Source organism: Ferrigenium straubiae, assembly GCF_051257895.1.
GTDB lineage: Bacteria > Pseudomonadota > Gammaproteobacteria > Burkholderiales > Gallionellaceae > Gallionella > Gallionella straubiae.
Map to the genome: position 1 here is coordinate 1,257,367 of NZ_CP194331.1, position 55,634 is coordinate 1,313,000.

At 61.7% G+C, this 55,634-nt stretch carries 55 protein-coding genes (2 of these 55 only partly in view); 23 read left to right on the forward strand and 32 right to left on the reverse strand.

What is annotated here, in order from left to right:
* Positions 1-52, forward strand: the 3' portion of a protein-coding gene (locus tag ACRRNM_RS05885; protein ID WP_435627310.1) for a hypothetical protein. 527 nt of this gene lie to the left of the window's left edge; 52 of the gene's 579 nt are visible here — the last part of the coding sequence; the start codon falls outside the window, past its left edge; the stop codon is at positions 50-52.
* Positions 49-807, forward strand: a complete 759-nt coding sequence (locus tag ACRRNM_RS05890) for a class III cytochrome C family protein (protein ID WP_435627311.1) — start codon at positions 49-51, stop codon at positions 805-807. The genes ACRRNM_RS05885 and ACRRNM_RS05890 overlap by 4 nt, the downstream gene beginning before the upstream one ends.
* Before the next feature lie 47 nt (positions 808-854).
* Here ACRRNM_RS05890 and ACRRNM_RS05895 read toward each other — a convergent pair whose 3' ends face one another.
* From ACRRNM_RS05895 to ACRRNM_RS05940, 10 genes are all read right to left on the reverse strand, one after another.
* On the reverse strand, positions 855-1,559 hold the full coding sequence (locus ACRRNM_RS05895; protein ID WP_435627312.1) for a hypothetical protein: 705 nt from the start codon (positions 1,557-1,559) through the stop codon (positions 855-857).
* Positions 1,560-1,592: 33 nt separating this feature from the next.
* On the reverse strand, positions 1,593-2,711 hold the full coding sequence (locus ACRRNM_RS05900) for a 3-deoxy-7-phosphoheptulonate synthase (protein WP_435627313.1): 1,119 nt from the start codon (positions 2,709-2,711) through the stop codon (positions 1,593-1,595).
* 17 nt (positions 2,712-2,728) lie between these two features.
* Positions 2,729-3,307: a nucleoid occlusion factor SlmA gene (gene slmA / locus ACRRNM_RS05905; protein ID WP_435627314.1), complete on the reverse strand. Its 579-nt coding sequence runs from the start codon at positions 3,305-3,307 to the stop codon at positions 2,729-2,731.
* Between the two features lie 84 nt (positions 3,308-3,391).
* Positions 3,392-4,033 (reverse strand): pyrimidine 5'-nucleotidase, encoded by a 642-nt coding sequence (locus ACRRNM_RS05910; protein ID WP_435627315.1) that lies wholly within the window; start codon positions 4,031-4,033, stop codon positions 3,392-3,394.
* A gap of 3 nt (positions 4,034-4,036) precedes the next feature.
* The gene (argB, locus tag ACRRNM_RS05915; RefSeq protein WP_435627316.1) at positions 4,037-4,921 is read right to left on the reverse strand and encodes an acetylglutamate kinase; all 885 of its coding nucleotides are present in this window, start codon (positions 4,919-4,921) and stop codon (positions 4,037-4,039) included.
* A 158-nt stretch (positions 4,922-5,079) separates the two neighbouring features.
* The gene (locus ACRRNM_RS05920; protein ID WP_435627317.1) at positions 5,080-6,213 is read right to left on the reverse strand and encodes a SpoIIE family protein phosphatase; all 1,134 of its coding nucleotides are present in this window, start codon (positions 6,211-6,213) and stop codon (positions 5,080-5,082) included.
* A complete protein-coding gene (locus ACRRNM_RS05925; RefSeq protein WP_435627318.1) occupies positions 6,210-7,292 on the reverse strand; it encodes an HD-GYP domain-containing protein in 1,083 nt (360 codons plus the stop codon). Before ACRRNM_RS05925 ends, ACRRNM_RS05920 begins: the two co-directional genes overlap by 4 nt.
* A gap of 29 nt (positions 7,293-7,321) precedes the next feature.
* On the reverse strand, positions 7,322-7,882 hold the full coding sequence (locus tag ACRRNM_RS05930; protein WP_435627319.1) for an Hpt domain-containing protein: 561 nt from the start codon (positions 7,880-7,882) through the stop codon (positions 7,322-7,324).
* A 99-nt stretch (positions 7,883-7,981) separates the two neighbouring features.
* Positions 7,982-12,493, reverse strand: a complete 4,512-nt coding sequence (locus ACRRNM_RS05935) for a PAS domain S-box protein (protein ID WP_435627320.1) — start codon at positions 12,491-12,493, stop codon at positions 7,982-7,984.
* A 118-nt stretch (positions 12,494-12,611) separates the two neighbouring features.
* Positions 12,612-13,064 (reverse strand): copper chaperone PCu(A)C, encoded by a 453-nt coding sequence (locus ACRRNM_RS05940; RefSeq protein ID WP_435627321.1) that lies wholly within the window; start codon positions 13,062-13,064, stop codon positions 12,612-12,614.
* Positions 13,065-13,222: 158 nt separating this feature from the next.
* On the opposite strand from ACRRNM_RS05940, the gene ACRRNM_RS05945 reads away from it, so the two are divergent.
* The 3 genes from ACRRNM_RS05945 to ACRRNM_RS05955 all read left to right on the forward strand — a co-directional run bounded on the left by ACRRNM_RS05945 (position 13,223) and on the right by ACRRNM_RS05955 (position 16,148).
* Entirely contained in the window at positions 13,223-14,500 is a 1,278-nt protein-coding gene (locus ACRRNM_RS05945) for an ATP-binding protein (RefSeq protein WP_435627322.1), read from the forward strand.
* Positions 14,497-15,045, forward strand: a complete 549-nt coding sequence (locus tag ACRRNM_RS05950; RefSeq protein ID WP_435627323.1) for a response regulator transcription factor — start codon at positions 14,497-14,499, stop codon at positions 15,043-15,045. The genes ACRRNM_RS05945 and ACRRNM_RS05950 overlap by 4 nt, the downstream gene beginning before the upstream one ends.
* A 227-nt stretch (positions 15,046-15,272) precedes the next feature.
* Positions 15,273-16,148, forward strand: coding sequence for an HDOD domain-containing protein (locus ACRRNM_RS05955; RefSeq protein WP_435627324.1), 876 nt, complete (start codon positions 15,273-15,275; stop codon positions 16,146-16,148).
* A 253-nt stretch (positions 16,149-16,401) separates the two neighbouring features.
* Here ACRRNM_RS05955 and ACRRNM_RS05960 read toward each other — a convergent pair whose 3' ends face one another.
* Positions 16,402-16,830 (reverse strand): CZB domain-containing protein, encoded by a 429-nt coding sequence (locus ACRRNM_RS05960; protein ID WP_435627325.1) that lies wholly within the window; start codon positions 16,828-16,830, stop codon positions 16,402-16,404.
* A gap of 182 nt (positions 16,831-17,012) precedes the next feature.
* Here ACRRNM_RS05960 and ACRRNM_RS05965 point away from each other — a divergent pair, with 182 nt between their 5' ends.
* The 5 genes from ACRRNM_RS05965 (at position 17,013) to lipA (ending at position 20,927) form a co-directional block, all read left to right on the forward strand.
* Positions 17,013-18,149 carry a D-alanyl-D-alanine carboxypeptidase family protein gene (locus ACRRNM_RS05965; protein WP_435627326.1) on the forward strand — a complete coding sequence of 379 codons (1,137 nt, stop codon included), beginning with the start codon at positions 17,013-17,015 and terminating at the stop codon, positions 18,147-18,149.
* A gap of 12 nt (positions 18,150-18,161) precedes the next feature.
* Positions 18,162-19,016 carry a D-amino acid aminotransferase gene (locus tag ACRRNM_RS05970; protein ID WP_435627327.1) on the forward strand — a complete coding sequence of 285 codons (855 nt, stop codon included), beginning with the start codon at positions 18,162-18,164 and terminating at the stop codon, positions 19,014-19,016.
* Complete coding sequence (locus tag ACRRNM_RS05975; RefSeq protein WP_435627328.1) at positions 19,013-19,297, forward strand: YbeD family protein; 285 nt, start codon at positions 19,013-19,015, stop codon at positions 19,295-19,297. The genes ACRRNM_RS05970 and ACRRNM_RS05975 overlap by 4 nt, the downstream gene beginning before the upstream one ends.
* Positions 19,298-19,413: 116 nt before the next feature.
* The gene (gene lipB, locus ACRRNM_RS05980) at positions 19,414-19,986 is read left to right on the forward strand and encodes a lipoyl(octanoyl) transferase LipB (protein WP_435628642.1); all 573 of its coding nucleotides are present in this window, start codon (positions 19,414-19,416) and stop codon (positions 19,984-19,986) included.
* Positions 19,983-20,927 carry a lipoyl synthase gene (lipA, locus tag ACRRNM_RS05985; protein ID WP_435627329.1) on the forward strand — a complete coding sequence of 315 codons (945 nt, stop codon included), beginning with the start codon at positions 19,983-19,985 and terminating at the stop codon, positions 20,925-20,927. The genes lipB and lipA overlap by 4 nt, the downstream gene beginning before the upstream one ends.
* A gap of 183 nt (positions 20,928-21,110) precedes the next feature.
* Here the strand turns inward: lipA and ACRRNM_RS05990 are convergent, their stop codons facing one another.
* Together ACRRNM_RS05990 and ACRRNM_RS05995 are read right to left on the reverse strand one after the other, a co-directional pair.
* Positions 21,111-21,767: a hypothetical protein gene (locus tag ACRRNM_RS05990; protein ID WP_435627330.1), complete on the reverse strand. Its 657-nt coding sequence runs from the start codon at positions 21,765-21,767 to the stop codon at positions 21,111-21,113.
* Between the two features lie 171 nt (positions 21,768-21,938).
* The gene (locus ACRRNM_RS05995) at positions 21,939-22,289 is read right to left on the reverse strand and encodes a hypothetical protein (protein WP_435627331.1); all 351 of its coding nucleotides are present in this window, start codon (positions 22,287-22,289) and stop codon (positions 21,939-21,941) included.
* Positions 22,290-22,718: 429 nt separating this feature from the next.
* Between ACRRNM_RS05995 and ACRRNM_RS06000 the strand changes: the two genes are divergently transcribed.
* The 7 genes from ACRRNM_RS06000 (at position 22,719) to mgtE (ending at position 33,037) form a co-directional block, all read left to right on the forward strand.
* On the forward strand, positions 22,719-23,036 hold the full coding sequence (locus ACRRNM_RS06000; protein WP_435627332.1) for a c-type cytochrome: 318 nt from the start codon (positions 22,719-22,721) through the stop codon (positions 23,034-23,036).
* A gap of 270 nt (positions 23,037-23,306) precedes the next feature.
* Positions 23,307-25,181 (forward strand): ribonuclease catalytic domain-containing protein, encoded by a 1,875-nt coding sequence (locus ACRRNM_RS06005; RefSeq protein WP_435627333.1) that lies wholly within the window; start codon positions 23,307-23,309, stop codon positions 25,179-25,181.
* Between the two features lie 46 nt (positions 25,182-25,227).
* Entirely contained in the window at positions 25,228-26,079 is an 852-nt protein-coding gene (locus tag ACRRNM_RS06010; RefSeq protein ID WP_435627334.1) for an energy transducer TonB, read from the forward strand.
* A gap of 147 nt (positions 26,080-26,226) precedes the next feature.
* Positions 26,227-27,069 carry a shikimate dehydrogenase gene (gene aroE, locus ACRRNM_RS06015; protein ID WP_435627335.1) on the forward strand — a complete coding sequence of 281 codons (843 nt, stop codon included), beginning with the start codon at positions 26,227-26,229 and terminating at the stop codon, positions 27,067-27,069.
* A gap of 35 nt (positions 27,070-27,104) precedes the next feature.
* Positions 27,105-27,767, forward strand: coding sequence for a monofunctional biosynthetic peptidoglycan transglycosylase (gene mtgA / locus ACRRNM_RS06020; protein WP_435628643.1), 663 nt, complete (start codon positions 27,105-27,107; stop codon positions 27,765-27,767).
* A gap of 75 nt (positions 27,768-27,842) precedes the next feature.
* A complete protein-coding gene (locus ACRRNM_RS06025) occupies positions 27,843-31,514 on the forward strand; it encodes an EAL domain-containing protein (RefSeq protein WP_435627336.1) in 3,672 nt (1,223 codons plus the stop codon).
* A gap of 74 nt (positions 31,515-31,588) precedes the next feature.
* Positions 31,589-33,037 (forward strand): magnesium transporter, encoded by a 1,449-nt coding sequence (mgtE, locus tag ACRRNM_RS06030; RefSeq protein ID WP_435627337.1) that lies wholly within the window; start codon positions 31,589-31,591, stop codon positions 33,035-33,037.
* Positions 33,038-33,138: 101 nt separating this feature from the next.
* On the opposite strand, the gene ACRRNM_RS06035 is transcribed toward mgtE, so the two are convergent.
* The 3 genes from ACRRNM_RS06035 to lptM form a co-directional block, all read right to left on the reverse strand.
* A complete protein-coding gene (locus ACRRNM_RS06035; protein WP_435627338.1) occupies positions 33,139-33,615 on the reverse strand; it encodes a histone H1-like repetitive region-containing protein in 477 nt (158 codons plus the stop codon).
* 157 nt (positions 33,616-33,772) lie between these two features.
* Positions 33,773-35,065, reverse strand: a complete 1,293-nt coding sequence (gene lysA, locus ACRRNM_RS06040; RefSeq protein ID WP_435627339.1) for a diaminopimelate decarboxylase — start codon at positions 35,063-35,065, stop codon at positions 33,773-33,775.
* Between the two features lie 6 nt (positions 35,066-35,071).
* Positions 35,072-35,194, reverse strand: a complete 123-nt coding sequence (gene lptM / locus ACRRNM_RS06045) for an LPS translocon maturation chaperone LptM (protein WP_435627340.1) — start codon at positions 35,192-35,194, stop codon at positions 35,072-35,074.
* A gap of 47 nt (positions 35,195-35,241) precedes the next feature.
* Between lptM and cyaY the strand changes: the two genes are divergently transcribed.
* Positions 35,242-35,550, forward strand: a complete 309-nt coding sequence (gene cyaY / locus ACRRNM_RS06050) for an iron donor protein CyaY (protein WP_435627341.1) — start codon at positions 35,242-35,244, stop codon at positions 35,548-35,550.
* A gap of 221 nt (positions 35,551-35,771) precedes the next feature.
* Here cyaY and ACRRNM_RS06055 read toward each other — a convergent pair whose 3' ends face one another.
* The 8 genes from ACRRNM_RS06055 to lnt form a co-directional block, all read right to left on the reverse strand.
* A complete protein-coding gene (locus tag ACRRNM_RS06055) occupies positions 35,772-37,385 on the reverse strand; it encodes a fatty acid--CoA ligase (protein ID WP_435627342.1) in 1,614 nt (537 codons plus the stop codon).
* Between the two features lie 111 nt (positions 37,386-37,496).
* Entirely contained in the window at positions 37,497-38,237 is a 741-nt protein-coding gene (locus tag ACRRNM_RS06060) for a M48 family metallopeptidase (RefSeq protein WP_435627343.1), read from the reverse strand.
* A gap of 211 nt (positions 38,238-38,448) precedes the next feature.
* On the reverse strand, positions 38,449-39,156 hold the full coding sequence (locus ACRRNM_RS06065) for a lysophospholipid acyltransferase family protein (protein ID WP_435627344.1): 708 nt from the start codon (positions 39,154-39,156) through the stop codon (positions 38,449-38,451).
* A 6-nt stretch (positions 39,157-39,162) separates the two neighbouring features.
* Entirely contained in the window at positions 39,163-39,696 is a 534-nt protein-coding gene (gmhB, locus tag ACRRNM_RS06070; protein ID WP_435627345.1) for a D-glycero-beta-D-manno-heptose 1,7-bisphosphate 7-phosphatase, read from the reverse strand.
* A 128-nt stretch (positions 39,697-39,824) separates the two neighbouring features.
* The gene (gene glyS / locus ACRRNM_RS06075; RefSeq protein ID WP_435628644.1) at positions 39,825-41,942 is read right to left on the reverse strand and encodes a glycine--tRNA ligase subunit beta; all 2,118 of its coding nucleotides are present in this window, start codon (positions 41,940-41,942) and stop codon (positions 39,825-39,827) included.
* A complete protein-coding gene (gene glyQ / locus ACRRNM_RS06080) occupies positions 41,942-42,952 on the reverse strand; it encodes a glycine--tRNA ligase subunit alpha (RefSeq protein WP_435627346.1) in 1,011 nt (336 codons plus the stop codon). Before glyQ ends, glyS begins: the two co-directional genes overlap by 1 nt.
* 33 nt (positions 42,953-42,985) lie before the next feature.
* Complete coding sequence (locus ACRRNM_RS06085; protein WP_435627347.1) at positions 42,986-43,249, reverse strand: GIY-YIG nuclease family protein; 264 nt, start codon at positions 43,247-43,249, stop codon at positions 42,986-42,988.
* 8 nt (positions 43,250-43,257) lie between these two features.
* Positions 43,258-44,817, reverse strand: a complete 1,560-nt coding sequence (lnt, locus tag ACRRNM_RS06090; protein ID WP_435627348.1) for an apolipoprotein N-acyltransferase — start codon at positions 44,815-44,817, stop codon at positions 43,258-43,260.
* A 101-nt stretch (positions 44,818-44,918) separates the two neighbouring features.
* On the opposite strand from lnt, the gene ACRRNM_RS06095 reads away from it, so the two are divergent.
* Positions 44,919-45,650 (forward strand): pseudouridine synthase, encoded by a 732-nt coding sequence (locus ACRRNM_RS06095; RefSeq protein WP_435627349.1) that lies wholly within the window; start codon positions 44,919-44,921, stop codon positions 45,648-45,650.
* Between the two features lie 13 nt (positions 45,651-45,663).
* Here ACRRNM_RS06095 and ACRRNM_RS06100 read toward each other — a convergent pair whose 3' ends face one another.
* The 6 genes from ACRRNM_RS06100 to ACRRNM_RS06125 all read right to left on the reverse strand — a co-directional run bounded on the left by ACRRNM_RS06100 (position 45,664) and on the right by ACRRNM_RS06125 (position 51,109).
* Positions 45,664-46,857: an EAL domain-containing protein gene (locus ACRRNM_RS06100; protein ID WP_435627350.1), complete on the reverse strand. Its 1,194-nt coding sequence runs from the start codon at positions 46,855-46,857 to the stop codon at positions 45,664-45,666.
* A gap of 152 nt (positions 46,858-47,009) precedes the next feature.
* Positions 47,010-47,867 (reverse strand): HlyC/CorC family transporter, encoded by an 858-nt coding sequence (locus ACRRNM_RS06105; protein ID WP_435627351.1) that lies wholly within the window; start codon positions 47,865-47,867, stop codon positions 47,010-47,012.
* 3 nt (positions 47,868-47,870) lie between these two features.
* On the reverse strand, positions 47,871-48,365 hold the full coding sequence (gene ybeY, locus ACRRNM_RS06110; protein ID WP_435627352.1) for an rRNA maturation RNase YbeY: 495 nt from the start codon (positions 48,363-48,365) through the stop codon (positions 47,871-47,873).
* On the reverse strand, positions 48,343-49,302 hold the full coding sequence (locus tag ACRRNM_RS06115) for a PhoH family protein (protein ID WP_435627353.1): 960 nt from the start codon (positions 49,300-49,302) through the stop codon (positions 48,343-48,345). Before ACRRNM_RS06115 ends, ybeY begins: the two co-directional genes overlap by 23 nt.
* Before the next feature lie 73 nt (positions 49,303-49,375).
* A complete protein-coding gene (miaB, locus tag ACRRNM_RS06120) occupies positions 49,376-50,728 on the reverse strand; it encodes a tRNA (N6-isopentenyl adenosine(37)-C2)-methylthiotransferase MiaB (protein WP_435627354.1) in 1,353 nt (450 codons plus the stop codon).
* Between the two features lie 54 nt (positions 50,729-50,782).
* Positions 50,783-51,109 carry a hypothetical protein gene (locus ACRRNM_RS06125; protein ID WP_435627355.1) on the reverse strand — a complete coding sequence of 109 codons (327 nt, stop codon included), beginning with the start codon at positions 51,107-51,109 and terminating at the stop codon, positions 50,783-50,785.
* 223 nt (positions 51,110-51,332) lie between these two features.
* On the opposite strand from ACRRNM_RS06125, the gene ACRRNM_RS06130 reads away from it, so the two are divergent.
* The 4 genes from ACRRNM_RS06130 to ACRRNM_RS06145 all read left to right on the forward strand — a co-directional run bounded on the left by ACRRNM_RS06130 (position 51,333) and on the right by ACRRNM_RS06145 (position 54,833).
* Positions 51,333-52,313: a tetratricopeptide repeat protein gene (locus ACRRNM_RS06130; protein ID WP_435627356.1), complete on the forward strand. Its 981-nt coding sequence runs from the start codon at positions 51,333-51,335 to the stop codon at positions 52,311-52,313.
* A gap of 54 nt (positions 52,314-52,367) precedes the next feature.
* Entirely contained in the window at positions 52,368-53,486 is a 1,119-nt protein-coding gene (locus ACRRNM_RS06135; protein WP_435627357.1) for a L,D-transpeptidase Cds6 family protein, read from the forward strand.
* A 97-nt stretch (positions 53,487-53,583) separates the two neighbouring features.
* Positions 53,584-54,072, forward strand: a complete 489-nt coding sequence (locus tag ACRRNM_RS06140) for a peptidylprolyl isomerase (protein WP_435628645.1) — start codon at positions 53,584-53,586, stop codon at positions 54,070-54,072.
* Between the two features lie 38 nt (positions 54,073-54,110).
* Positions 54,111-54,833, forward strand: a complete 723-nt coding sequence (locus ACRRNM_RS06145; protein WP_435627358.1) for a UDP-2,3-diacylglucosamine diphosphatase — start codon at positions 54,111-54,113, stop codon at positions 54,831-54,833.
* Here the strand turns inward: ACRRNM_RS06145 and ACRRNM_RS06150 are convergent.
* Complete coding sequence (locus ACRRNM_RS06150; RefSeq protein WP_435627359.1) at positions 54,819-55,487, reverse strand: thermonuclease family protein; 669 nt, start codon at positions 55,485-55,487, stop codon at positions 54,819-54,821. The genes ACRRNM_RS06145 and ACRRNM_RS06150 overlap by 15 nt on opposite strands.
* Positions 55,484-55,634: the end of a phosphatidylglycerophosphatase A family protein gene (locus ACRRNM_RS06155; protein WP_435627360.1), read on the reverse strand. It continues 353 nt past the right edge of the window; the window shows 151 of its 504 coding nt (coding positions 354-504); its start codon lies off the right edge, out of view; its stop codon occupies positions 55,484-55,486. Before ACRRNM_RS06155 ends, ACRRNM_RS06150 begins: the two co-directional genes overlap by 4 nt.

Consider the following 55,634-nt stretch of genomic DNA (forward strand, 5'->3'; position numbering starts at 1 on the left):
GCTCGCGCTGGGCCACATCTTCAGCATCTTTTTGTTCTGGGGCTGGTCATGAGCCGGATACTCAAATTCGTACTCGCCGCCAACCTGATCGCAATTGCGATTCTGGCTTTTGTCTACCCGAACCTGATGGTCGGGCCGGGCAAGCTGATCCCCGGCCACAAGCAGCTGGAGACGGACTGCTTCGCCTGCCATGCGCCGTTTCTCGGATCGGCCTCGGAACGCTGCGTCTCCTGCCATAAACCTGCCGAGATCGGACGTCTGACAACGACGGGGCAACCGGTCGCCAAGCCACTCACCTCGACCCCTTTTCACCAGAAGTTGACCACGCAGGACTGCGTGGCGTGCCACAGCGACCACGCGGGCGTGAAGCGCTTCCGGCAACAAGGCCGCTTCAATCATGCCCTGCTGCAAAAAGCGGTGCTCGATCAATGCCAGTCGTGCCACAAATCACCCACCGACTCGCTGCACAGGCAGGTTTCCGGCAACTGCGGCCAGTGTCATAACCAGAACAAGTGGACCCCAGCGACTTTCGATCACAACAAGTATTTCGTGCTCGACCGCGATCACAACGCCAGTTGCGTGACTTGCCATGAGGGCAACAACTACAGCCGCTACACCTGCTACGGCTGCCACGAGCATTCGCAGGCCAGCATACGCCGCGAACACATCGAGGAAGGCATCCGCGATTACGACAATTGCGTCGAATGCCACCGGAGCGCCGACGAGCATGACATCCGGGGTAGAGGCGGGGAAGGACAGGGCAATCGCGAAGGCGGGCATGGCCGCAAAGAGCACGACGACGATTGAAAACGGGGCGGCGACCGCTCGCTACGTTTTTTTCAAGGCACTCCGTTTTACTTGTCGAACAGCCCCTTGAGCGCCGCTCCCGCACCGACCACTGCCCCGCCCACGCCGGTAATCACCGCCGTCTTGGCGAGCGTAATGGCCAACTGGGTGTTCAGTTCCGCGACGATAGCCTTGACCACCTGTGCGGTGGTCGCGCCGCCGGTCTTCTTGCCGACGTTACGCAACTCGATGTCCGGCAGCTTGAGCTCGATCATGTCGTTGTAATTGACCTTGGCGTTGCGGATGACGAAGGATTCGATGATCATCTTCTTGCTGCTGTCCTGTTTGGGTTTCTCGCCCTTGTCGCCCTTCGCGCCGAGATACGCTTCGACATTGCGCTGGATGGCGTCGAAATTGGTGATATCACCGGCCTTCTCGTAGCCGATCTGCGGCGCATCGATCAATATCTTGCGGATCACGATCACGTCCCTGGCAAGGCTGGCCGGTTCGAGTTCGATCTCGACGACACCTGCCTTCAACGCATAATCGGACTTGAAGCCCTTGGGATTGCCGAGGAAAAACCCGGATAACGCACCGCGCCCGTCAGTCGCCAAAATCTCGACCCTGCTGACCTTCACGGCAGCTTGCGTCATCTCCGGCCCGAATTCCTCGACGGCCAGCTTGACCAGCCTGCCGATCGGGTTTTGCAGCACAAAGTAGGCCGCAACGGCGGCGGCGGCCAGCACGGCGACAATGACGAGTATCTTTTTCATGGCTGCTCCGGTCTGTATTCGATGCGTGAAAAGTTATACGTCCTGGTAACGCTGCCGCAACGCGACGCGCTTGAGATAGGCCTCGCGCGCGATCTGCACGTCCTCCAGAAAATACGGCAACTCCTTGAGCAGCAACGCCTGCGGGCCGTCCACCAGTGCCTTGGGCGGCGCGGGGTGAAAATCCACCAGCACCATGTTGGCGCCGGCCAGCACGCCCTGTGCGGTGACATGCAGCGTATCGAGGATGCCGTCGGGCGAGGCCTGCCGCGAGCCGACCGAGTGCGACGGATCGACGCATACCGGCATGCGCGTGAGCCGCTTCACCACCGGCACATGCGCGAAGTCCACCAGGTTGCGGTGCGGGTCGCCCATGTTGGTCTTCATACCGCGCAGGCCGAACACCACGTTGCGGTTGCCTTCCGAAGCCAAGTATTCCGCCGCGTTCAGCGATTCGTCCAAGGTGATGCCGAAACCGCGCTTGAGCAGCACCGGCATCTCGGTCTGCCGTCCGACGATCTTCAGCAGCTCGAAATTTTGCGTGTTGCGCGTGCCGATCTGCAGCATCACGCCGGTCGGGTTGCCGGTCTGACGCAGCGCCTCGCGGATCTCGTCGAGGTGCGATTCGTGGGTGATCTCCATCGCGATCACCCTGATGCCGTATTTGCCCGCCAGCTCGAACACATAGGGCAGGCAGTTCTTGCCGTGCCCCTGGAAGGCATACGGGCTGGTGCGCGGCTTATAGGCGCCCATGCGCGTGCATACCTGTCCGTGGTCGGCCACCGCCTTCATCATCAGCTCGACATGCTCGCGGTTGTCCACCGCGCACAGCCCAGCGAACACGTTAAGCGTGTCCTGCCCGAAGCGCACGCCGTTGTACTCGAAATGCGTGGTCCGCTGGTCATCCTTGTGTCGCCCGAGGATGCGGTACTCCTCGGAAACCCGCACCACGCGCTCGACGCAGGGCAGGCTTTGCATATCGTCGATATCGAGCAGCTTGGTATTGCCGATCAGGTAGATTTCGGTGAGCGTCTGCTCGCTGCCGCGCTCGACATGCACGCGCGTCTGGATGCCCTGCAGCGTCGCGAGGTGCGCGAGCAACTGCCGGTATTCCGGTGACTGTTCGCCGGTGTTGGAACTGAGGATCAGGATCATGATTTATTCCCCCGAAATTATTTGCCCAGCAGGATCGCCGACTGTGCCGGCCACTGTGCCGCCGGATCGCGCGCGAAGCCGCTCTTGGCGAACTGCTGCCAGCGGCCGAGCACGTAGCACACCAGCAGGTTGGCGTGCGCGCCCACGTCCGCCGACTCGCCCATCTCGCCCTGCGTCGCGGCCATGCGCAATGACTGCTTGAGCGTCGCCTCGATGCGGTCCAGCATCTGGTTGATGCGCTGCTGCAGGCGCTCGTCCTCGTTCACCAGGGCGTCGCCAGTCAGCACGCGCGTCATGCCGCGGTTCTTCTGCGCGAAGCCGAGCAGCATCGCCACCACTGCCTCGGCCTGCTGCAGGCCGCTCTTCTCTTCCTGGGTGATCTTGTTGATGAGGCCGAACACGGTCTGCTCGATGAACTCGATTAGCCCCTCGAACATCTGCGCCTTGCTGGCGAAATGGCGGTACAGCGCCGCCTCGGAAAGCTCCAGCTTCGCCGCCAGTGCAGCCGTGGTGATCTTCTCGCCCTTGGGCTGCTCCAGCATCTGCGCCACGGTTTGCAGGATTTGCAGCTTTCTTTCGCCAGGTTTGCTTGCCATTTTATTCCCCCCGAATGTCCCTCTCCCGGCCTTCGGCCACCCTCTCCCGCAAGCGGGAGAGGGGCTGGGGGAGAGGGTTTGTAATCAAACGATGCGCCCCAAAATTTGCGGCAACTGCATCACATCGCGTATCTTCACGTCCACGCACGGCGCGCTCTTGCTGCCGGCCGTCACCCACACCGTGCGCATCCCCAGCCGTTTGGCCGCGTACAGGTTTTCCAGGCTGTCCTCGACCATCACGCATTGCGCCGCCGCGACACGTTGTTGCCGCAGCAGGCGCAGAAAGCCGGATCTGTCCGGCTTGGGGCGGAAGCGCGTCTGCTCCACCGCCATCACGTCGTCGAACAGGTCCGCCACGCGCAGCAGCCTCAGCACCTCCCGGGCATAGCGCTGTGGTGCGTTGGAAAACACCACTTTCCTGCCCGGCAGCGCCTTCAGCACATGGCGCAGGCGCGGCTCGCGCAGCACCATCCGTTCCAGCGCCGGGAACTGGTGGGTATGCCACAGGAAATGCTCCGGCTTCGTGCCGTGATGGCGCATCAGTCCGGTGAGCGTCGCCCCGTAGCGCCGCCAGTAGTGCATGCGCAATGCATTCGCCGCCGCCTCGTCCAGTTGCAGGTGCTCTTGCAGATAGGCCGTCATGCTGCGGTTGATATGCGGAAAGATATGCGGCGTCGCGTTGTGTAACGTGTTATCTAAATCAAAAATCCACAGCGGAGAAGTCACACCCTACTTGCTCTTGATCAGCGTGCCGACACCCTCGTCGGTCAGGATTTCCAGCAGCAGCGCGTGTTCCACGCGGCCGTCGATGATGTGCACCGACTTCACGCCGCTGCGCGCCGCATCCAGCGCCGACCCTATCTTGGGCAGCATGCCGCCGGACAATGTGCCGTCTGCAACCAACTCGTCGATCTGCTTCGGGGTCAGCCCGGTCAGCAGGTTGCCGTCCTTGTCCAGCACGCCCGGCGTATTGGTCAGCAATACGAGTTTTTCCGCCTTGAGCACTTCGGCCAGCTTGCCCGCCACCAGGTCGGCGTTGATGTTCAGCGTCTCGCCGTCGGGTGCTACGCCGATCGGGGCAATCACCGGGATGAAATCGCCGGAATCGAGGAAGGTGATGATGGCGGGATCGATCCGCGTGATCTCGCCGACCAGCCCGATGTCCAGCATCTTGCCCGGCTCGTCCTTGCTCTCCAGCATCATTTTTTCGGCGCGGATGAACGCGCCGTCCTGCCCGGTCAGCCCAACCGCCTTGCCGCCGTGCCGGTTGATGAGGTTGACGATGTCCTTGTTGACCTTGCCGAGCACCATCTCGACCACGTCCATGGTCTCCTCGTCGGTCACGCGCATGCCCTGCACGAACTCACCCTGCTTGCCGACTTTTTTCAGCAACTCGTTGATCTGCGGCCCGCCGCCATGCACGATCACCGGGTTCATCCCGACCAGCTTGAGCAGCACCACGTCGCGCGCGAAACTCTCCTGCAACTGCGGGTCGGTCATGGCGTTGCCGCCGTACTTGACCACGATGGTCTTGTCGAAGAAACGCTGGATATAGGGCATCGCCTCGGAAAGCGTGCGGGCTTTCTTGTCGGCGGCGGAAGGCGTAAGCGACATGTTTTTTCCTCGAATAATTTGCCGCGGATTGTACAACAGAAAACAAAACAGGCGGCATCAAGCCGCCCGTTTCCCGCGAAGTCTGCGCTTACTGAATGGTCAGTTTTTCGCCGATGCCGCCTTCTTGGGGCACCGCAAAAAGCTGGGCACACCCCCTGTCAGGGCGAGACTTCGACCATCACCGCGTCGTCCGACAGCCCCCGGCCTCCGCAGTATGCGCCCAGCTCCTGCCAGACGGCCTCCAGGGGCAGCCGCTCGCGGTGGATGCGCGACACCAGCGCCTCCACCCGCTGCTGGCCATACAACTCCCCTTCAGCCGGCGCCGCCTCGGTGATGCCATCCGAATACAGGTAGATGCGCGTGCCCGGATGCATTTCAACCTGCGCATGCGACTCGAAGGTGTCAGCGGATTCGCTGATGCCCAGCGGCAATCCGCTCGAACTTACCCGGTTCATGCCGTTGGCGGCATCCGGGCAGAGCACCGGCGGCAGGCCGCAATTCCAGACCATGGCCCGTTTCCGGTCGGGCGGCAACTCCAGCGCCGCAGCGGCCATGTAGAGCTGGGTGGGAAGCTGGCGGCACAGGATGCGGTTCACTTCCTCGAGGATAAGGCGCATGGCGCAACCCTCGGCGCACATGCGGTAAAAAATATACGACACCAGCGGGCCGCCAAACGCGGCGGTCAGGCCGTGGCCGGAGAAATCGCCGGCCAGCACATGCTGAGCACCGTCCGGCCGGTAGGCGGACAGGACGATGTCCCCCGTCGTCCTTTCCAGCGACGACTGGATATGCCGCACGCCGCGGCCATCGAAGGGGCTGGCCGAACGCATCCTGGAAACGATGTCTTCGAGCAGTTCCTTCTCGTCGCTGAGGATGAGGTTCTTTTCTTCCAGTTCGCGGCGCGCCTGCCGCAGGGCGAGCTGGGTCTGCACCCGCGCCTTCACGATGGCAGGCACGACCGGCTTGGTGAGGTAATCCGCCGCCCCCAGGGACAGCCCCTGCACCTCGTCCTCGGTTTCCGTCCGGGCGGTGATGAAGATGACCGGGATGGCGCGGGTCAGCGGATCGGCCTTGAGATGCCGGCATACTTCATGGCCGTCCATCTCCGGCATCATGACATCCAGCAGGATCAGGTCGGGGTGCTGCGCCGCCGCGATCTTCAGCGCGAGCTGGCCGCTGTTGGCGACCTTCACCGCGTAATCCGCACCCAGTATCCCGCGCAGCACGTCGATGTTCTCCGGCGTGTCGTCTACCACCAGGATGGCCGGCCGCGCGCCGGAGCGCTGGTTCATGCCGCCACCTCGTCGCGCTCCTGCGGCGCCTCCGCGGTATCGCGGTATTCAACCGCAATCCGCCGCACCTCCGCTTCCATGCCCATGAACAGGCGCACCAACTCGGGATCGAAGTGCTGGCCGGCCTCCTTCTCGATCAGCGCCAACGCGTCCTCGATCGGCCATGCACGCTTGTAGGGCCGCACGCAGGTCAGCGCATCGAACACGTCGGCGATCGCCACGATACGCGCGACGACGGGGATGTCCGTTCCGCTCAGGCCGTAGGGATAGCCCTTGCCGTTCCACTTCTCGTGGTGGCCGAGCGCGATCTGCCTCGCCATCTTCAGCACCTCGGCGTCATGCTCGCCGATGATGCCCGCGCCGATCTCGGGATGGCGCTTCATGATCTCGAACTCCTCGTCCGTCAGCTTGCCGGGCTTGAGCAGGATATGGTCGGGCACGCCGATCTTCCCGGTGTCGTGCATCATGGAGGCGTACATCAGGAGTTCCGCGCGCGACTCCAGGAAGCCGGCGGCGAGCCCCAGCAGCCTGCTGAAATGCCCCACCCGCGCGACATGCTTGCCCGTCTCGTTGTCGCGATAGTCGGAGGCGCGCCCCAGTTGTTTGAGCATGATCAGGTGCGTCTCCTCCAGCCGCCGGTTGCTGTGCTCCAGCTCGACGGTACGCTCCGCCACCAGCTGCTGCAGGCCGTAGCGCTGGTCGGAAAGCGCCAGGTGCGCCTGCACCCTGGCGCGCACGATGGGCGGACTGACCGGCTTGACGATGTAGTCGGCCGCGCCGAGCTCGAAGCCCAGCGCCTCGTCCTTGATCTCCCCCAGCGCGGTGACGAAGATGACCGGAATATGCCGGGTCGCCTCGTTTTCCTTGAGCTGGCGGCAGACCTCGTAGCCGTCCATGCCCGGCATCATGACGTCGAGCAGGACCAGGTCGGGCGACTGCGCCGCCGCGATCTTCAGCGCGAGCTGGCCGCTGTTGGCGACCTTCACCGTATAGTCCGCGCCCAGTATCCCGCACAGCACGTCGATGTTCTCCGGCGTGTCGTCCACGACCAGCAAGGTATTTTTTTCAGCGTTGCCCATTTCCGTTCCCCGATGATTCTGTTCCGTCTTCAGGCATTGCCCGAATTCAGCGCTGCAATGATGCGCTGCGCCTCCACCAGCGCATTCTCGTAATCGTAATCGTTCACATGCCGGTCCAGCCGGGCAAACTGCGCGGCGGCCTCCGTCCCCTTGACCTGCCTGTCTATCCGGCGCAGGGTGTCCACCGCCTCGGAGTCGAAGGCTTGCAGTTGCGCGACCAGTTGCTCCAGGAGCGTGCCGAGCTGCACGGCATCCGCACCCCCCCGGTCAGCCGCACCGGTCTGCGCCGCCCAAGCCTGCAGATAGGTTTCGGCCGAGGCGACGACCTGGGCCAGTTCCATTCCCGCGGCCGCAATCAGCTGCGGATATTTTCCGGTCTCTTCTTTCCGGATGGCATCCTCCAGTTGGCGCGCCAGACCAGACAGGGCGGCCGCCCCGACGGTTGCGGCGATGCCCTTCAGCGTATGCGCGAGACGTTCCGCAGACTGCAGGTCGCCGGCGGCAAGCGCATCCTGTATGGACTGTACGGCCTGGTGCTGGTTGGGAATGAACTTTTCGAGCACGGTGATGTAAGTATCCTCCCCCCCCATGCCGGCAATCGCCCGGTCCGGATCGAGGCCGTAAAAAACCCCGGATACGCGCCGAGCCGCAACTGCGCCCGGCTCGACCAGCGGCGCTGCACGCTTCGTCTAGCGTGCAAGCGCGGCATACAGCACGTTATGCTGGATGGGTTTGGAGAGATAATCGCTCATGCCCGCGGCCAGGCAACGCTCGCGGTCGCCGGTCATGACGTTGGCAGTCATGGCGATGATGGGCAGCTCGGCAAGCGCGGGATCCCTCCTGATGGCGCGCGTCGCCTCCAGGCCGTCCATGTTCGGCATCTGCACGTCCATCAGCACCGCATCGAATTTCCTCTGTTTTACTGCCTCTACCGCTTCGGCGCCGTCGTTCGCGGTGCTGACCTCCATCCCGGCACGCATCAGCAGCTTGGTCGCCAGTTGCCGGTTGAGCTCGTTGTCTTCCACCAGCAGGACGCGCAGGCCGGACAGGCTCGCCAGTGCCGGCACGCTGGTCTTGCCCGTATCGACAGTGAGTTCTTCATGCTGAGAGGCGAAAGGCAGATTGAAAGCGAAAACACTGCCTTTCCCCGGCGTGCTTTCCACCCACATCGTGCCGCCCATCAACTCCACGAAACGCCGGGAGATCGCCAGCCCCAGCCCCGTCCCGCCGTACTTGCGCGTGGTGGAGGTGTCGGCCTGGCTGAACGACTGGAACAGCTTGCCGATCTGTTCGGGCGTCATGCCGATGCCGGTGTCGCGCACCGCGAAGCCCAGCACAAAATGGCCGGAATCCTGACTCTCTATCCCGATCCGCACCGTCACCTCGCCCGCCTCGGTGAATTTGATGGCGTTGCCGATCAGGTTGTTCAGCACCTGCCCCAGGCGCAACGGATCTCCGGCCAGGGCCTGCGGAATCCCCGGCTCCTTGTCGAAATGCAGTGCCAGACCTTTTTCCGCCGCGCGGATGCTGGCGATATCGGCCGCGCTGCGCAGCACCGTATCGAGCCGGAAGGGTATTTTCTCCACCTCCATTTTGCCCGCCTCGACCTTGGAGAAATCCAGGATGTCGTTGATGATGCCCAGCAGCGAGTTCGCCGAGCGGTAGACCTTCTCCAGGTAATCCTGCTGTTCGGGCTCCAGCCGGGATTGCAGGCACAGGTGGGAGAAGCCGATGATCGCATTCATCGGCGTGCGGATTTCATGGCTCATGTTGGCGAGGAACTCGCTCTTGGCGTGGTTCACGGCTTCGGCGGCGGCCATTGATTTCTTCAACTGCCGTTCGGTGCGCTTGCGTTCGGTGATGTCCTCCTTGACCGCCACAAAATAGGCGACATTTCCCTTATCGTCGCGGATCGGGGAGATGGTGGCCGCCTCGAAGTAGCTTTCACCGTTCTTCTTCTTGTTGTGGAACTCTCCCTGCCACACCTCGCCAGCGAGGATGGTTTGCCACAGCTTCTCGTAGATCCTTTGCGAAAACGTACCGGACTTGAGGATGCGCGGATTCTGGCCGATGACCTCCTCGGCGCTGTAGCCGGTCACCTCGGTGAATTTCGGGTTGACGTATTCGATCGTGCCGTCCAGATCGGTGATAACCACGCTGGCCGGGCTGGTCTCCACAGCCCTGGAGAGCTTGATCAGTTCCCTATTGGCCTTTACGCGCTCGGTAATATCCATGAAAGTGACCACTGCACCCACCACCACGCCATGATGTAACTGCGGGTGCGACCAGCATTCGACATAAAAGCCGGTGCCGTCGGCACGCCAGAACACTTCACCCTCCATGTGTGTCTCCATGCCTGACAGGAATGCCTGGTAAATCCGGCATTTTTCCATCGGATACAACGTCCCATCCATATATTTGTAGTGAATCAATTGATGCATGTTCTTGCCGATCAATTCGCCGGCATTCCGGTAGCCCAACATCTGCAGGCAAGCTGGATTGCAGAATGTGCAATTGCCCTGCATGTCGATCCCGTAAATCGCCTCGGCGGCGGAATCCAGCAACAGCCGCAGCCGCCCTTCGCTGTCGCGCAACGCCCCCTCCGCCTCTTCGCGCTCGATCTCCGCTCCGGCCCTGGCGGCGATGATTTTCAGAACATCCCTACGCATCGGTTGCTGGTCGAGCTTGTGCCGGAAGATGGCACAAAGAATGCCGTTGACCTTACCACTCCTGTCACGCGTAGGTGCGCCGGCGTAGGCCTCCGCGCCCATGTCCGCCAGATCCTTGTCCTGCGGGAACAGCCGGCTGACATTCTCGGGATACTCGCGATAGCCTTCATGGATGGCAATCTCGCAGGGGGCGCCGGGCAGCGTATATTCATAATGCTCCACCGGCTTGCCATCCAGTTGCATGCCCAGGGCACGCATCCTGTTTCCCGCCACCAGTTCGCCGACAATGACGCAATCCGCACCGAGCAATTTGCACAGATGACTGGCCGTCTCATGAAAGAACGATGCTCCGACAGCTGCAGCAGTGGTTTCGGTAATGGTGCGGAACGCGGCCTCCGTCCTCTTGCGCTCGGTGACGTCGCGCGCCGAGTTGTAGATCAGCGGGAAGCCGTCGATCTCCACCCGCGTTGCGCTGACCTCGACATCGATGATGCTGCCGTCGCGGCGACGGTGCCGGGTCTCGAATATCGGGTTGCTCGCCCCCAATGCGGCGATCCTCGCCAGCAACTCCTGTTTCGGCCACTGTGCGTTCCACTGCGTCACGTTCATGGACAGCAGCTCCAGGGCTGTGTAGCCAAGCATGCGGCAGAACGCATCGTTCACCTGCACCACGTTCCCATTGAGGTCGAAAATGTAGATGCCATCGCTGGCCGTGCGCAGCAGCATCTCGTTCTTGCGGCCGGCACGCTCTACCTCGGCTGCCGCCTGCAAGGCTTTGGCCTGCGCGGAGACCATGAACCCGGTGAACAGCGAGAGCAACAGGCTGATGACGATGCCGACGCCGGCGATGACCCTGGGATAGCCCGAATCGAATTTCTTCTCGAAGGCGGGCAGGGAGCGCACCACCACCGTCCACTTGTGTCCGGCGACTTCAAGGTGCTCGCTATGCCGGAAGCGCGCCCCGTTGTCGCGGGCGAAGCCATTGGGGTTCGAGGTGTACATCAGCATCCCTTCGGAGACCTGCTCCCCGTCGAAAATGCTGAGATCGAATCCGGTATCGCGCGTATCCAGCGTCCCGGACATCAGGTCACCCATGCGGAACACCGAAACGACCCAGCCGACGAAGCTGGCACGGCGCTCGGCAACGGTATTGCGCGGAGCGCCATGCCGGTAGACCGGCAGGACCATCACGAAGCCGTGCTGCGGGTTATCGGAAACTTCAAACAGCAGTTTCACCTTGCCGGAGGCGACAGGGTTTCCGGAATCGCGCGCCTTCTCCATGGCCAGGAGGCGCTGCCCCGGCACTGGCTCCCCGGCTCGCGGAAAATCCCGGTCGGAAAGCATGTCATAGCCGAAGACCTGCGAGTTGCGTGCGTCAAACGGCTCGGCGTAGACAACGGGCGCATAAGCGTCGCGCCTGCCCTCCGGCCAGATATTGTAGAAAGGCATGCCCTCCTTGCGCATTGCGGCGATATGCCGACTTTTTTCCGCGTCCCGCACAAACGGGGCGAAACGGATGGCTTGAATGCCCGGATAATCCTCCTTCAGCTGCAGTCTGTCGATGTAGTCGCGGAACTCGCGGCCGGTAATGAAACCGCTATGCGAAAACAGCCCGTCCACGCCGCGCATGACCTGCTCGTAGGCCTTCATGCGCTTGTTGATGCCGTCGGTGATGCCATGCACATGCGTATCGAATTCGATATGCTGGATCTGCTCGCTGTTCTGCTGCGAGTTATTCCACAGTTGATAGGTGAGCATCAGGGAAAAGGCCAGCACCAGCCCCGCCAATATCCGCGCATCCTGCCGGCTCACGCGCTGATCGAACATCGCCGGAAAAAAGCCGCTGCCGAACAGTAATATCGCTCCCAGGAATACCAGCATGGCGAGCGTGACAGGCTCGATGTGCAGGGTATCGGCAAGGCATACGCTGCCGGCCTGAAAGTGCGTGCCGAGCATCGCGGTATAGTGCATGCCAGAAATCGCCACCCCCATGATCGCCGCACCCAGCATCAGGCGCGGCAGGGGCCGCAGCCTGATGCGCCCGCCCTCATGCATCATCAGCAGCGCGCCCCATGAAGCGATAACGGCAACGGCCAGGGACAATGCGACCACCAAAGGGGTATAGCTGATCGGCGGCGACATCCTGAGCGCCGCCATGCCGGTATAGTGCATCGCACCGATGCCCAGCCCCATCAGCAGCCCGCCGGCGAATATTCGCCCGGTGCGGGGACGATCTGCGCAGCACTGTACCCAGAAACCCAGCAGCGCCGCAGCGATGGCGGGCAGGATTGAGAGCAGGGTCAGCGTCAGGTCGTAGGAGACTGGAATAGGCAGGCGAAACGCCAGCATGCCGATGAAGTGCATGCCCCAGATAGTCATTCCCAGGGTAAGGCTGCCTGTGGCCATCCACAGTTTCGCCGCGCGGTTGCTGGCAAGGCGCATCCGTTGCGCGTGGCTGATGGTGGCGAACGAGCCGATTATCGCAATCAGCACGGACAGGAGGACCAGCGGGATATTCCAGGAAATCGGCAAGGCTAATACTCGATAAGTCTGTCTTTCCGCAATGCTAACTCAAAAACCCCTGAAATTCCGAAAAAAACGGGCGGCCGCAGCCACCCGTTCCCTCGAGCCGGAATCCGGAGATCGATTCTTATTTTTGCGCCGCGCCCTTCAGCGGCCGGACTTCCGCCTGGACATCAACCTTGACGCTGCGCTTGTCGGCCATTTCGATGTTCAGCGTCAGCGGCACGGTCGCACCGGCCTTGAGCTGCGCCTTCAGGCCGTTCAGCACCAGGTGATAGCCATGCATGTTCATGTCCAGCCGCGCATTGGCCGGCAGGCTGATGGACTTGACCTCATACATCTTCATCATGCCGCCCTTGTGCTCCATGGTATGCATTTCAGCGGTCTTGGCGACGGTAGTGGAGACGCCGGTTATGGTGGCGGCCTGCTTGCTGGTGATGGACATGTACACCATCGCCATGTCCTGGCCGGGAAGCGTGGCGCGCGTCCACGCGCCTTCAACCTGGATGTCGCCCGCATGGGCGCCGACGCTCAACAACAGGGCTGCCAGCAGCCCGACGAACCGGTGAAAATTGATCATGACACTCTCCTGTTTATTATGAAGTGAAGTGGACGCACGGATTATACATGCCGGAAAACCACCTGCTTGTGGAACGCATTCTAATTGAAAGGTTCAACCCGGGGATGCGACAAAATGCCGCACGCCCCTCCCCCCGCCTCTCCGCTTACAATAGCCGTATGGACAACACGATACTCTCCTCCCTTCCCGGCCACAGCCAGTTGCGCCGCCTCGTCGCATTGCGCAGCATGGCCGTCACGGCGCAGCTCCTGACGCTCGCGGCGGTCTGGAAAATCCTGGAACTGGAACTGGATTGGCAGCCGATGCTGCTGACCATCGGCGCCCTCGCCGCAATCAATCTGTTTTCATGGCTGCGCCTGCGCAACGGCAAGCCGGTTCCCAACACCGAACTGTTCGTCCAGTTGTGCGTGGACGTGCTCGCGCTCAGCCTCCTGCTCTATTACAGCGGCGGCTCAACCAATCCCTTCGTCTCGCTCTACCTGCTGCCGCTGGTGATCGCCGCCGCAACGCTGCCGAGCCGCTACACCTGGAGCATGGCGGGGCTCACCTCCGCCTGCTACAGCGTGCTGATGTTCTATTACATTCCGCTGCCGCACAACCACCAGCATGACGGCGACAGCGCATTCAACGCGCATGTGGTAGGCATGTGGCTCGGCTTCGTCTTCAGCACGGTGGTGGTGGCCTATTTCGTGGTGAAAATGGCGCAGGCGGTGCGCAACCGCGACGAGATGCTGGTGCGCGTGCGCGAGGAAATCCTGCGCAACGAGCGCATCGTGGCACTCGGCACTCAGGCCGCCGGCGCCGCGCACGAGCTGGGCACGCCGCTGTCCACCATGGCAGTGGTGATCGGCGAATTGCAGCATGAAGCCGCAGTGCAGCCGGGGTGGCGCGATGCCTTGAACATCCTCAACGAGCAGGTGCGCGGCTGCAAGCGCATCCTCGACAAAATACTGGCCAACGCACAGGTCAGCGTGGATACCTCGCTGCAACCGGCCGACCGCCTGATGGCGGAAGTGCTGAACGAATGGCAGTTGCTGCGCCCCACTGCGCAGTACCGGTATCACAGCGACGGCGTGCAACCCGCGCCGCTCGTCAGTGTGGATGCGACGTTGCGCGCCGCGCTGATGAACCTGCTGAACAATGCCGCGGATGCGGCGCCCGCAAGCGATGCCCAGCAGGCGATCGAAATCCGCTCGCACTGGGACACCGCCAGCTTCACGCTTGAAATCCACGATCACGGGAAGGGGCTCAGCGAAGAGGCGGAACTCAAGGCCGGCTCGGCATTCTTCACCACCAAGAAGGAGGGCCACGGAATCGGCCTGTTCCTCGCCAATGCCACGCTGGAGCGCATGGGCGGGTCGGTGCGGCTGTTCAACCGCGAGCAGGGCGGCGCAACCACGGAAATCATCCTGCCGATCACGAGGGCTAGCGCATGAATGAAACACATGAAGAATCCGCCTCGATGCTGCTGGTGGACGACGACATCACTTTCTGCAAGGTATTGAAGCGCGCGATGGAAAAGCGTGGATTCAGCGTTTCCGTGGCAAACAGCGTCGAGGAAGCAATCCCCATGGCGGAAGGCAACCCGCCGGAATTCGCGGTGGTGGATCTGAAAATGGGCGGCGCGCCGGGGCTGACCTTGGTCAAGGTATTGCACCAGCTCGACCCGAATACGCGCATCGTGGTACTGACCGGTTATGCCAGCATCGCCACCGCCGTCGAGGCCATCAAGCTCGGCGCGACGCAATACCTCGCCAAACCCGCCAATGCGGATGAAATCGTCGCGGCATTCGGGCACACTGCCAGCAGCGACGTGCCGATCAAGGCGCAACCGACGCAAATCGAGAACCTGGAATGGGAGCATATCCAGCGCGTGCTGCACGAGCACGACGACAATATCTCCGCCACCGCGCGCGCGCTCAACATGCACCGCCGCACGCTGCAGCGAAAACTCGCCAAGCCGCCTTCACGCTCCGAATAGCCCATAAAAAACTCACCGCGAAGATCACAGAGTTCACGAAGATTTCTCCTGAAGCGCATCGTGCCGAACACTCGGCAAAACAACTCACATTTTTTGAACGACACTTCCATTTTTTCTTCGCGGCCTTCGTGTTCTTCGTGGTTTAAGGATAAATCCCCCTCGCGATTTTTTCCGATCTCTCGTATAGTTTGCGCCGCATCCAAAAACAAAATCAAACACACCCACCCATGACCGACGAAAGCATCCGCCTCAGGCTCAAGCAAGCACTGGCCAATCTCGATTCCCTGCCCGCCATGCCGGACACCGCGCAGAAACTGCTGGCGCTGCCGCTGGATACCGATGAAGGCGAGGCTCAGATGCTCAAGCTGATCGAGCAGGATCCGCAAATTTCCGCGAAGATAATCAGCCTGGCGAACTCTCCGGTCATGGGTATTCCGCGCAAGCTGAACAAAGTCTCCGATGCCGCGATGCTGCTCGGCCTGACCCGGGTCAAATCGGTCGCCGTCGGTATCGCCTCAATGTCCCATCTCGCCCAGTCTCCCGCAGGAAAGTACTTCAAGGCGCAGGATCTGTGGCTGCACAGCATGACCGTCGCCATCGTGATGCACACCATTGCACAAGCCATGCCGAGGGACACTCGTCCCAACGAGGACCAGATTTTCCTGACCGGGCTGCTGCACGACATCGGCTTCATGGCCCTGCACCATATCGACGCGGAGGCGAGCGACCTGCTGCATCACCAGTTGCTGGTGCAGTCTGATCGTCCCATATTGGAAGTCGAACTGGAAACCCTGGGAATCACGCACTGCTATATCGGCGCGCAACTGGGGCGGCATTGGCACCTGCCGGAAGAACTTATTACCGTGCTAGGCTACCATCATCCACCTTACGTCGAAGAAGCCGCTCCCGACAATCCGCTGGTGCGCCTGGTCAGCCTGTCCGAAAAAATTGCGCCGAACTACGGCATTGCCGAACATACCGGCGGCGAAATCCAGGAATATGAATGGGTGGAACTGGGCATCGCCCCCGCCGACGTCGAAGATATTTGCGCCCAGGCCAACGAACTTGCGGTGCAGACCGCACAATTCAGCGGCGATCTCTAGCCCGGCTTTTCGCCGGGCGAACCGCGCCTGGCCCGCATATTTCATTGTTCTTCGTGAAATTCGACGAAAAGCCTTGTGAATATTGGGATGCGTACCTGTGACGTGAAATCCAATCTGGATTGCAGCCAAAATGGAAACTAATCGAACGTAGGAGCGCAGCTTGTTGCGCGATAAAATTTCCGGCAAATCGCCCGGCGAGCCTGGCTCCTACATGGAATGCCCCGTGAAGTATGCGGGTTAGCGATGCTGGCGGCTATTCTTCCTGAAGGTGCTTGTTAATCTCGGTCAGTGCCTGGATGATATGGCGCAGTGACTGGCTGTACTCGTTCCTGAATATCGCCGCCGCACCGGCGCGGTCGCCGGCCTTCAGCTTCTCGATAATGTGCAAGCCAAACTGGTGAAATTGCCGGTGGGCTTCGCTTAATTGCCGGTGTACTTCCAGGTCGCAGAACGGCTCCAGTACCGAACCGTTGATCCAGCTTCCCAACTGGCAAATGCCGTCCTGCCCGAGCGGGGCGGAATCCAGGGATTCGCGGATATTCCCCTGCACGTGATGCCCCAGGCGGGTCTTCCACAATATGTGCGCCTCGGCTGCCGCAACGAGATTAAGCCGGCTGCGCAACTCGCGCTTGCGGGAACGATCGACCCCCAGAAAATCTTTTACGCCGCTCAACAGTGCCATCACAACCCCCCGGAATTATCTTGAGGTGCGTTTTATATGTGCTCCGAGAGGAAAGAACAATATGCACAAATACCTATATATTTCGGCCTAGTCATTTTGCGAGCCAATAGTACAGTTCCGGCGATCAAGCCGCAGATTATCGGAGATGCCCTATAATTAAGCTCCCAAGACGTCATCCAGCCATGAATATCCTCCTCCTGCTCGCCAGCCTGCTTTTGCCTGCCTCGGCCTACGCCCTGCCTCCGCAAATACCCGCCACGCTCCCGCTGGCGGCCAAGTCCTACCTGCTGTATGACTACACGAGCAGCCAGGTCCTGGTGAACCAGAACGCCGACGAGCGCATGGAGCCCGCCTCGCTGACCAAGTTGATGACTGCCTATCTGGTTTTCGATGCGCTCGGGCATGGCACGCTCCTGCCGGAGCAAAACCTGACTATCCCCGCCGCCGCGGTGCGCAATGTCAGCGGCGAATCGCGCATGCTGCTCAAAGCCGGGCAAAACGCGACCGTGGATGAACTGCTGCGCGGCCTGATCGTGCAGTCCGGCAACGATGCGGCGATCACGCTGGCGCTCCACATCGCCGGCAGCGAAACGGGATTTGTCGATATGATGAACCGGGAAGCAAAGCGGCTGGGCATGAACAACACCCACTTCACCAACCCGGTCGGCCTGCCGGATGCGCAGCATTACAGCACCGCATACGACCTCGCCCTGCTGGCCGCGGCCACCGTGCGCGACTACCCACAACACTATGCGCTGTTCGGACTGCGCGACTACACTTACAACAACGTCACCCAGGCCAACCGCAACCGCCTGCTGTGGATCGACCCCTATGCGGACGGCATAAAGACCGGGCACACCGAAACGGCCGGCTACTGCCTGGTCGGTTCGGTCAAGCGCGACGGCCGCCGCCTGATCTCGGTGCTACTCGGCGCGCCTTCCGACAACCTGCGTGCCATCGAAAGCCAGAAACTGCTGAATTTCGGCTTCCAGCATTTCGATGCGGTGCGCCTGTACCAGAAGGATCAGCCGGTCAGCAAGGTGCGCATCTGGAAAGGCACCAAAAGCCACCTCAAGATCGGCTTCCGCCAGGATCTGTTCCTGACCATCCCTAAAGGGCAGCTCGCCGAGCTCAAGGCGACGATGGAAACGCGCCAACCCATCCTCGCCCCGGTCAGCGGCGGACAGCAACTGGGCGTGCTCAAGCTGAGCCTCGCTGGCAAGCCCTATGCGGAATTCCCGCTGGTCGCGCTGGAGGACTCTTCGCTGGCAAATGTATTCTCGCGCGGCTGGGACAGCATCCGTCTGCTTTTCGAATAAGGGGATACGACAATGATCTACCTGAACGGGCAGTACATGCCCATCGAGGAAGCGAAGATTTCCGTGCTGGATCGCGGCTTCATCTTCGGCGACGGCGTGTACGAAGTAATCCCGGTGTATTCACGCCGCCCGTTCCGCCTCGGAGAGCACCTGCGCCGCCTGCAGCACAGCCTGGACGGCATCCGGCTCGCCAACCCGCATGACGAACAGGAGTGGACGCAAATCGTCGGCGAAATCATCGCACGCAATCCCGGCGAGGATCAGTCGCTGTACCTGCACATCACGCGCGGCACAGCCAGGCGCGACCACGCCTTTCCCAAGCCACCCGTCGCGCCGACGGTGTTCGTGATGAGCAATCTCCTGACCACCCCGTCCGCCGAACAGCTGGCGAACGGCATCGTCTGCATCACCGCGCCGGACAACCGCTGGCTGCGCTGCGACATCAAGGCCATCGCGCTGCTGCCCAACGTGCTGCTGCGCCAGATGGCGGTCGATGTGGGCTGCGCCGAGACCATCCTGATCCGCGACAATGAGTTCATGACCGAGGGCGCGGCGAGCAACATCTTCGCAGTGAAGCACGGCACGCTGCTCGCACCGCCCAAGGACAACCTGATGCTGCCCGGCATCACCTACGACGTGGTGCTGGAACTCGCCGCCGCCGACGGCATCCCCTGCGAGGTGCGGCGCGTGACGAAGGAGGAGGTGTTTTCCGCCGACGAGCTGCTGCTCACCTCCTCGACGAAGGAGGTGCTCGCGATCACGCAGCTCGACGGCAAGCAGGTCGGCAGCGGCCGGCCGGGCGCGATGTTCGCGCGGCTGCATGCGCTGTACCAGGATTTCAAACGCGACGTGATGCGTGCCGCATGAGCGAATTGCCCGAAAACAAGCTGACCGACAGCCTGCTCGAATATCCCTGCGAATTCCCGCTGAAGATATTCGGCCTGCAGCAGGCGGGCTTCGCGCAGGCCGTACTGGAAGTCGTGGTACGCCACGACCCTGATTTCCAGGCCGGCAGCATGGAAATGCGCGCCAGCAAGAATGCCCGTTACCTCAGCCTGACCTGCACCATCCGCGCCACCTCGCGCGAGCAGCTCGACGCGCTCTACCGGGAGCTGTGCGACCATCCATCGGTCGTGATGGTGCTATGAGCGGGGAAGGGAGAAGGGAGAAGGGAGAAGGGGAAAATCATGCGGCTCTCTCCCACCTTTCGCCGCCGGTCATCCACACGCTCGGCCTGGTCGAATACCAGCCGATCTGGGACGCGATGAAAAAATTCACCGCAGAGCGCACTGCGGAAACGCGCGACGAAATCTGGCTGGCGCAGCATCCGCCGGTCTATACCCAGGGACAGGCAGGCAGGCCGGAACACCTGCTGCATCCCAACGGGATTCCGGTCGTCAAGGTGGATCGCGGCGGCCAGATCACCTACCACGGCCCCGGCCAGATCGTCGCCTACCTGCTGCTCGACCTGCGCCGCTGGAAGATCAACGTGCGCGAACTGGTGCGCCTGATGGAGCGCTCGGTGATCGATCTGCTCGGAGAATTCGGCGTAGCCGCGCAGGGACGCGAGGATGCGCCCGGCGTGTACGTGGCGGATGCGAAAATCGCCTCGCTCGGACTGAAGATAAAACACGGCTGCTGCTATCACGGCCTCGCATTGAACGTGGACATGGACCTGACCCCGTTCGCCGCCATCAACCCCTGCGGTTACGCCGGCCTGCGCGTCACACAATGCCGCGAACTCGGCATCACCGCCGGCATCGGCGAGCTGCAGGCGCAACTGTCGCAGAACCTGATCCACGGCCTGCAGCAACACCTGGAAAGAAAAACGGCATGAACGACCCCGAGCACAAGCAAACTGGAAAAGAAAAAACCGCACGCATCCCGATCAAGGTCGTGCCGCTGCAGCAGCGCCTGCGCAAGCCGGAATGGATCCGCATCAAACCCGCCGGCGGCGCGGGATACAACGAGGTGAAACGCATCCTGCGCGAGAACAAACTGCACACGGTGTGCGAGGAAGCCTCCTGCCCGAACCTCGGCGAATGCTTCGGCAAGGGCACGGCGACCTTCATGATCCTCGGCGATGTCTGCACGCGGCGCTGCCCGTTCTGCGACGTGGCGCACGGCAAACCGCAGCCGCCCGACGCGAACGAACCGGAAAATCTCGCGCGCTCCATCGGCCTGCTCAAATTGAGGTACGCAGTCATCACCAGCGTGGACCGCGACGACCTGCGCGACGGCGGCGCGCGGCATTTCGCGGACTGCATCGCCGCGATCCGCACCAGCGCCCCCACGACGCGCCTGGAAATCCTCGTGCCGGATTTCCGTGGGCGGCTGGAAGTTGCGCTGGACGAGCTTGCCACCAGCCTGCCCGACGTGTTCAACCATAACCTCGAAACCGTGCCGCGCCTCTACGGCATGGCGCGCCCCGGTGCGGACTACGCCCACTCGCTGAAGCTGCTCAGGGAATTCAAGGCGCGCTTCCCTCACATCCCGACTAAGTCCGGCCTGATGGTCGGCCTCGGCGAGACCGACGAGGAAGTGCTTGAGGTGATGCGCGACCTGCGCGCGCACGAGGTGGACATGCTTACCATCGGCCAGTACCTGCAACCCTCCGACGGCCACCTGCCGGTGCTGCGCTACGTGCCGCCGGAGACCTTCGCGCGGTTCGAACAGGCCGCAAAGGAGATGGGGTTTTCGCATGCCGCCTGCGGGCCGATGGTCAGGTCGAGCTATTTCGCCGACGAGCAGGCGCAGCGGGCGGGAGTAATAATTTAAATCTATCGCTTGGCTGTACGGGGTTTCCGGGCTTAATGTGGATGTGGGATGGCTGAAAATTCAATGTGAAGCTGATCCCTTTAATTGATGGCGCGGCATGCCTTGTTCCTCAGTTCACGCTACTGAAAACAATTCGACTCCGGTACCTTTGGTTTTGATGTTTATTCTCCTTACGTCAATTTGTTAGTTTGGAGCTTTGAAACCACGAAACTTCCAAGCTGGGCACCATTCAGTTGCAAGCGGCTCGCGGATAATCCTGTAGCTTTCCAGCGACCTCCCCGCCTCCTTGTTAACCCTGCGCACGATATCCACCGTCAGCACCGAGGCATCGCGTTCCTCCACCGTCAGGCTGTATTGGTCATAGCCGCCGACCATGACGTTGGGTTCCTTGAACTGCGCCGGAAACTCTTCCAGCGGAATGCGCTGCCATGCCTTGCCGTCATATTTGAAGAATACATAAGGGGGATTCGGGCGCCCCCATCGGTTATAGGCAGTACACCGGGTGATCTTGGCCGCCGCATAGGGAACGTCTTTCACGAAATCCAGAACCATCAAACTCAGATTGTCCGGTTCAGAGCGTGAGCGGTTATCGCTTCGCCAAGTCACGCTTTGATTGGATTCCGGAATGTGGAAGGTAGTGACATGCTCCGCCAGCGGTGCGCCTTGCCCGATTTCATGAGGGAGGCTGGAATCGTGAACATCCTTTCTTTCCACGATCATTTTCCGGCCATCATGTAATAGCACCTCTTCCTTCCAGCTTATCGAGCTGGCCGTGGCACAGCCGCTGATGCTCAATATCGCCAGCATTAGAAACATCTGTTTCTTGATTATGAGTTTCATGCTGCTGCCCTCCATGCGTTAGTTAGAATCAAAGGGGTTAGCTCAGCTTCGTATTATGTTTTTGCATTTCTCATCTCCTTTTCAAATTCAAAGCTTTTGTCCCTCGTCATCCGATCCGATACACCCTCTAGCCTTTGCACCCTTGCCTGTATTGCAAATGCATCAAAATAACTATTTATAACGAGCTTCCTGAATTCCTGCTTTCGACTGTATATCCGTAGCAACCGAGCGCAATTTTTCCGCCACTGCCCTCAGGCTGTTCATTTGCACCCTGGCGGCTTCAACTTTCTCCGCGTCGACCGGCTGCCCGTCGGACGAAACGGAATTCGTCACCCGCTCGATGGCGTCGGCAAACCGGTCCAGTGCGTTCGCCCGAGCGAGATAGTTTTCAGTCTTGGCCGTCACCGATTCCCATATGGAATGACTGAAGTCGTCCACCTGTTTCAACAGTTCATCTACAAAAACCTCCCCGCCAGCCAGGCCACGCAACAAAGGAACCGGATCTTTGTCATGCTTTCTCATTTCGCTTCTCCTGTCAGGAAATCAAAGCTCCCCTCGATAGCCGCTCCCACCGCTTCCCGGAACGCACCCGGCATCGGCGAGCGCAGGTATTCGAAGGTCCTTGTGCTGCTGCATTTCGGCGGTAACTTGCATGCCGAGGCCGTACCCTACTGTGGAGGCGATGGCAAAACAATATGCCGAAATACATAGATACTTCGGCCTATATGGCCCTTGGCTGTTTTCCGGGATTTCCGCGCCGCCAGGGCTACGGTCGGGTCGAGTATTTCGCCGTCGAGCAGGCGCAACGGGCCGGAGTAATCTAGAATCGCAGGCAGGGAACCAACCGGCATCCGGCCGGTCTATCCGCCCACGTATTCGATTCGCCTGCTGCGGCAGTCCGAGTACGGCAAGATTCTCCCTCCGTCAATCATCTAACTGAAGGAAACCATCATGAAAATTCGTTATCTCGCAACAGCAGCTGCCTTGTCCGTTTCCACTGCCGCTTTCGCCGCAGGCAACGGTGCAGCCCTGTTCAAGCGGGGTAATTGCGGCGCATGCCATGCCGCCGCGAGCAAATCGGTCGGCCCGTCGCTGGCGGATATTGCCGCAAAATACAAAGGCGACAAGGGCGCCCAGGCCAAGCTGGAAACCAAGGTGCGCAACGGCGGCGCAGGGTCGTTCGGCGCCATGCCCATGCCCCCCACCCCCAAGACCGTGAGCGACGGCGACATCAAGGCCATGGTGGCGTGGATGCTGAGCCAGAAATAAGCCTGCACCGCCACCCAAAAAACCGGCGCAAGCCGGTTTTTTATTGCCCGCTCCGCCCCGGCACGGTACGGCGGAGTCGATGGGTGCGAGAGGGGCGGCGTGCGGCTGCTCCCACAATCGGCCGGCTTCGCCATAACCAGCGACTTGGTGAGCGTTGTTGGCTCGCCTGGTCGAATGGCTAGTAGTTCCATCAGTAATGTGTCACAGCCGCGCCCCGGCGCCGCTGCCGCGTGCTGCTATAATCCGCGACAATTTTTCACGCAACTTTCCATGAATATCCTTTACGAAGAAGAAGGCAGCTTCAAGGTCGGCAGCATCATGGCCGACAACACCACCTCGCTCCAGATTGAAAGCGTTTCGGGCAAGCGCAGCAAGGTCAAGGCGGCCAATGTGATGCTGCGCTTCACCCAGCCCGCCCTGTCCGAATTCCTCGCCCAGGCCGAAGCGGCTGCCGCGGGTATCGAGGTGGATTTCCTCTGGGAATGCTGCCCGCCGGACGAGTTCGGTTTCGAGCAGATCGCCGCCGACTATTACGGCCATGCGCCAAGCCCGCTGGAAGCCGCCGCCGCGTTGATCCGCCTGCACAGTGCGCCGATCTATTTCCACAAAAAAGGCAAGGGACGCTATCGCGCCGCCCCGCCGGACGTACTCAAGGCCGCGCTGGCCGGCGCCGAGAAGAAGCGCCAGCAGCTCGCGTTGCAGGCGCGCTACGCCGAGCAGCTTGGCTGCTTCGAACTGCCCGAGGAGTTTGCGGGACGCCTTGCGCAATTGCTCTACAAGCCGGATCGCAACACCCTCGAGGTCAAGGCGCTGGAGGCGGCCTCTGCGGCAACACATCTGTCCGCCGCGCACCTGCTGCAACGCTGCGGCGCCCTGCCCTCCACGCACGATTACCACTTGCAGAAGTTCCTGTTCGAGCACTTCCCTGACGGCACCGGCTTCCCGCCCGTCGAGTTGAACACCTGGGACGAACTGCCGCTGGCCGGCGTGAACGCCTTCAGCATCGACGACGCCGCCACTACGGAGATCGACGATGCGCTCTCGGTGGAGAAGCTCCCCAACGGTAACTGGCGCATCGGCGTGCATATCGCCGCGCCCGCGCTGGGCATGCCGCGCAATTCGGCAGGCGACAAAATCGCCGCGCAGCGCCTCTCCACCGTGTACATGCCGGGGCAGAAGATCACCATGCTGCCGGACAGCGTGGTGCAGGCCTTCACTCTGTGCGCCGACCGCGTCAGCCCGGCGCTGTCGATGTACAACGAGGTGGATGGCGCGACGCTGGAAATCCTCGGCCACGAGAGCCGCGTCGAGCGCGTGCATGTCGCCGCGAACCTGCGCCACGACACGCTGGAGCCGCTGTTCAACGAGGAGACACTCACGACGGGCAAACTGGATTATCCCTATGCAAACGAGCTCACCTTGCTGTGGAAGCTCGCACAGAAACTGGAGACGGTGCGCGGCAAGCCGTCCGACAACAGCACGCAGCAGGTCGATTACAACTTCCAGGTCGAGACTGGTCCAGGCGGCAAGGACGACCGCATCATCATCGCGCAGCGGCGGCGCGGCTCGCCGATCGACAAGGTGGTTTCCGAACTGATGATCCTCGTGAACAGCGAATGGGGCCGGCATCTCGCCGAGCACGGCTTCGTCGGCATCTACCGCACGCAGCAAAACGGCAAGGTGAAGATGAGCACCGTCGCCGCGCCGCACCAAGGGCTGGGCGTGGCGCAGTATATGTGGTCGAGTTCGCCGCTGCGCCGCTACGTGGACCTGCTGAACCAGCGCCAGATCATCGCGATGCTGCACGACGGCGATCCGGCCTATCCGAAAAACGACCCCGCGCTGTATGCGGCGATGCGCGACTTCGACACCATGTACACCATCTACGGCGATTTCCAGAAAAACATGGAACGCTACTGGTGCCTGCGCTGGCTGCAGCAGGAAAAAGTCGAATTGGCCGAGGCGTGCGTCCTCCGCGAGAACCTGGTCAGGCTTTCCGACATCCCGCTGGTCTTCCGCGTGCCGTCGCTGCCGGAATTGCCCCCCAACACCCGCGTGCAGCTGGCCATCGGCGAGATCGACCTGCTCGATCTGGAGGTGCAGGCACGCTTCGTCGCGGCCATCGAGGAGGAAACGGCGGCATGACACGGTGCGCACAAGTGTTCGGCGCTCTTGAAGGAGACGCGACGGCATGATCAGCGCGTTAAAAACGCGCCTGTCCGCATCGATGACCCTCTCGGTCGCGCTGCACGCCTTCGCGCTGTTCGGCATCGCGCTGGTGATGCCCGACCCGCGCAGCGCGGCCAGCTTCCTGCAGCCACTGCAGGTGGTGCTGGTCAACACCAAGTCCAAATCCCGGCCGGACAAGGCCGATGCGCTGGCGCAGGCGAATCTGGATGGCGGCGGCAACACCCCGGAAGACCGGCAGGCCAAGACCCCGCTGCCCGCGATCCGCGACGACCAACAGTTCACTCCGGAACAGACCGCGAAGCGCGTCGCGCAGCTTGAGGAGGAATCGAAGCGCATGCTGACCCGGCTGAAGAGCGATTACAGGGTAACGCAACCCGAACTCAGGAAACAGCAGAGCAGCGACGCAAGCCGCGGCGAAGACCTGGTGCAGAAGAGCCTGGAGATCGCGCGCCTCGAGGCGCAGATCAACAAGAATTTCGACGCCTACCAGAAGATGCCGCGCCGCAAATACATCGGCGCGCGCACGCAGGAATACCGCTTCGCGCAGTACATCGAAGACTGGCGCATCAAGGTGGAGCGTATCGGCAACCTGAATTACCCGGAGCAGGCGCGCCAGCAGCATATCTTCGGCAGCCTGCGGCTCAGCGTATCGATCAACACAGACGGCAGCCTGGGGCCGATCGAAGTGGACAAAACATCGGGCAGCCGCATCCTGGATGCGGCGGCGATGCGCATCGTCAGGCTCGCCGCGCCCTACGCGCCGCTGCCGCCGGACATCCGCAAGGACACCGACATCCTGGTCATCACGCGCACCTGGACCTTCACTTCATCGGACCGGCTGGAAAGCGAGTAATGGAAGCCTCTATAAATCCATTTTGCGGGCGAATCGCGGTGTCGCGTGCTCGCTCACTCCTCGCCTATCAACTCGATATGTCTCGTCGTTCGCTGTGCGGCTCCTTGCGCTTCATCCCGCAAAATGAATTTCTAGAGGTTCCATGTCATGACTGACAGATACGCAGTGATCGGCAACCCCATCGCCCACAGCAAATCGCCGCTGATCCACCGGATGTTCGCCGAGCAGACCGGGCAGGACATTTCCTACGAGGCCGTACTCGCGCCACTGGACGGCTTCGCCGCGACCGTCGGGCGGCTGCGCAAGGAAGGCTACAGGGGCTGTAATGTCACGGTGCCGTTCAAGTTCGAGGCCTACAAATTAGTTAGCAAGTTGGCCGAAGAACTTCCTCTTGTGGGCCTGCCTACTCAAAGGGCTATAGACGCACGTGCTGCAAACACCTTAAAGTTTGATGATGGCTTCATCGTTGGCGACAACACCGACGGCGCGGGGCTGGTCACCGACATCGAGCACAATCTCGGCATCTCGTTGCATAACAAGCGCGTGCTGCTGATGGGCGCTGGCGGAGCAGCTTATGGTGTGCTCCAACCCCTACTACACACAAAACCTAGCCATCTTGTAATCGCAAACCGCACCCGAGAAAAAGCTGATGCCTTACATCAACTTTATGCACATCTATCCGGAACGGAAATGTTGGCAAAAACTTACGATGAGCTTGATGATCTACAATTCGACGTGATCGTGAACGCCACCTCCGCAGGCTTAAGCGACAGCACGATCCCTCTGCCGGACACCATCTTCGCCCCCGGCGCGCTGGCCTACGACATGATGTACGGGCGCGAAACGCCGTTCATGAAATTTGCGCGCGAGCACGGCGCACGGGTCGCCGACGGCCTCGGCATGCTGGTCGAACAGGCGGCCGAGGCCTTCTTCATCTGGCGCGGCGTGCGCCCCGATACCGTGCCGGTCATCGCCGCGCTACGGACCTGAACGTGAAAAAGCTCTGGGGCTGGACCTGGCGCGGCATGGCGATCTGCTTCGCGCTGCTGCTGCTCTACCAGCTCTGGATTTTCGGGCACATCCTCTGGTGGATCAAATTCAACCCTTCCACCAGCGCGTTCATGGAAGACCGCCTCGCCGTGATGCAGGACAAGAACCCGGACGCCGAGCTGCGGCACAAGTGGGTGCCCTACGAAAAAATCTCCAACCACCTGAAGCACGCGCTGATCGCCGCAGAGGACGCGAAGTTCGTCGACCACGAAGGCTTCGACTGGGAGGGCATCCAGAAGGCTTACGAGAAGAACCTGAAGAAGGGCAAGATCGTCGCGGGCGGCTCGACCATCAGCCAGCAGCTCGCCAAGAACCTGTTCCTTTCCACCAAACGCACGCCGTGGCGCAAGGCCGAGGAGGCTGTCATCACGCTGATGCTGGAGGCGGTGATGGACAAGCGGCGCATCTTCGAAATTTACCTGAATATCATCGAATGGGGGAACGGCGTGTTCGGTGCGGAAGCCGCCGCGCGCCACTATTACCGCACCAGTGCGGCCGGCCTGAGCGCGGAACAGGCCGCCAGACTCGCCGCGATGGTACCCAATCCGCGCTACTACGACACCCACCGCGAAGCGCGCGGCCTGCTGCGCAAGACCGGCATCATCCTGGGGCGCATGAACGAGGCGGAAATCCCATGACATCGCGCCACACATCTAATCCCATAATATGTATATAATCAAAAAACTATATTTTGTTGTACGGTTCGCAGTCAGATGAAACAGAACGAGGGGAGCGGTCAGCCATCAACGGCCAACGGGGACATTGACGCTGCGCGGCAGGCCGGCCGTGTGGTGAGCCCCTCCCCGATCGTGAATCGCCTGACCGGACAGAACAACCATCCGGCGAGCGATGCCCAAGCCACCCTTACCGAGGCCCGCTACCCGCTCCTGCGCCGCCTCTCGATCACCAGCCTGCTGGCCACCCTCATCACCGCTACTCTCCTGATATTGCTCTACCGGCAGGATCAGCTCGACGAACATGAGGGGATCGCCGCGCAGGAGAATGAAAAGACCGCGATCCATCTCATCCAGTTGATGAGCGGGCAACTCGAAGCCTACCTTGCCGCTGCCGCAGGGCTCGACATCCATGCGTTGCGGTCAAATCCGGGCATCGATGCGCTCAACGCCACCCTGAACACGGTTCGCGAGCATCATATCCTCAAGCTGAAACTGTACGACGCGTCCGGAATGGTTGTCTTCTCGACGGTAGACGGCGACATCGGCGGAGCCAGCCGGAATCGCGGGATACCACAGAAGGCCATGACAAGCGGCACCCAGCACCAACTGGAATTCCGCGATGCGCTCCGCATCTCTTCCGGCGAAATCCGCGATCGCCAGATTCTCGCAACCTATGTGCCGCTGACCCGTGCGGAAAAGCGCATCGGCGTCCTGGCAGTCTACTCGGACATCACGCCGGCCTTCGACCGGGTTCGCGCAAAAACCACCGATATTGCCCTGATCGTCTTCGGCATCTTCGCCGCGCTGTATGCCGCGTTATTTCTCTCCGCCCGCAGGGTCGACCGCGCCCTGTCCGGATGGCAGCAAGCTGTCGCCGACAACCACCGGAAACTGGCGGAAAACGAGGCGCGCCTGTGGACCACGGTCAATTCGGCGCTGGACGCAGTAATCAGCATCGACGCCAACAGCCGGCTTATCGGCTTCAATCCTGCGGCAGAGGACATGTTCGGTTGGAAAAAAGCGGAGATCATCGGGCAATCGATGACCGAACTGCTGATCCCGGAGCGCCACCGGAGCAGCCATCAGGATGGCATCGCCCGCTACCTGCAGACCGGCGAAACCCGGACCCTGAGCCGCCGCATCGAGATCACCGCGCTGCGGCGCGACGGCATGGAGTTCCCGATCGAACTGACCATCACGCCGATCCGCGAAAGCAACCGCACCATCTTCACGGCCTATATCCGCGACATCACCGAGCGCAAGCGGGTGGAGACTGCACAACAGGAGGCATTGCATCGCCTCCAGCTCATCAGCAGCCAGGTGCCCGGACTCGTTTACCAGTTCTGCCTGCGCCCCGATGGCAGCTACTGCCTGCCTTTCGCCAGCAATGCCATCCGCGAGATATTCCGGCTTGCCCCGGATGAAGTCCGCAATGATGCATCAAAAATCTTTATCGCCATTCACCCCGATGACCGTGACGGCACCCTTGCCTCCATCCAGACCTCGGCGCAGGGCATGACGCCGTGGCACCATGAGTTCCGGGTGAAGTTCGACGATGGCACGGTGCGCTGGCTGCAGGGCGATTCGCAGCCGCAACGCGAGGCCGACGGCTCGATACTCTGGCACGGTTTCGTCACCGACATTACCGAGCGCAAGCAGGCCGAAGAGGAATTGCGCGAAAGCCGCGCCTTCCACCTGTCGGTCACCGAGGCCATGGGCGAGATCGGCATCGGGCTGTTCATCGTCGATGCCGGCTACCGCGTCCGCTACATGAACAACGTGATGAAGGAGTGGTTCGGCGACCAGACCGGCGAGGTCTGCCACTCATCGCTCTGCGACCTGACCGACCGATGCGAGCATTGCCAGCTCGAACAGGTGATCTCCGGGAATGGCGCGGCACGCTATACGCCTACCGCGTCCGACGGCCGCACTTTCGACATCATCGCGACGCCGATCCAGAACCGGGACGGCACAGTATCCAAACTGGAAGTGGTCCGCGACGTAACCCAGCACCGGCTGGCTGAGCAGGAATTGCGCATCGCCGCAACAGCCTTCGATTCCCAGGAAGGCATGTTCATCACCGATGCCGACGGCATCATCCAGCGCGTCAACAATGCCTTCATCGAGACGACCGGCTACAGCGCAGAGGAAGCCGTGGGGAAGACGCCCGCCATCCTCAAGTCCGGCAAACACGATGCCGCGTTCTACCGGGCGATCCGTGAAGCGCTCGAAAGCGACGGCCACTGGCAGGGCGAGATATGGAACCGGCGCAAGAACGGCGAAATCTACCCCGAATGGGAGACAATCTCGGTCGTAAGGGGAACGAACGGGCAGATCACCCATTACGTTTCCGTCTTTACCGATATCAGCCTGCGCAAGAGATCGGAAGAGCAGATACGCACCCTGGCTTTCTACGACCCGCTCACCCAATTGCCCAACCGGCGGCTCCTGCTCGATCGCCTGCACCAGGCGCTGGCACTGAGCGTCCGCAACGAACGGCAGGGCGCGCTGCTGTTCATCGACCTCGACAACTTCAAGAGCATCAACGACACCCAGGGCCATGCCACCGGCGACCTGCTGCTGGTCGAAGCGGCAAAGCGGCTGCAAGACTGCATCCGGGAGGGCGACACCACCGCGCGGCTGGGCGGGGACGAATTCGTCGTCCTGCTCGAGGATCTGGATGCCGATGAACAGGTCGCCGCCAGCCAGGCCGAGACGGTGGGAGAGAAGATCCTCTCGGCCATCGGTAAGCCCTACCTCATCAACGGCCACGAGCACCACAGCACCGCCAGCATCGGCATCACGCTGTTCCGCGGGTCGGTGAAAACGATGGACGAAATGCTCAAGCGGGCGGATGTCGCGCTGTACCAAGCCAAGGCGGACGGACGCAATATCCTGCGCTTCTTCGATCCCGCCATGCAGGCCGCCGTCGCGGCGCGTGTCTCACTGGAATCCGATCTGCGCCGCGCCATTCTGGAGCAGGAGCAACTGCAGCTTTATTACCAGGCGCAGGTCAATTCGTCGGGCCGCCTGACCGGCGCCGAGGCACTGGTGCGCTGGCGCCACCCAGAGCGCGGCATGGTGTCCCCTGCCGAATTCATCCCGCTCGCCGAGGAGTCCGGGCTGATTCTGCCCCTGGGTCACTGGGTGATGGCGACTGCCTGCCAGCAACTCGCGACTTGGGCGACGGAGCCGGATACCGCCCACCTCACCCTGGCGGTGAATGTCAGCGCCAAGCAGTTCCACCTGCCGACTTTCGTCGAAGAGGTAGCGACGCTGGTCGATTATTTCGGGGTAAATCCCGCAAGGCTCAAGCTGGAAATCACCGAAAGCCTGATGGTGGAAAACGTGGACGACATCATCGCAAAAATGTCCGAGCTGAAAACCCGGGGCATCAATTTCTCCATGGATGATTTCGGCACCGGCTACTCCTCGCTCTCCTACCTGAAGCACCTGCCCCTGTACCAATTGAAGATCGACCAATCCTTCGTGCGCGACGTGCTCACCGACCCCAACGATGCGGCCATCGCCAAAATCATCGTCTCGCTGGCCCAGAGTATGAACCTGATGGTGATCGCCGAAGGAGTGGAAACCGAAGAGCAACGCGAGTTCCTCGAACAGAACGGCTGCCATGCCTTCCAGGGCTACCTGTTCAGCAAGCCTGTCCCGGTAGGGGAATTTGAGCAACTGATTCCGCAATACACCTAGCGTTTCCGCCAAATTTGCCGCGCAGCCCTGCGTCAAATTCTTTACAATAGCCGCGCCATTCACGGGGTCCGGCCATGACCAACCAGGAACACCACTACACCGAAAACGTGCAGGATCACCTCAAACAGGTGGAAGCGCTGCTGCACAAGCACGCCTTGGTGGAAGAGGTCGTCCATCGGCAGGAGATCCCGCGCGAAGATCACCGTGCATTGGTCGACACCCTGCTGCACAAACAACACCTCGCCGAATTGCAACGCAAGCTGGATAGCCTGCACCCGGCGGATATCGCCTATATCTTGGAGGCCCTGCCCATCGAGCAGCGCCTGCTGGTGTGGGACTTGGTCAAATCAGAGCGCGACGGCGATATCCTGATCGAGGTTTCCGACGCGGTGCGCGAGTCGCTGATTGCGACTATGAACCGCGAAGAGCTGCGCGCCGCCGCCGAGCAGCTCGACACCGACGAGATCGCCGACCTCGCACCCGACCTGCCGCAGAACGTGATGCGCGATGTGTTCAAGTCGCTGTCCGTCGAAGAGCGTGAGCAATTGCGCGCGGCGATGTCCTATCCGGAAGATTCGGTCGGTGCGCTGATGGACTTCAGCATGATTCATGTCCGCGAAGACGTCACACTCGAAGTGGTATCGCGCTATCTGCGCCGCTTCGACGAACTGCCCGACCACACCGACCAGGTGTTCGTGGTAGACCGGGACGACCACCTCAAAGGCGTCCTGCCGATCAACCTCATTGTAGTCAACGAGCCGGAAGTGGTCGTTGGCGACCTGATGCTGGCCGACACCATACAACTGCATCCTGAAGAGAAGGCGGACCAGGCCGCCCAGGCATTCGAACGCTACGACCTGGTTTCAGCGCCGGTGGTGGATGAGGACGGCAAGCTGGTCGGGCGGGTGACGGTGAACGTGGTGCTGGACTTCATCCGCACCGAATCGGAAAGCGACGTATTGAACCTGGCCGGCTTGCGCGAGGAGGAAGACATCTTCGCCTCGGTATGGAAGAGCGCGCAGAACCGCTGGGCATGGCTGGCGCTGAACCTTTGCACCGCATTCTTCGCCTCGCGGGTGATCGGAACTTTTGAAGGGACGATAGAAAAATTTGTCGCGCTCGCCACGCTCATGCCGATCGTCACGGGCATCGCCGGCAACTCTGCCAACCAGACCACGACCATCGCCATCCGTTCGCTGGCGCTGGGGCAAATCACGCAGGGCAATGCGCGCCGGCTGATGCTAAAGGAACTTGCGATCGGCGGATTCAACGGCCTGTTGTGGGGGGGGATTGCCGGACTGTTTGCTTACTTCCTGTACCACAGTGTAGCGCTCGGCATCGTGATGACCGGCGCGATGCTGCTCAACCTGCTGGTAGGTGCAACCGTTGGTATGGCCATCCCATTAGCCATGCAGCGACTGGGACGCGACCCTGCCATCGGTTCCAGTGTGATGATCACGGCCATTACCGACAGCGGCGGGTTCTTCATCTTCCTGGGGTTGGCGACCATCTTCCTGATTTAGGAAGGAGCAGAAACGCCCTGCGCAAAAACGCAGGTCATCCCCGCAGCTTCGCCTGAAACCCAACAAAAAAGGGCGGAATGAAACCGCCCCTTGCGAGGCGATTACGCTTTCAGGATACCGCCAGCCGGCTTCTTGGCTGCTGCTTTTTTCGCTGCCGGCTTCTTGGCTGCCGGTTTCTTTGCGGCTGGCTTGGCTGCAACTTTCTTGACAGCCGGTTTCTTGGCTGCTGCTTTTTTCGCTGCCGGTTTCTTGGCGGCTACTTTTTTCGCTGCCGGCTTGGCTGCGGCTTTCTTGGCTACGGGCTTCTTGGCTACGGGCTTCTTGGCTACTGCTTTCTTGACGGCCGGCTTGACCGCAACTTTCTTCGCTGCCGGTTTCTTGGCGGCTACTTTTTTTGCTGCCGGCTTGGCTGCGGCTTTCTTGGCTGCGGCTTTCTTGACTGCGGGCTTCTTGACTGCGGGCTTCTTGGCTACTGCTTTCTTGGCGGCCGGCTTTGCTGCAGCCTTTTTAACTGCCGGCTTTTTCGCTGCGGTTTTTTTTGCTGCGGGCGCTTTCGCTTTTTTATCGGATGTTGCCATTTTCATTCTCCATAAGAATTGGGACATTCATTACGACTCACTGCACACCCAAACGCCCTGTGTTTCAGCGAAAGACGCTTGCGGCATCGGCACTGTATCCACGTTTAAAAAAACCTGCAACAAATTTCTGAAAAAAAAATTGCGGAAATTGCAACACTCACAAAACCATTTTTTCACCTGCATACAGCTGCGCTACCGTCTCGCGCTCGCGCACCAGATGCACCATCCCACCATCCACCATCACCTCGGCGGCGCGCGGGCGAGTGTTGTAATTGGAACTCATGCTCATCCCGTAAGCACCGGCGGAAAGCACGGCCAGCAAGGATTGCGGAGCGATCGCCAAGTTGCGTGCATGGCCGATAAAATCTCCCGTTTCGCACACCGGGCCGACAATTTCGTAAATCGAAGATTGCCTCTCTCGTTCGCTTCCTCTCCCGCTCGCGGGAGAGGATTGAGGAGAGGGTTCGTGATCCACCGCCAAAATCTCATGGAACGCATCGTACAAAGCCGGGCGCATCAGATCGTTCATCGCGGCATCGACGACGGCAAAATTTTTCTCCTCGCCATGCTTGAGGTATTCCACGCGCGTCAGCAACACGCCGGCGTTGCCGACCAGCACGCGCCCCGGCTCGAGGATCAACTTTTCGCTGCGCTCGCGCAGCGCGCCGAGCAGCGCGGCCACGTAGTCGGCAATTGCCGGCGGCATCTCGTCGTTGTAGCGTATGCCCAAGCCGCCGCCGAAGTCGATGTGCTCCAGGCGGATACCCTCAGCGGCCAGCGCATCCACCAGCGCCAGGATTTTTTCCGCCGCAGCGATGAACGGGCTGGTCTCGGTGAGCTGCGAGCCGATGTGGCAATCTATCCCGGTAATGTGCAGATGCGGCAGATCGCGCGCCCTGCGGTACAGTGCGAGGGCTTCGTCATAGGCCACGCCGAACTTGTTCTGTTTCAGCCCGGTAGAGATGTATGGGTGCGTCTTGGCATCCACGTCGGGATTCACGCGCAGGCTGATGGGGGCAACCTTGCCCATGCTCCCCGCAACTTCGTTGAGGCGCTCCAGCTCGGCGGCCGATTCGACGTTGAAGCACAGGATGCCCGCCTCCAGCGCCAGACGCATTTCCGCGACGCTCTTGCCGACGCCGGAGAACACCACCTTGCGCGCCTCGCCGCCCGCCGCGAGCACGCGCTGCAATTCGCCGCCGGACACGATGTCGAAGCCCGCGCCGAGGCGCGCGAACAGGTTCAGGATCGCGAGGTTGGAATTCGCCTTCACCGCGTAGCAGACCAGATGTTCGCGGCCTTGCAGCGCGCTGCTGAATTGGCGGTAGCCGTCGGTCAGCGCGGCGCGCGAATAGACGTAACAGGGCGTGCCGAACCGCGCGGCGATGTCGGCCAAGGGCACTTGCTCGGCGCACAACGCGCCGCCGCGGTACTGAAAATAGTCGCTCATATTTGATTACTTGCTGGTTGATGGAGTCGAAGCCGGAGGAGGCGGCATGGTGAGCGGCCCTTTGTGCCCGCAGCCTTGCAGCAAGGCGGCCAGAACCGTGATAATGCCCAGAGTGATGCCAAGACGCATGATTGCATTTCCCGAAAAATTAGCTAACCGGATTATAAAGGCTGCGCATGAATGAAAGCGAATTCAACCAACTGGCCGATGCCGCTTTGACGCGCATCGAGGCCGCGATCGACAACGGCGGCGGCGACGCCGAGTACACCCGCAGCGGCAACGTGCTGGAGATCGAGTTCGACGACGGCCAGAAGATCGTCGTCAACCGCCACGACGCGAACCGGGAAATCTGGGTTGCCGCGAAGTCCGGCGGCTTCCACTACGCTTGGCAGGATGAAGCCTGGCGCAGCCGGCGCGACGGCAGCGAGTTGTTCGCGAGGCTTACGGAGCTGTTTGTCGCGGCGGGCGAAAACATCGCGTTTTAGCAGGCTTGGCAGGCTATTGAAAAACGTAGCGAGGATAGCGGCTGCGACACGTTACTGGCAAAGCCAGCCGTCTGCGGGAGCAGCCGCCAGCCGCCTCTCCCGCACCGAACGGCTCCGCCGCACCGTGTCGAGGCGGCAACATGCAAGGCGCACGGCGCGCAGAAACCGGAATGTACTTTCAGTACATGAGGATTTCGAGCACCGCGCAACGCCGCAGATGGCTACCGCAGTAGTTTTTCAACAGCCTGCGTCCGCATCGCCCTCTTGTCCAGCTTCCCGACGCTGGTGCGCGGCAGGCTGGCGACGAAGCAGATTTCCATGAGACGCGCGTAGCGCGGCAGGCGGCCCTCGTCGACGCGGCGGTTCACCGGTTCGCGCAGCGCGTGGGCATCAGCCTCCTGCCCCGCCTTGAGCACCACCAGCGCGCGCGGGCGTTCGCCCCACTTCCCATCTGGCACGCCGATCACGGCGACCTCGGCGACCGCCGGGTGCTCGGAGACCAGGCTCTCCAGCTCCAGCGAAGACAGCCATTCGCCGCTGCACTTGATGACATCCTTGAGCCGGTCGGTGATGTTCAGCATCCCGGTGGCATCGAGCGTCCCGATGTCGCCGGTATGCAGGTAGCCGCCCTCCCAGAGTTTCTCCGACGCCTCCGCATCATGCAGATAACCCTGCGTCAGCCAAGGCGCGCGCACGACAACCTCGCCCGCACTCGCACCGTCGTGCGGCCGCTCCCTTCCCGCCTCGTCCACCACACGCAGGTCCACCAGCAGAATCGCGCGCCCGTCCCTGATGCGGCGGGACAGCGCCGTCTCGGCGTCGCCGGCCTCATCGGGCGCCAGCAGGCCGAGCGACAGGATCGGACAGGTCTCGGAGAGGCCGTAGCCGGCGTACACGTCCGCGCCGCAATCCAGCGCCGCCTGCGCGAGGCCCTTGGGCAACGCCGAGCCGCCGATGACCACTTTCCAGCCGTGCAGCGTCGCACCCGCGGTCTGCGCGGCGGACAGCAGCAGGTGCAGCAGGGTCGGCACGCAATGCGAGAACGTCACGCCCTCGCGCCGGATCAGCTGCAACAAGACATCGGGCTGGTAACGCCCCGGATAGACCTGCTTGAGGCCGAGCATCGTCGCGACGTACGGCAGGCCCCAGGCGTGGACATGGAACATCGGCGTGATCGGCATGTACACGTCGCCGCGCCCGAAGCGCCCCTGCGCCGGCGCAGTGCCGAACGCGGCCGCCGCCGCGAGGGTGTGCAGCACAAGCTGGCGATGGCTGAAATAGACGCCCTTGGGCAGACCGGTCGTACCGGTGGTATAGAAAGTCGTCGCGCGGGTGTTCTCGTCGAAATCCGGAAAGACATGCTCCGGGTCGCCGCCAGCGAGCAGGGTTTCGTAGTCGGTCGCGAACGGCGCGGGACATTCCGGCACGGCTGCATCGGAGAGCAGCACGAAGCGCTGCACCGTTTCGAGCCGGGTGCGAAAGCCCTCCAGCAGCGGCAGGAAGTCCTCGTGCACCAGCAGCACATCGGCGCGCGCGTGGTTGAGGGTGTAGGCGATCTGCTCCGGCGAGAGGCGCGTGTTCACGGTCTGCAGCACCGCGCCGAGCATCGGGATGGCGAAGAAACATTCCAGGTAGCGGTGACTGTCCCAGTCCATCACCGCGACCGTCTGCCCCGGCCGCACCCCGATAGCGCTGCCGAGGCGGCCGATACGCTCACGCAGGGTGCGGTAGTCGTAACGGCTCAGGTCGCGGTAAACGATCTCCTGCTCCGGCGCATTGGCCAGCGGCGTGAGCAGCAACTGTTTGATGAGCAGCGGATAGGCGCTGGCGTGCATCTGGTCCTCCCGTCAAAAACGTTGTGTCCACGAAAAACACGAAATGGGCCGGCAAGGTATTTCATGCAGCTCTTTTCGAGTCTTTCGTGTTTTTCGTGGACAATGTTTTTTCTACAGTCCCACCGACTTCAACTCCCGGCGCAGCTTCGCGTAATCCGGGCAGGCGCTGCCCACCACATTCCAGAACGCCGCCGAGTGGTTCATCTCGCGCAGGTGCGCGAGCTCGTGCACCACCACGTAATCGATCAGGCGCAGCGGCAGGCGGATGAGCTGCTCGTTGAGCCGCACCGCGCCGCGCGCCGTGCAGCTGCCCCACTGCGTCTTCGCCGCCGACAGCTTGACCGTGCGCGGCGCGACGTTCAGCAGCGGCGCGTAATGCGCCACGCGTTCGGCGAACAGCGGCCCGGCCTGCTCCCGGTGCCAGCGCAGCACCAGTTGCTCGATATGGGCGGCATCGCTGTCGTCCGCCACGAATACCCACAGTTCCCTGCCGCGTTGCTGCACCGGCGCGGCAAACAGGCTCTGCCGCACGCACAGAACGAGGCGCTCGCCGAGAAACGGAACAAGCTCCCCGTCCGCCCAACGCACTTCCCTCGGCTTGCGCGACTGCCAGTCGTCCAGCTTCTCGATTACCCACTGCGCTTTGTCCTGCAGCACGCTGTGCAGCCATTTTTCCGAGACGCGCAAGGGCGCGCTCACGATCAGGCCGCGGCCGTCGATGCGCAGGCCGATGCTGCGGCGCCGGCTGCGCTTCAGGGTGTAGGAAACATTTTTTCCGGCGAGGAGTGCAGCGCGCTGCTCGACGGCGGGTATGGCAGGAGGAGAAACCAGGTTGCGCAGGCGTTTCAGCATCTGCATTCATACCACGAAGGACTGATAGGACTACTAGCCATTCCACTATGCGACCAAAGAACGGTCGCAAAGTGGCTGGTTAACGAAGAGCACGAAGAAAAGCAAACAGGTCTCGTTCCATTGGCAAGCGACCTCTCCCGTTCACTCTCCCTGAAAATTTTCATCCCCTTCATGTCCTTTGTGAACTTCGTGGTGAATCGCTTTTTCGGCTTCAATGCGGCAAGCGTTGAATCTCGTTCTCGATCCACGCCTCGACTTCGGCGTTGATCTCTTCGGCCTTGCGTCCCTTGGTCTCGATCGGTTTGCCGACACTCATGGTGATGAGGCCGGGATGCTTGCTGAATGCCTGGCGTCCCCAGAGCCGCCCGGCATTGTGCGCCACCGGCACCACCGGGGCGCCGCTGCTTGCCGCCAGCATCGCCCCGCCGATCTTGTATTTGCCGCGCTGGCCGAATGGCACGCGCGTGCCCTCGGGGAAGACCACCACGCAGAAGCCCTGCACGAGCCGCTCCTTGCCCTGCTTGAGCAACTGCTTGATCGCTCCCTTGCCGTCGCTGCGCTTGATCGCGATCGGGCTGGTCATCGCCAGACCCCAGCCGAAGAACGGCAGCCACAGCAGCTCGCGCTTCAGCACCCACGCCTGCGGCGGGAATATCTGTTGCAGCGCGAGCGTCTCCCAGGCGGACTGGTGTTTGCACAGCACGACGCTGGGTTCCCTGGGGATGTTCTCGATGCCGCGCACCTCGTGGCGGATGCCGCACACCATGCGCAGCAGCCAGAGCATGGTGCGCGCATAGCTGGAGATGAGTCGGTAGCGCGTCAGCGGCGGAAACGGAAAGGTCAGCAGCGCCAGCGTGGAAAAAATTGGCGTGAGGATGATCTGCAACAGCAGGAAAATCAGCGAGCGTAGAGCCAGCATGTCAGCCTAAAGTAATTCAGTAACCACCGCCGCGAGGTCGGGGAAAACCAGCGTGCCTTCCGGCAGGCCGCCCGCGGCCTGCGTCTTCGTTCCCTTGCCGGTCAGCACCAGATAGGGCTGCGCGCCCAGCGCGGCGGCGGGCTGTAAATCGCGCAGCGAATCGCCCACCACCGGCACATCTTCAAGGCCGCCGAAGTTGTAGCGCTCCGCAATCTCCTTGAGCATCCCGCTCCTGGGCTTGCGGCAGTCGCAATCGTTCTCGTTGGTATGCGGGCAGAAAAACACCGCATCGATGCGGGCGCCGACCAGCGCGCAGGCCTTGTGCATCTTGCCGTGGATCGCATTCAGCATCGTCATGTCGAGCAGCCCGCGCCCGATGCCGGACTGGTTGGTTGCCACCACCACGCGGTAGCCGGCCTGGTTCAGGCGCGCAATCGCCTCCAGGCTGCCGGGAATCGGCTTCCATTCCTCCGGCTTCTTGATGAACTGGTCGGAGTCGTAATTGATCACGCCGTCGCGGTCGAGAATGACGAGGTTCATTTTGGTGCCGTGAAAAGTGAAACGTGAAAGGTGAAACGTAACATGCGAAAGGCAATTACCCTCCCGGCAGGGAGGGTGGCGCGCAGCGCCGGGTGGGCATCACTTTTCACATTTCACCTTTCACTGTTTCACGCCGCTAACTTGGAGATATCGGCGACCTGGTTCATGAGCCGGCCGAGCTGCTGCAGCAGTGCCGCGCGATTGAGGCGCAACTCCTTGTCTTCGCACATCACCATGACCTTGTCGAAGAAGTCGTCGATGAAGGGCTTGAGCGTAACCAGCACCTTCAGGTTGTTGCCATACTCTCCGCGCTCCAGATAGCCCGTTGCCATCGGCTTGATGTCCTGTATGGCCTGGTGCAGCTCGCGCTCGGCGGCCTCCTTCAGCAGCGCGGGTTTCACGGCCGCGCGCGCGGAATCGGCGCCGAGCTCCTCGGCATTCTTGCGCATGATGTTCTGCACGCGCTTGTTGGCCGCGGCCAGGTCTTTGGCCACCTCCAGCGCTGCGAACGTACGCACCCCCTGCAGGCGCGGCAGCACCTCGTGCATGCGCCCGTCGAGCATGCACAGCACCGCCTCGATATGCGTCGCCTCGAAGCCGCGCTCGCGCAGGTAGCCGCGCAGGCGATCCAGCATGAAGCCTTCCACGTCGCCCGCGACCGTCGCGCTCAAGAGGCCTGCCGGAAAATTTGCGGCCGCGGTCTTCACGAGCGCGGGCAGCGGCAGGTCGAGCGGCGTCTCGACGAGGATGCGCAGGATGCCCAGCGCATGGCGGCGCAGGCCGAATGGATCCTTTTCGCCGGTGGGCACCTGGCCGATGCCGTAGATGCCGACCACCGTCTCCAGCTTGTCGGCCAGCGCGAGCGCGCAGGCGATTGAACCCTGTGGCAGCGCATCCCCGGCGAAGCGCGGACGGTAGTGCGCCTCAATGGCATCTGCCACGGCCTTGCCCTCGCCGTCGTGCAGCGCGTAGTAGCGCCCCATGATGCCCTGCAGCTCGGGGAACTCGCCGACCATGTCGGTGAGCAGGTCGGCCTTGGACAGGCGCGCCGCGAGCTCCGCATCCGCCTTGTCCGCATCCAGCAGCCGCGCAATCGTGCCGGCCAGCGTGGCGATGCGTTCGACGCGTTGCAGCTGCGTGCCCAGCTTGTTGTGGTACACCACGCTGCCGAGCTTCTCGACGCGCGATTCCAGTGTCTTCTTGCGGTCCTGGTCGAAGAAGAACTTCGCGTCCGCGAGGCGCGGGCGCACCACACGCTCGTTGCCGCCGATCACCAGGTTCGCGTCCGCAGGGCGGATGTTGGATACGATCAGGAACTTGTTGGTCAGCTTGCCCGCGGCATCGAGCAGCGGGAAGTATTTCTGGTTCGCCTTCATCGTCAGGATCAGGCATTCCTGCGGCACCTCGAGGAATTCCGCCTCGAATTTGCCGGCCAGCACATTGGGTCGCTCGACCAGCGCGGTCACCTCGTCCAGCAGGGCGTCGTCTTCAATCGGCTTGAGGTTTTCTTTCGCCGCGGCGGCGGCAAGTTGTTTGACGATCTCGGCGCGGCGCTTTTCGAAGCCAGGGATCACCGCACCTTCGTTTTCCATCTGCGCCTCGTAGCTGTCGGCGTCTTTCAGAACCACCTGCGCGGCGGCAGCCTCGAAGCGGTGACCTTGCGTGGTGTTGCCCGCCGTCAGCCCGAGCACCGAGACCGGCACGATATCGCTGCCATGCAGCGCAACCACCCCATGCGCGGGGCGCACGAACTGCACGCTGCTCCAGCCGTCGGCGAGCTGATAGGTCATCATCTTGGGGATCGGCAGCTTGGCAAGCGCGTCTTCCAAAGCCTTCTGCAAGCCTTCCGCCAGCGTCGCCCCGGCCTGCCTGCTGTCGTAGACCAGCGACTCCGCCTTGCCCTCGCCTTCGCGGCGCAACTGCGGCACGGTTTCAGGCCCGGCGCTCAGTGCGGCGAGTTTTTTCAACAGAGCGGTTGTCGCCTGCCCGTTCGCATCCAGCCCGACGGAAACCGGCATCAGCTTCTGCGACACCGCCTTGTCTTCGGCCCTGGCGACCACATCGCTAACGCGCACCGCAAGGCGGCGCGGCGAAGCAAAAGGGGTCACGGCGCTTGCGGCCGAGGCCAAGCCTTGCGCCTTGAGGCTCTCGACCAGCACGGCGGCAAAAGACTCGCCGAGCTTCTTCAGCGCCTTGGGCGGCAGTTCCTCGACGAGCAACTCGACCAGCAAATTCTTCGTCGTCATCATGCCGCCGCTCCTTCGACTTTGCTCAGGACAGGCTTCTTCTCGATCTGGGCCAGCACTTCGTCCGCCCACGCCTTCGGCGCCATCGGGAAGCCGAGCCGCGCGCGGCTATCGAGGTAGCTCTGCGCGACGCTACGCGCGAGGTTGCGGATACGCCCGATGTAGGCGGCACGCTCGGTCACCGAGATCGCGCCGCGCGCATCGAGCAGGTTGAAGGTATGCGCGGCTTTCAAGACTTGTTCGTAGGCGGGCAATGCGAGTTGCTGTTCCATCAGGTATTTGGCCTGCTTCTCGTGGCTGCCGAACGCGCCGAGCAGAAACCCCACATCGCTGTGTTCGAAGTTGTAGGCGGATTGCTCGACCTCGTTCTGGTGGTACACGTCGCGATAGGTCACGCCCGGAGTCCAGGTCAGGTCGAACACGTTCTCGACGCCCTGCAGGTACATCGCCAGCCGCTCGAGCCCGTAGGTGATCTCACCGGTGATCGGCTTGCAGTCGATGCCGCCGACCTGCTGGAAATAGGTGAACTGCGTGACCTCCATGCCGTTCAGCCACACCTCCCAGCCCAGCCCCCATGCGCCCAGCGTCGGGTTCTCCCAGTCGTCCTCGACGAAGCGGATGTCGTTCTGTTTCAGGTCGAAGCCGAGCGCCTCCAGCGAACCGAGGTACAGGTCGAGGATGTTCGCGGGAGAGGGTTTCAGCACCACCTGGAACTGGTAGTAATGCTGCAAACGGTTCGGATTCTCGCCGTAACGCCCGTCCTTGGGGCGGCGCGACGGCTGCACGTAACCGGCCTTCCACGGCTCCGGGCCGAGCGCGCGCAGGAAGGTCGCCGTGTGCGAGGTGCCCGCGCCGACCTCCATGTCATAGGGCTGCAAGAGCGCGCAACCCTGCTTGTCCCAGTAATTCTGCAGCGTCAGGATGATCTGTTGAAAGCTCAGCCCTTGGCTGAGCTTCGGTGAAGACTCATGCCCGCTCGCGGGCGTTATGTTGGAACCAAAGGTAAGCATCGGTGTTATCAGGCGATTGCGAAGGTACACATTTTACCGGCTTTCGATGACTGCCGTCAGCCCGATGAGCTCTAGCTTGTCGGTGCGCGTCAGATTCTTGATCTCCATCTCGCGCTTCGATGCGGCAGAACGATCGGTGCATGGCTCGGCATACGCCAGTGCCACCGGCAGGCGCACCCTTGTGTACTTGGATGCCGTGCCGGCGTTATGCGCCGCAAGGCGTTTTTCCAGATCGTTGGTGATGCCGCAGTACAGGGAGTCGTCGGCGCAGCGCAGCAGGTAGCAGAACCAGTTCATTCCCCTCCCTAGCCCTCCGAGGGAATGCGGCGCAGCCGCGCGTAGGCCAGCATGGCGATCAGCAACAGCATCACCGCCGCGTTGCCCCAGCGCACGTAGGGCGTGATGCCCTGATAGCCCTGCGCCATGCCGTTCAGCACGGCCTCCCGGTGTTGCGGCAGTTGTTGCAGCACCCTGCCGTCCGCGCCGATGATGGAGGTCACGCCGGTATTGGTGGCGCGCAGCATCATACGGCCAGTTTCCAGCGCGCGCAGTTGCGAAATCTGGTTGTGCTGCGCCGCGGCGTGCGAGCGGCCGTACCACGCGTCGTTGGTAAAGTTCACCAGCAGCGTCGCCTCGGGCAGCGCACGAATGATCTCCTCGCCGAACACGTCCTCGTAGCAGATGTCCGCCGCGACTTGCTGCCCGGCGACCTCGAGCGGCGCCTGCCGCTCGTCGCCGCGCGCGAGGTCGCCCATCGGGATGTCGAGCACGCCGTTGATGAACCAGCCGAGCAGCGGGCGCAGCGGGATGAACTCGCCGAACGGTACGAGGTGCTGCTTGCGGTAATGCTGCTCGTCCGCGGAGCCGAGCGTGAACACGCCGTTGTAGTAGCTGCCGTTGTTGCGCTCGAAGGTGCCGATCAGGATGTCGCCGCCGTTTTTCCTCGCGTGATTGCGCAGTTGTTCGACCAGAGCCGTGGGCACTTCGTGGCGCAGCAGCGGTAGCGCGGTTTCCGGCAGCACGGTGAGGCGCGCCGGATTCTGCAGCACCAGGCGGCGGTAGGTTTCCAGCGTGCCGGGCAACGCGTCTTCGTTGAACTTGAGGTCCTGCGCGATGTTGCCCTGCACCAGCGCGACGCTGAACGGCTCGCCGTGCGGCTGCGTCCAGGCGATGGCGCGCAACGCCGCACCGCCGATCCAAAACGCAACGAGCACGGCCAAGGCAATCTGTCCCTGCCGGCTCCAGCGCTTGTGCCACAACATCGCCAGCAGCCCCGCGCTCACCGCCGCAACCAGCGACACGCCGTACACGCCGAGCAGCGGCGCGTAGCCCGCCAGCGGGCTGTCGCTGTGCGCGTAGCCCAGGGTCAACCACGGGAAGCCGGTGAAGATCATGCCGCGCAGCCATTCCACCAGCACCCACGCCGCCGGCATCAGCGCACACAGCGATACCTGCGTGGGGAGGCTGTACGCGGCTTCCGCACCGGAGCGGTTCTCTTCTTCCGGGCTCCTGAACACCGCGCCGGTCAGCGCCGGCAAACGCGCCTGCGCGTAACCGGCCAGCGCCGGAAACAGCGCGAGGAACGCCGCGAACAGCAGTGTGGCGGGCAGCGCGAGCGGCAGCGGCATGTTGCCGTAGTCATGCAGCGCAACATAGATCCAGCCGATACCGGCGCCGAACAGGCCGAGGCCGAACGCGAAGCCCAGCCATCCCGCCGCGCGCGGATCATCGGCGCGGCTCCACAGGGCGAACAGCACGGCGAGCGCCAGCACCGGGATGGCGAAGACCCCGAACGGCGCGAAACCGAACACGCACGACAAGCCCGCGATGAATGCGGCGAACAGGGATTTTCGAGTTTTGGACATCGAGAGAACCGGTACAGAAAACGCGCGAAGAATAACCGATTCCTTCCGATACGGCATTTGTGATTAAATCGCGCCCTGATTATTCAGTAACACCTCCCGCCATGGAAAAAATCCGCCTCTCCAAACGCATGTCCGAACTCGGACTGTGCTCGCGCCGCGAAGCGGACAGTTACATCGAGAAGGGCTGGGTGGAAGTCGACGGCGAAGTCGTGAGCGAGCTGGGCAGCAAGGTCTACCCCACCCAGCAGATCACCCTGCGCAGCGCCGCACAGAACACCCAGCAGCAGCGCGTGACGATCCTGCTCAACAAGCCGATCGGCTATGTATCCGGGCAGGCCGAACATGACTACAAGCCCGCTGTCACCCTGATCGACGGCGCTACACACTGGGCGGAAGACCCGTCGCCGCTGCGCTTCCACCGCAGCCAGTTGCTCGGCCTCGCCCCGGCGGGCCGCCTGGATATAGACTCGCAGGGCCTGCTGGTGCTCACCCAGGACGGTCGCATCGCCAAACAACTGATCGGCGAGGATTCCAAAGTGGACAAGGAATATCTGGTACGCGTGCAGGGCAAGCTCAAGGACAGCGGACTGGCGCTGCTCAATCAGGGGCTGAAGCTGGATGGCGAATATCTCAAGCCCGCCAAGGTGACCTGGCAGAACGAGGACCAGCTGCGCTTCGTGCTGCGCGAGGGCAAGAAACGCCAGATCCGCCGCATGTGCGAACTGGTCGAACTGAAGGTGACGGGATTGAAGCGCATCCGCATCGGCAAGGTGAAGCTGGGGAATCTGCCGCTCGGGCAGTGGCGCTACCTGGGAGAAAACGAGCAGTTTTAAATACTGCCCGGCATCAGGCTTTCACGTAATGAACAGCCAGGTCAGGCAACGCGGCGGGCTTGCCGAAATGCCAGCCCTGCCCGAAATCGCAGCCCAGCTCCAGCAGCTTCTTGCGCGCCAGTCCGGTTTCCACTCCTTCGGCGACCACGTTCATGCCGAGCGAGTGCGCGAGGTCGATTGAAGAGCGCACGATTTCCAGGCTCTGCGGGGAGTTCATCATGGGATCGATGAAGGCACGGTCTATTTTCAAGGTGCCGACCGGGTAGCGCTGCAGGTGCTCCAGCCCGGAGTGCCCGGTGCCGTAATCGTCCAGCGCAAGGCTGCTGCCCAGTTCGACCAGCCGATCCAGGATGCGCAACGCCATTTCGGGATGCTCGATCATGACCGTTTCGGTAAGCTCCAGCTTCAGCTCCGTCGACGGCATGCCGTGGCGCGCGATGATCGTCTTCACGTCGTCCACCAGCGATTCGCAGGTCAACTGGGTTGGCGACAGGTTGACGCTGACGAAAGGATACGGATAGGTGGAATACTGCCTCAGCGCCGGCCAGTCGCGACAGGCGCGCTCCAGCGTCCACAGCCCGAGCTCGCGTATCAGGCCGGTCTGCTCGGCAAGCCAGAGAAAATCCATCGGCGGGATCACGCCGTCCGTGGGGTGATGCCAGCGGATCAGCGCCTCGAACCCGACGATGTTGCTATCGGCCAGGTTGCAGATCGGCTGGTAATAGAGTTCGAATTCGTTGCGCGTCAGGGCGCGCGTAATCCCATGGGCGAGCGACAATTTCTGCGTAGCCTCGCCTCTCAGGGTGCTGCGATTGGCGGCTTGCGCCGGCGTGGTTTTTGCGTCCGGCGCCGGTTTTGCGGAGCCGCCCTGCTTGCTGCGGAAACGCTCCAGGATGACCATCAGCAGATGGCGCAGGATCGGGTCGCACTTATCCAGCAAGCCATCCACCAGCTTCCGCTTGACGGGAACGAGTATGGTCTTCTCGACGGCCCTGACCGTAGCCGTGCGCGGCTGCTGGTCGATCAGCGCGATTTCGCCGAACATTTCGTCCTTGCCCAGGGAGCTGACCTTATGCTCCACACCCTGATCCAGGATGAAAATATCGACCGAGCCCTTTTCGATGAGGTAGGCGCAATCGCCGGCATCGCCGACCTTGAATATCTGCTCACCTGCGGCGAAGACTTCGCGATCCAACTCGTCAAACATGTAGTCCCCCTGTTACGGCTCAGACGGCAACCGGATTCCATCTTTGTATAACTATCCCAGAGGTAGGGTCAAAAAACAATATACCGAACGGCCTAGTTCGATCGCTTCGATCCACTCCGGAAGTATTAGCGGAATTAGATATACGCTGAAACTCAGCGGTTATCCGGGGCCGGCGTTTCTGCTGCGATTTTTTTGCGCTCCACCAGCAGCGAATACAAGCGGCGGCTATCCGCGCGCAGCACGGTAAAGGCCAGCCCGCCGACCTGCACGCGGTCGCCGCGCCTCGGAAGCTGTCCGGCGGCCTTGAGCACCAGACCGCCCACGGTGTCGCATTCCTCGTCGCTGAATTCCGTGCCGAGCGCCTCGTTGAAATCGCCGATCTCGGTATCGGCTTTCACGCGCCACTTCCCCTTGCTGTCCGGGATGATGTTGTCCTCATCCTCGTTGAAATCGTATTCGTCCTCGATGTCGCCGACGATCTGCTCCAGCACATCCTCAATCGTCACCATGCCGGACACGCCGCCGTACTCGTCGGCCACCAGCGCGATGTGGTTGCGGTTGCTGCGGAAATCGCGCAGCAGCACGTTCAGTCGCTTGGATTCCGGCACGAACACCGCCGGGCGCAGCATGTCGCGCACGTTGAATTCTTCGCCAGCGTAATAGCGCAGCAGATCCTTCGCCAGCAGGATGCCGATGATGTTGTCCTTGTCGCCATCGGTCACGGGGAAGCGCGAGTGAGCGGTCTCGATGACGAAGGGGATGAATTTTTCCGGCGGCTCGCTGATGTCGATGACATCCATTTGCGCGCGCGGGATCATGATTTCGCGCACCTGGCGCTCGGAGACTTGCAGCACGCCTTCCATCATGGACAGCGCGTCGGCGTCCAGCAGGGTGCGTTCGTAGGCGGAATGCAGCAGTTGTATCAGTTGTTCGCGGTCTTCCGGTTCGCGCAGCAGGAACGCGGAGAGGCGTTCCAGCAAACCGGGTTTGCTACTTTCGGGGTCATCCATTTTTTATTTATGTGTGTCCTGGTAAGGATCGGGGAAGCGTAATTCTAGCATCAGCCCGGTTTCCAGTGCTTCCATCCCGGCAGCCTCGGTGTCGCTTTCGTGGTCGTAGCCCTGCAGGTGCAGGGCGGCATGGATCGCCAGATGCGCATAGTGCGCGAGGAGTTCCTTGCCCTGCTCGCGCGCCTCGCGCTCCACCACCGGCGCGCAGATGACGACATCACCGCAAATCAAATCGGCGTCGCCGCTGAGCGTAGCGGTATCGTCATAGACGAAGGTCAGCACGTTGGTGGCGTAATCCTTGCCGCGGTAATTTTTGTTCAGTTCGCGTCCCTCGGCCTCGTCCACGATGCGCAGCGTCATGGACGCATCGCGCCGCAGCGCGGCCTTGATCCAGCGGCGCAGTTGCACGCGCGTCGGCAGGTGCTGCGCGGCGCTCGCATACTGCATGACCAAAGAAAGTTTGGGCGGCATCATCTTATTCGTTTTTCTGCTGTTCATGACGCTCATAGGCCGAGACAATCTTTTGCACCAGCGGATGGCGCACCACGTCCTCGGCGAGGAAGTCGCTGAACGCGATACCGCGCACGTCCTTCAGTATCTCGCGCACTTCGATGAGGCCGCTCTTCTGCCCGCGCGCCAGGTCGATCTGAGTGACGTCGCCGGTAATCACCGCCTTGCTGCCGAAGCCGATGCGGGTCAGGAACATCTTCATCTGTTCGGGCGTGGTGTTCTGCGCCTCGTCGAGGATGATAAAGGAATGATTCAGGGTGCGCCCGCGCATGTAAGCCAGCGGCGCGATCTCGATCATGCCGCGCTCGAAGGCGCGGTTGACCTTTTCCAGCCCCATCAGGTCGTAGAGCGCGTCGTACAGCGGACGCAGGTAGGGATCGACTTTCTGCGCCAGGTCGCCGGGCAGGAAGCCGAGCTTCTCGCCCGCCTCCACCGCCGGGCGCACCAACACGAGGCGGCGCACCGCTTCGCGCTGCAGCGCATCCACCGCGCAGGCCACGGCGAGATAGGTCTTGCCGGTGCCGGCCGGGCCGACGCCGAAGGTGATGTCGTGTTCCTGGATGGCCTGCAGGTAGCTGTTCTGGCGCGGCGTGCGGCCGCGGATATCGGCCTTGCGCGTCATCAGGAGCGGCACGAAGTCGCTCTCCGGCTGCTGCTCACTGCGCCATTTCATCGCCTCGATCAGGCCGAGCTGGAGCCGCTCCAGCGTGATGTCGTGCTTGGCCTCGCGGTAGAAATCCTGGAGCACCTCGCGCGCGAGTTCCGCCTGCGCGCCCTCGACGCTGAAATGCTCGCCGCGCCGCGCGATGCCGACCTCCAGCGCGGTCTCGATCTGGCGCAGGTTCTCGTCCAGCGGACCGCACAGATGCGCGAGCCGCTGGTTGTCGAGCGGCTCGAGCGCGAATTGAATGACGGGAGTATTCATGGCTTCTATCCTCACCCTAACCCTGATGGAACTACTAGCCATCTGACTAACCCGTCAAAAAACGCTGGGTAAGTCATTGGTTACCTCCCTGCAAGGGAGAGGGGATCACAGGCTCGCCGCGCAGGGTATGGCGCACAACTTGCGTGATCTTCACATCGACGAACTGTCCGATCAGCTCCGGCGTACCGCGGAAATTCACCACGCGGTTGTTGTCGGTGCGCCCGGCCAGTTCACTCGTATCCTTCTTCGATACGCCTTCCACCAGCACGCGCTGCACCGTGCCGAGCATGGCCTGGTTGACCTTCAGTTCCAGCTCATCGATGCGCGCCTGCAACCGCGCGAGGCGCGCCGACTTCACGTCCGGCGGGGTGCCGTCCGGCAGTTCGGCCGCAGGCGTGCCGGGGCGGGCGCTGTAAACGAAGCTGAAGCTCACGTCGAAGCCCACGTCGTCGATCAGCTTCATGGTCGCCTCGAAATCACGCTCGGTCTCGCCGGGAAAACCGACGATGAAATCCGACGAGATGCAGATATCGGGGCGCACCGCGCGCAGCCTGCGCACGATGGATTTGTATTCCAGCGCCGAGTAGCCGCGCTTCATCGCCGCGAGGATGCGATCTGAACCGGACTGTACCGGCAGGTGCAGATGGCTGACCAGCTTGGGCGTGGTCGCGTACACATCGATGAGGCGTTGCGTCATCTCCTTGGGATGCGAGGTGGTGTAGCGCAGGCGCTCCACGCCGTCGAGTGCAGCGACCGCCTGCAACAGGAAGGCGAAATCCACCGTGTCGCCGTCCTCCGTCGCGCCGCAGTAGGCGTTTACGTTCTGGCCGAGCAGAGTGATCTCCCTCACGCCCTGCCCGACCAGCACCTGGATGTCGCGCAGCACGTCGATGAGCGGGCGCGACACTTCCTCGCCGCGCGTATAGGGCACCACGCAATAGGTGCAGTATTTGCTGCACCCTTCCATGACGGAGACGAAGGCCATGCCGACCGCCTTTTCCGGTGCGGGCAAATGGTCGAACTTCTCGATCTCGGGGAAGCTGATATCCACCTGCGGCACTCCCGTGTCGCGGCGTGCCTGCAGCAACTGCGGCAACCGGTGCAGAGTCTGCGGGCCGAACACCACATCGACATAGGGCGCGCGCTTCGCGATCGCCTCGCCCTCCAGACTGGCCACGCAGCCACCCACGCCGATCAGCAAGCCCGGCTTGGCCAGCTTGAGCGGGCGCACGCGCCCCAGGTCGGAAAACACCTTGTCCTCGGCTTTCTCGCGGATCGAGCAGGTGTTGAACAGGATGACATCGGCCTCCTCGGGCTGGTCGGTCTGTTCCATGCCATCGCAGGCACGCAGCACATCCGCCATCTTGGCCGAGTCGTACTCGTTCATCTGGCAGCCATAAGTCTTGATATAGAGTTTTTTGGTCATTCTGCTTGGTTGGACAATCGCCGCCGAATCGCGAAAAACACGGCATGTTGGAAATTAAGGGGCTGAATTTGCACTCGAAATTTGTGCAGGGGCATTTTGCGGGATTTTATCAAAAAAGGGCTTGTTTGCCCAAAGGATTGTGCTACGATTCTCCCTGCTTGGAGACAATGTTATTGTGTTCGACTTAGCTCTCAAGGAGGAGAAAATGGCAATTATCGCTGACCTTTCAACAGTCATCTGCGTAGTGGGATTGGGTCTGTTTTCCTTATGGGTGGTGCAACAAGTACTCGCCAGCAAGTAAAACCAGAATACTGCCGATAAAAAACCAGCTTCGGCTGGTTTTTTATTGGCGGCAACAGCAGATGAATCGATTTGCGCCATCGGTTCGCGAAGGCATCGGCGGACCATACCCATCCCTCCCCTTGCCGGCACAAACCCTCCCCGCGCCCGAAGTGAAAATATACGCGTAATTTGGTAGAATCCACCGCTGCCCGAACCCGCGCACCCAAAGGAATTGAATAACACGATGAATATGTTCAACCGTTTTAGCGAAACTTGCCTTGCCCGTTTGCACCCTCATGCCGCGCTGTTAATCGGCGCTTTGTTGTTAACTCCCGCTGCGCATGCCGATGACATCCAGGATGCCAACAAGCTGTTCAAGCAGGGGCAACACAGCCAGGCGCTGGACAAGGTGAATGGGGTTCTGGCCGGCAAACCAAAAGACGCGCAGGCGCGCTTCCTGAAGGGGTTGATCCTCACCGAGCAGGGCAAGACCGCCGAGGCCATCAAGACATTTTCCGCCCTGACCGAAGACTACCCGGAACTGCCCGAGCCCTACAACAACCTCGCCGTGCTGTATGCCAGCCAGGGGCAGTACGACAAGGCCAAGACAGCGCTGGAAATGGCGATACGCACCCACCCCAGCTATGCCACCGCACACGAAAACCTCGGCGACATCTATGCAAAGATGGCCAGCCAGGCTTATGACCGCGCCCTGCAACTGGACCGCAGCAATGCCGCGACGCAAACCAAGCTATCCATGATCCAGGACTTGTTTGCCGGCGGCCCACGTGGCAAGACGGCACCGGCGCGCAGCACTCCCGCCCCGAGCAAAGCCGAAGGAGCCGCATCGGCCGGCGAGGCGGCAAGCAAACCGGAATCCACCAAGCCAGAACCCGTTGCGCCAGCCACAGCCAAGCCCGCACCTGCCGCCGAAAAGAACCCCGAGCCTGCACCCAAGACCAATAACGGCGGCGAAGTGCTGAAGACCGTCAACGCCTGGGCTGCCGCATGGTCGGCCAAGGACGTGAACAAGTACCTGTCGTTCTATGCTTCCGACTTCAAAGTGCCGGGCAGTGAAAGCCGGGCAGCCTGGGAAGCTGCGCGCCGGGACCGCATCAGCAAGCCGAAATCCATCCAGGTCGGCATCAGCGGCGCAACGGTGAGCTTCAGCGACGCCAGCCATGCGACCGTGAAGTTCCAGCAGACCTATCGCGCCAGCCACCTGAAGAGCTCGGGCAACAAGACCCTGCTGATGGTGAAATCCGGCGGCAACTGGCTGATCCAGGAAGAGCACACGAAATAAGCCATGCTGCCCCGGCCACTATTTTCAATCTTGCTATGCAGCCTGTTGGCTGGCATGGCGCACGCCGCACCGGATTCGCGCAACACCGAGGTGCAGCTAGCGAAAAGCCTGCAAGCCATCAAGAACAGCCGTCTCGATATCGCGCTCAACGAGGTGGACAGCCTGTTGCGCGTCAACCCCAATTTCAAGCTGGCACACCTGGTCAAGGGCGACGTCCTGATGGCCCGCGCCGGCGCGATCGACAACTTTGGCAGCGCCGCGCATGCGCCGCGCGACAAGATCGAGGATCTGCGCGACGAGGCGCGGGTACGCCTGCAGCGAGTCCTGTCGCAACCGGACAGCAAGCTCGCACCGCGCTTCTTATGGAAGCTCGATGCACAACAGAAATATGCGCTGGTGGTGGATACCAGCCGCGCCACGCTGTTCGTTTATGAAAACGTGAACGGCGAGCCGCGCTACGTCACCGACTTCTACATCACCATCGGCAAGCTCGGCACCGAAAAAGTTTCCGAAGGCGACAAACGCACCCCGATCGGGGTGTATTTCGTCAAGGCCGAACTGCCGAAGAGCAAGCTTGCCGACTTGTACGGCGACGGCGCCTACCCGCTCAGCTACCCGAACGAATGGGACCGCAAGAACAAGCGCACCGGTAGCGGCATCTGGCTGCACGGCACGCCAAAAGATACCTACAGCCGCCCTCCGCGTGCCAGCGACGGTTGCGTGGTGCTGGCGAATGACGACCTGAACAAGCTCGCCTCCTACATGCAAGTCGGCGTCACGCCGATCATCATCACCAACAGCATGGAATGGAGCAGCGAACAGGATCAGAATGAACGCGATGCGCTGCTGCAGGCGGTCGAGCAATGGCGCAAGGATTGGGCAAATCTCGATACCGACGCCTACCTCACGCATTACTCGCGCGATTTTTCCAGCGACAGCGCGGATTACGCGGCATGGGCGAAACAGAAGCAGCTGGTGAACAGCGGAAAATCCTGGATCAAGGTCAACCTCTCGAAGGTCAGCGTGTTCACCTATCCCGAGCATCCCGGCATGGTGGTGGTCAATTTCGAGCAAGACTACAGCAGCAACAACCTGTCCAACCGCATGAAGAAGCGCCAGTACTGGATCAAGCGCAACAACCGCTGGCAGATCGTCTACGAAGGGGCCGCATAGCATGAAACACCTGTTTACCGCACTGCTCGCACTGCTGCTATGCGGCGTGATGCAATCATCCCATTCTCTAACTCAAGGCAAACAAGGTAAAAAAACCATGGTCAAACTGCACACCAATCACGGCGTCATCACCCTGCAACTGGATGCCGAAAAAGCCCCGGAAACCGTCAGGAATTTCCTCGAATACGCGAACAGCGGCTTCTACGACGGCACCATCTTCCATCGCGTCATCGACAACTTCATGATCCAGGGCGGCGGTTTCGAACCCGGCATGAAGCAAAAGAAGGCCAACGCACCGGTCAAGAACGAGGCGGCCAACGGCCTGACCAACGACACCTACACCATCGCCATGGCGCGCACTTCCGACCCGCATTCGGCCACTGCGCAATTTTTCATCAACACGAAGAACAACCAATTCCTCAATTATCCGGGGCAGGACGGCTGGGGCTACTGCGTGTTCGGCAAAGTGGTCGAAGGCATGGAAGTGGTGGACAAGATAGGCAAGGTCGGCACCGGCTTCCGTTCCGGGCATCACGACGTTCCGGAAGAAGACGTCGTCATCACCAAGGCGGAAGTGGTGAAGTAATCATAAAAAACGGCGCATCTCGCGCCGTTTTGTTTTTCATGCCCCATTCCCTGCTCATCTCCGACCTGCATCTCGGCTCCGGCCAGCCGCACAGCATGGCGGCGTTCCGGCGCTTCATCGCCGAAACCGCACCGCAGGCCGAGGCGCTGTATATCCTCGGCGACCTGTTCGATTACTGGGCGGGAGACGACGACCTGGAGGATGCATTCTGCGCCGAGGTGATAGCCGCATTGCGCGGCCTCGCGCAGCGCGGCACCGGGCTATACCTGATGCACGGCAACCGCGACCTGTTGATGGGCGCGGCGCTGGCAAACGCCTGCCGCGCCACGCTGCTGGACGACCCGGTACTGATCGATCTGTACGGCACACCGACGCTGCTCAGCCACGGCGACCAGCTATGCACCCATGATGCCGAATACCAGCGCTACCGCGCACAGGTACATGATGCGGACTTCCAGCGGCAGTTTCTCGCCCGGCCGCTGGCGGAACGCAAGACCTATATCGCGCAACTGCGTGAGCGCAGCATGGCGGAAAAGCAGAGCAAGGACAGCGCGATCATGGACGTGAGCGACGAAGCGGTCGCGGCCTTGCTGCGCGAGCACGGCTATCCGCGCCTGATCCACGGCCACACCCACCGCCCGGGCCGCCATGAGCATGCCGTCGACGGTCGCACCTGCGAACGCTGGGTGCTGGGCGATTGGGACCGGCAGGGATCGGCGCTGCGCTGCGACGCACAGGGCTGCCGCTCAGTCGTTTTTTGATTCCTTAGGGGAGCAAAGCTTCTCGCAGGGCACGCCGTCGCCGTTGCCGTCCAGCGTCTTGTGGCCGCACCGCGCCAAGTAATGCCTGGCTTCTTCACACGAAGACATCTGAGAACAATGCTTCTTGCTTCCGCAGGCGATGCCGGATGCGGTTGCAGCGGCGGCCCGGGGTTGCACCGTGGCCGCGTGCTGCTTGCGCCACTGCGAGGGTTCGACCGCCTCTTCTCCCGCCCATAGTCCGCGCCTGGCCTGCTGCGCTTCGCGCTGCAGCGCCATCAGCTCGCGGTTGCTGTGGAAACGTGAATATTCCCAGGCCATGCCGCGCCGCACCTGCTCGTGATTCACGTTGAGCCCGTCGGCATGCACGGTTGCGACCAGCCGCCCGTAATCATCCACCGCGCGGCTCACCACCCGTATCTGCTTGCCCATCGCCATGTCGGCCAGCGATTTCTGCGATGCGGTGCCATAGGGCTGGGCTTTCTCCGGCGCATCCACTTCGGCAAGCCGCACCTTCACCGGGTTGCCGCCCCGCAGCACCAGCAGCGTATCTCCGTCCAGCACGGCAATCACCTTGCCGGAGAAGTCTGCCGCCTGCGCCAAGCCGCCTGCCAAAAGCAGCAGGACACATGCCAGGCGGCGCAAACGGCTAATCATGACAGCACGCTCTTGACGACGGCCAGACACAGCAGGGTATAGCCGGCGGCGAGTAGATCGTCGAACATCACTCCGAGGCCGCCGTGCATGTTGCTGTCGAAATAGCGGATCGGCTGCGGCTTGACGATGTCGAACAGGCGGAACAGC

What these genes read in the sequence shown, in the direction of transcription:
- ACRRNM_RS05900 (WP_435627313.1), bottom strand. Translation starts at nt 2,711, where the DNA reads ATGATCCTGATCCTCAGTTCCAACACCGGCGAACAGTCACCGGAATAC.
- ACRRNM_RS06085 (WP_435627347.1), bottom strand. Translation starts at nt 43,249, where the DNA reads ATGAACTGGTTCTGCTACCTGCTGCGCTGCGCCGACGACTCCCTGTAC.
- ACRRNM_RS06145 (WP_435627358.1), top strand. Translation starts at nt 54,111, where the DNA reads ATGCCCCATTCCCTGCTCATCTCCGACCTGCATCTCGGCTCCGGCCAG.
- mtgA (WP_435628643.1), top strand. Translation starts at nt 27,105, where the DNA reads ATGGCGATCTGCTTCGCGCTGCTGCTGCTCTACCAGCTCTGGATTTTC.
- ACRRNM_RS05930 (WP_435627319.1), bottom strand. Translation starts at nt 7,882, where the DNA reads ATGGGGGGGGAGGATACTTACATCACCGTGCTCGAAAAGTTCATTCCC.
- ACRRNM_RS05970 (WP_435627327.1), top strand. Translation starts at nt 18,162, where the DNA reads ATGATCTACCTGAACGGGCAGTACATGCCCATCGAGGAAGCGAAGATT.
- ACRRNM_RS06140 (WP_435628645.1), top strand. Translation starts at nt 53,584, where the DNA reads ATGGTCAAACTGCACACCAATCACGGCGTCATCACCCTGCAACTGGAT.
- glyS (WP_435628644.1), bottom strand. Translation starts at nt 41,942, where the DNA reads ATGACGACGAAGAATTTGCTGGTCGAGTTGCTCGTCGAGGAACTGCCG.
- ACRRNM_RS06095 (WP_435627349.1), top strand. Translation starts at nt 44,919, where the DNA reads ATGGAAAAAATCCGCCTCTCCAAACGCATGTCCGAACTCGGACTGTGC.
- ACRRNM_RS05925 (WP_435627318.1), bottom strand. Translation starts at nt 7,292, where the DNA reads ATGGGCAACGCTGAAAAAAATACCTTGCTGGTCGTGGACGACACGCCG.
- lnt (WP_435627348.1), bottom strand. Translation starts at nt 44,817, where the DNA reads ATGTCCAAAACTCGAAAATCCCTGTTCGCCGCATTCATCGCGGGCTTG.
- ACRRNM_RS06055 (WP_435627342.1), bottom strand. Translation starts at nt 37,385, where the DNA reads ATGCACGCCAGCGCCTATCCGCTGCTCATCAAACAGTTGCTGCTCACG.
- ACRRNM_RS05920 (WP_435627317.1), bottom strand. Translation starts at nt 6,213, where the DNA reads ATGAACCAGCGCTCCGGCGCGCGGCCGGCCATCCTGGTGGTAGACGAC.
- ACRRNM_RS05960 (WP_435627325.1), bottom strand. Translation starts at nt 16,830, where the DNA reads ATGGCACTGTTGAGCGGCGTAAAAGATTTTCTGGGGGTCGATCGTTCC.
- ACRRNM_RS05965 (WP_435627326.1), top strand. Translation starts at nt 17,013, where the DNA reads ATGAATATCCTCCTCCTGCTCGCCAGCCTGCTTTTGCCTGCCTCGGCC.
- argB (WP_435627316.1), bottom strand. Translation starts at nt 4,921, where the DNA reads ATGTCGCTTACGCCTTCCGCCGCCGACAAGAAAGCCCGCACGCTTTCC.
- ACRRNM_RS06005 (WP_435627333.1), top strand. Translation starts at nt 23,307, where the DNA reads ATGAATATCCTTTACGAAGAAGAAGGCAGCTTCAAGGTCGGCAGCATC.
- ACRRNM_RS05945 (WP_435627322.1), top strand. Translation starts at nt 13,223, where the DNA reads ATGGACAACACGATACTCTCCTCCCTTCCCGGCCACAGCCAGTTGCGC.
- ACRRNM_RS05950 (WP_435627323.1), top strand. Translation starts at nt 14,497, where the DNA reads ATGAATGAAACACATGAAGAATCCGCCTCGATGCTGCTGGTGGACGAC.
- ACRRNM_RS06100 (WP_435627350.1), bottom strand. Translation starts at nt 46,857, where the DNA reads ATGTTTGACGAGTTGGATCGCGAAGTCTTCGCCGCAGGTGAGCAGATA.
- ACRRNM_RS06135 (WP_435627357.1), top strand. Translation starts at nt 52,368, where the DNA reads ATGGCGCACGCCGCACCGGATTCGCGCAACACCGAGGTGCAGCTAGCG.
- ACRRNM_RS05975 (WP_435627328.1), top strand. Translation starts at nt 19,013, where the DNA reads ATGAGCGAATTGCCCGAAAACAAGCTGACCGACAGCCTGCTCGAATAT.
- ACRRNM_RS05890 (WP_435627311.1), top strand. Translation starts at nt 49, where the DNA reads ATGAGCCGGATACTCAAATTCGTACTCGCCGCCAACCTGATCGCAATT.
- aroE (WP_435627335.1), top strand. Translation starts at nt 26,227, where the DNA reads ATGACTGACAGATACGCAGTGATCGGCAACCCCATCGCCCACAGCAAA.
- ACRRNM_RS06065 (WP_435627344.1), bottom strand. Translation starts at nt 39,156, where the DNA reads ATGCTGGCTCTACGCTCGCTGATTTTCCTGCTGTTGCAGATCATCCTC.
- miaB (WP_435627354.1), bottom strand. Translation starts at nt 50,728, where the DNA reads ATGACCAAAAAACTCTATATCAAGACTTATGGCTGCCAGATGAACGAG.
- ACRRNM_RS06035 (WP_435627338.1), bottom strand. Translation starts at nt 33,615, where the DNA reads ATGGCAACATCCGATAAAAAAGCGAAAGCGCCCGCAGCAAAAAAAACC.
- ACRRNM_RS06150 (WP_435627359.1), bottom strand. Translation starts at nt 55,487, where the DNA reads ATGATTAGCCGTTTGCGCCGCCTGGCATGTGTCCTGCTGCTTTTGGCA.
- slmA (WP_435627314.1), bottom strand. Translation starts at nt 3,307, where the DNA reads ATGGCAAGCAAACCTGGCGAAAGAAAGCTGCAAATCCTGCAAACCGTG.
- ACRRNM_RS05895 (WP_435627312.1), bottom strand. Translation starts at nt 1,559, where the DNA reads ATGAAAAAGATACTCGTCATTGTCGCCGTGCTGGCCGCCGCCGCCGTT.
- ACRRNM_RS06125 (WP_435627355.1), bottom strand. Translation starts at nt 51,109, where the DNA reads ATGGCGCAAATCGATTCATCTGCTGTTGCCGCCAATAAAAAACCAGCC.
- gmhB (WP_435627345.1), bottom strand. Translation starts at nt 39,696, where the DNA reads ATGAACCTCGTCATTCTCGACCGCGACGGCGTGATCAATTACGACTCC.
- ACRRNM_RS05995 (WP_435627331.1), bottom strand. Translation starts at nt 22,289, where the DNA reads ATGAGAAAGCATGACAAAGATCCGGTTCCTTTGTTGCGTGGCCTGGCT.
- ACRRNM_RS06000 (WP_435627332.1), top strand. Translation starts at nt 22,719, where the DNA reads ATGAAAATTCGTTATCTCGCAACAGCAGCTGCCTTGTCCGTTTCCACT.
- ACRRNM_RS06025 (WP_435627336.1), top strand. Translation starts at nt 27,843, where the DNA reads ATGAAACAGAACGAGGGGAGCGGTCAGCCATCAACGGCCAACGGGGAC.
- ACRRNM_RS06105 (WP_435627351.1), bottom strand. Translation starts at nt 47,867, where the DNA reads ATGGATGACCCCGAAAGTAGCAAACCCGGTTTGCTGGAACGCCTCTCC.
- ACRRNM_RS06060 (WP_435627343.1), bottom strand. Translation starts at nt 38,237, where the DNA reads ATGCTGAAACGCCTGCGCAACCTGGTTTCTCCTCCTGCCATACCCGCC.
- lipA (WP_435627329.1), top strand. Translation starts at nt 19,983, where the DNA reads ATGAACGACCCCGAGCACAAGCAAACTGGAAAAGAAAAAACCGCACGC.
- glyQ (WP_435627346.1), bottom strand. Translation starts at nt 42,952, where the DNA reads ATGCTTACCTTTGGTTCCAACATAACGCCCGCGAGCGGGCATGAGTCT.
- lipB (WP_435628642.1), top strand. Translation starts at nt 19,414, where the DNA reads ATGAAAAAATTCACCGCAGAGCGCACTGCGGAAACGCGCGACGAAATC.
- lysA (WP_435627339.1), bottom strand. Translation starts at nt 35,065, where the DNA reads ATGAGCGACTATTTTCAGTACCGCGGCGGCGCGTTGTGCGCCGAGCAA.
- lptM (WP_435627340.1), bottom strand. Translation starts at nt 35,194, where the DNA reads ATGCGTCTTGGCATCACTCTGGGCATTATCACGGTTCTGGCCGCCTTG.
- ACRRNM_RS05990 (WP_435627330.1), bottom strand. Translation starts at nt 21,767, where the DNA reads ATGAAACTCATAATCAAGAAACAGATGTTTCTAATGCTGGCGATATTG.
- cyaY (WP_435627341.1), top strand. Translation starts at nt 35,242, where the DNA reads ATGAATGAAAGCGAATTCAACCAACTGGCCGATGCCGCTTTGACGCGC.
- ACRRNM_RS05955 (WP_435627324.1), top strand. Translation starts at nt 15,273, where the DNA reads ATGACCGACGAAAGCATCCGCCTCAGGCTCAAGCAAGCACTGGCCAAT.
- ybeY (WP_435627352.1), bottom strand. Translation starts at nt 48,365, where the DNA reads ATGAACAGCAGAAAAACGAATAAGATGATGCCGCCCAAACTTTCTTTG.
- mgtE (WP_435627337.1), top strand. Translation starts at nt 31,589, where the DNA reads ATGACCAACCAGGAACACCACTACACCGAAAACGTGCAGGATCACCTC.
- ACRRNM_RS06010 (WP_435627334.1), top strand. Translation starts at nt 25,228, where the DNA reads ATGATCAGCGCGTTAAAAACGCGCCTGTCCGCATCGATGACCCTCTCG.
- ACRRNM_RS06115 (WP_435627353.1), bottom strand. Translation starts at nt 49,302, where the DNA reads ATGAATACTCCCGTCATTCAATTCGCGCTCGAGCCGCTCGACAACCAG.
- ACRRNM_RS05940 (WP_435627321.1), bottom strand. Translation starts at nt 13,064, where the DNA reads ATGATCAATTTTCACCGGTTCGTCGGGCTGCTGGCAGCCCTGTTGTTG.